Consider the following 56,545-nt stretch of genomic DNA (forward strand, 5'->3'; position numbering starts at 1 on the left):
GGAAGCGAATGGAAACCCGGATAGTTCGGGTATCTTGCGAACTGGTGGAGGCCCTGGGCCTGATTAGTCGCGAATACGGTGTAGTCGGCCGCATCAATGACGCCCTTCTCCAGCGAGGTGTAGACCTCCGAGCCCGGCAGGTTCACCGGGGCGGCGCCGGCCTTGCTGAAGATGTCATAGACCATGCCCTCGGGAGCGCGCAGCTTCAGGCCCTTCAGGTCCGCGACGGCGCGGATCGGCCTCTTCGACGGAAGCGACTCGAGGCCGGTCGCGGCAGCGCCGATCAGGTGCACGCCATAAGGCTCGACCAGTTCGTTGTACAGCTCCTCGCCGCCGCCATGCTTCATATATTCAAGGAACTCGAGCGGGTCGCCCCACGCGCCGACCAGATTGCCCAGCATGGAGAAGGCCGGGTCGCGGCCGGAGAAGTAGCTCGGGTCGGTCAAGTGCCCCTGCAGGATACCGGCTCCGACGGCGTCGAGCGTCTGGTTGTGCGGGACCACCGCGCCGGTCGGCAGGATCTCGATGCTGATGCGGCCGCCGGACATCGTCTGGACATTGTCGGCCCACTGCTTCTTCAGCTCGAACTGCGGCTCGCCAGCCGTCTCCGAGGTCTGGAACGTCCATTCGTACTCGGCGGCCAGGGCCGAGCCTCCCAAGGCAACCGCCACTGCGGTCGCCGCGGCGACTCCCGAAATGCGCCTCACGGCGCCTAGAAACGTCTCACGAAACATCGCTTCCTCCTTGCTGGTTTCGATGATTGTCGTTGTTGGTCGGCGGCGGAACGGGATCCGCATCGCCCTGCCCCCCCGAGGTCGGGAGAAGCCGGCTCCTCCACAGGAAGAGCAGCGGGTCGTCCGCCTTGCCCGCCGCTTCGAGCTTGAGGTCGAAGGCGGTACGCGCCATGACGTGGCGGGCCGCGTCGAAAGCCTCCTCCGGGCGGCGCAGGCGAATGCATTCCATGAGGTGGCGGTGGCGCTGCAGGCTGTCGCGCAATTCTTCCGCCGTATCGTTCGAGGTTCGCACCACCAGCATGATCGAGGGGCGCAGAATGTGCGCGAGCTGGGCCCAGACGAGATTGTGGGTCGCGCGATAAATGGCTGCGTGGAACGCGACGTCGTAGTCGCTGAACGACTGGCCTTCCCAGAGCGCATCCGCGTCGTCGCCGATCAATCGCTCCATGCCGGTAAAGGCTTCCTCCATGGCGAGGAGATCGCGGGCCTTGGCCCGGTTGGCCGCCATCGCCGCGATATAGGGTTCCGTCGCGTGGCGGAACTCAAAGATTTCGCGCAGGAACTCGGGGTTCGGCGGCGCGTACTGCGCCATCCACCGCGTCACCAGCGGATCGAGGATGTTCCAGTCGCGATACTCCTCAACCACCGTTCCATGTCCGGAGACGCGCGTGACAATGCCGAGCGACGACAGGATCTGCAGCCCGCTGCGGACCGACGGCCGGCTCATGCCGAACCTCCCGCACAGCTCGGCTTCTTTCGGAAGGAGGTCGCCCGGACTGTAGCGGCCGGAGAACAGATCGCGCGCCAGATGCTCGGCCACTTGATTGCCGAGGTCGCGCGCCGGGTTGCTGGCCGGAGGAGCGGCGGACATTGATGTCTCTTCCAGTTTTCGCAACCGTTCTAGCGTATGTCTGACATATACTGCAATAAGGTCTTACATTGCAGAGTCAATGTCATCGCAGTCATCGTGCGGCGTCAAGTAGCGGGGCGCGAGCGGCGGCGGCGGGATCGTAGCCTTGACCATGGGCGAGGACGGCGCGCTTGTGGCAGCCGGGGATGCGGTCCGGCTACGGCGCCGTCGAACCCACTCCGACAGGCGATGTCGTGCTGGAGGCCTTATCGTCTACGGTCATCTAATGACGCGGTCCGGAGCGACCAGACTGCCTGTGAAGTTCCTCGATCGTGGCGAGCGCCGCCTTTAGACCCTCAACTGTCTCTCGGGCGATCGCCAGGACGATCGGGATCCGATGGTTGACCTGCAGCTCCAGACACGGCTCCCCTCTATGCGAAACCGCTGGCCTTGATCGCGTTACCACAGGGATCTGCGTTATCGCGGTTTCCGGGATGGGCTCGTCGCCAGCTTGCAGGTGGCTGAGGATCGATACCGCCAGGAGGCCGGCTGTGCCGCGCAGAAGGCTGAGCGACTGAGTTCCCGACGCGGCATCGTGCAGCTCCACCAGGATTTCGCCTGTCTGGGTGTCCTCGCTCAGATTGCTGAACATGACGACTGGAACAGCGGTAGCCATTGCTTACCTCGTCCTTGGCGTCTGCGGCAGGGGGCTAAAGGAAGCGTTGCCCACCCAGCGTTACACCGTGCACCGAGGAATGCACCGAGGCCTTGATCTGGATCAAACGCCCAGCAGCAGTTAATCGGATGTAAACTGCGGCGGCACGTCCTCGGTTCCCCTCACGACATTGGCGTCACCGGCTCGGCCGAGGCCTGCGGGTGCAAGCGTCAGCGGCTCGCGCAGATCGAAGTCGGGACCGAGGCAAATCTGAGTCCGCCGCCGGGTCGGGTGTTTCCGGTGGTCGAGTGCCAGTTCAGCCGGAGCCGCCCGTGACGACGGCGCCTCTCATCCGGGCCCTTGGCGAGACTTTCATACGCACTTGATCTTGTTGAAAAATCAAGCGTTGGCGGAGGGAGGGGAACTGGCGTCCAACCTTCTCCGCTGGGCGGCACCGTACTAAGCCAACGATCAAGGGCCTTGGTGTTCAACGTTGGCGAGCACCTCGACGATGCGGTCAGCAACATACGTCACTTCGCTCTTCAGGTCGCCATCCAACTTGATCGGAAGCCACTGCAGATTGAGCAGTTCCGGTGGCACTTCGGGCGGCGAGAACGGGCCGTAGGGTGCAGCGTCGCGGTGGGCGCAAGCAGGTCGTGACGCCGGGCGGGATCGGCAGGCCGGTCTTGAACGAGCCATCGCGTCCCGACAATGCTCTGGTTCATGCCCTCGCCCGGGCCCATGGGTGGAAGCGGATGCTGGAAAGCGACCGGTATCCTTCGATCGGGGCGTTGGCCGGGGCCGAGAAGGTGAACGAGTCGCATCTCTGCCGGATGCTGCGGCTGAATCTGCTCGCGCCGTATGTCGTTGAGGTGATCGCCAATGGGGATCAGCTGAAGCGTCCCACTCTCGCCGACTTTCTCCGGCCGCTCCCGGCGGAGTGGTCGTCTCAGCGAGCATTCTGATCGGAGCTGCCGCTCAATGATCGCGCTCAGCGTTCGGCCTGCTCCCGTCAGCCTCGCATAGATCAGCAGGCCACCTGCCGATTGTCGGTTCGGGGATGCTCCCTTTAGACTCGGTGGGTTCGCAGCCCGTGATTTGGCGTTCCTTCCGAGCCCGGATGACGACCGTGCTCACGGCATCAAGACCCAGCATGAGAGTTCGAATTCAGCTTCCAAGCGGAAATAAAACGCTGCCTGCTGCTACTTCGCTTTCTGACCCAACCCGGACTGTGCGAAGTAGGACGGCTGCGCTCCGCACGATGACGCACCTGTCCTCTCAAATCACGCGAACATTGCCGGATTGACCTCGTCGACCATTGTGATGACATCGGCCGGGATGTTCGCGCGGGCCGCCGCCCGCCTAATAGCATCGGCGTCGGACGCCTCGTAGAGGCAGTAGGTCTTCCGTTTGTCTGCGCTCAGGAATGAGAAGATCCACTTGACCCCTTCCTCGTCGTTGATGCGTTCGATGCGGTCGTTCCCCTCCTCCCATGCGGCCAGTTCCAGCTCCTCGGCGAAGTTCCGCTCAATGATAAATCTCGGCATGGTCTCGCCTCCGATGTGCCGGCCCCACCGCGCAGCGCCAACACGTGTTGTTCGCTCAATGTTCGTGGCTGCGTAGCTTGCGCCTCAGTGCCACCATGTCAAGCCGGATCGCCGTCTCCAATGCCTCATCCATCAACGCGCGTGCACGCATTGCGTCGCAGTCCCGGCGGCAACGGCGCAGCATCTGCGCATGTGCGTATTGCGTATGCGCGAGCCACGGCCAGGCACGCATCGCACGATTGGTCGCGAGCGCCGCTTCGAAGTGCTCCTCGGCGGCGTCCCAATTGCCGAGAACGCCGGCTAGTGCGCCGAGATAGCGCCCTGCGGCACCGTAGCAGACGGTCGTGACTCCTGCCGTGACGGTGAGGTCCTTGTAGGGGGTCAACAGCTCGTAAAGCTGCTCCGAGCGCGCCTCGTCCTCAAGCGCGACGCAAACCTCGGCCAGATAAGCCAGCGTCGTGCTGTGCTTGGCATCGAGCGGGAAGGCGAACTCGGCCTCCGCGAGCTCGTCCAACATCCTGCGCGCCGGCTTCTGAAAGCCCAGGTCGCAGGCGATCAGCGCGAAGCCCGGTTTCCAAGCCGCCCGGTCGGGGTTTTCGTCCAGAAGCCGCTTGATGACCGGCGCGACCTCGGCGAGCCGCCCCTGCTCGCGGCGGATCGTGAACATCTGAATGCCGTAGATGCCCTCCACCTGTTCGCCCACGGTCCGATGCCCCATTTCCAGGGCTGCCTCGGCGTGTTGTTCAGCGGTCGCGAGATCGCCTTCGAGGATGGCCTGCATGGCGCGCCCGTGCCGGGCGATCCATTGTATCAGCATCCGCTGCCGCCCCTCGCCCAGGACGGATAGCTTCTCGAGAGCCTCGTCCATACGCGCGCGGTCGCACATCTCGGCCGAGACGTATACGTCCAAGCTGAGAACGCGGCCCCGCGAATCATCGTCGTCCAAGGCATCCGCCAGCGCGAACATTTCGTCGATGCGTACGCGCCAGTCGGCCAGATCAGACGTGGACCTGGCACTGGCCGGGAAGAAGAAGCCGCTGATGAGGCTGTTCAGGAGCGCCATACGATCATCGATCCGCCGCGCCAGCTCCAGGGCTTGGCGGTTGTAGGTCATGGCGCGTGTGGCGTTGCCGGCGAGCAGATTGGCACGGGAGAGGCGGCTGGTAACTTGGCATCGCATCCTCTCATCACCATCGGCGAGCTGCGTCCAGGCCTCCTCGAGGAGCGCGATGCCTTCATCGACCGGTTCGTTCGACAGGAAAAGACTGTTGTCGAAGCCCATCGCGGCCTCGACGAAAGCGGCCACGTCGCCGCGCTCGCGCGCCATCTGCGCCGCGGCGCGAAGGTGAATAAGCGCATCCGAAAGGCGGCCAGCGGCCTCCAGAGCGCGACCGAGGAGTAGCCGGGCTCTGAGCGCCTGGCACCCCTTCGCGTCGGAATCCCGAAGTTCCGCGGCCGTTGCGAGCACGTGCTCACAATGACTGACCGCCTCGTAGTTCGCCGACCGCTTGAGCGCGCGCTCCGCCGCGCGCGTCCAGAAAGGCAGAGCCTGCTCGGGCAGTCCGGCCTCCGAGAAATGGTGCGCGATCAGCTCTGGTTGCGTCTCCGCAACCTCACCATGGTCCGCGAGTAGGATCTCGCCGATGTGGCGGTGATGGTGCCGGCGGGTGCGATTGAGTAAAGCCTGATAGGCTACGTCCTGGATCAAGGCGTGGCGGAACACATAGGCGCCCCGAACGACACCGCTCGGCACCACGAGCTGGGCTCGCCCAAGATGCTCCAGAGCCTCCGCCAGAGCCGAGTCGTCCCGCCCGGTCGCCTTCCTCAGGAGCCCCTTGCTGAATTCCCGCCCGATCACCGAGGCGACGAGGGCAACATGCCTGGCCGTGCTGGGCAGCCGGTCAAGCCGCGCCATCAACGATCCCTGCAAGGTCGCCGGGATGGCGACGGTATCTGCCTCACCCGCGCCTTGGCGCTCGAGGAACCCTCGCGTCAGTTCCTCGACGAACAGAGGAATACCATCGGTACGCGACATGACGTCGTCAACCAACGTGTTCCTCGGCACGGCGCCAAGGATGTTGCTCACCAGCTCGGCGATCTGCGTGCGATCGAGCCTACTGATGGACAGGGTAGCAGCGTGGCTGAAGTCCGTAGCCCAGTCGGCGCGCCAGTCCGGCCGGTGCGTCGTTACCATCATGACCGGCAGATTGGCGATACGGGCGGTCGCCCGCCGGAGCACCTCCTCGGTCGTCGGATCGATCCAGTGAGCATCCTCGACGATCATCAGAACCGGCGAGCGTTGTCCGAGCAGAACCAATCGATCGACCAGCATGGCCAGAGTCTGCTCCTTGAGGTCATGAGGAACGAGGTTGAGCCTCGGATACTGGTCTCCCGTGTCGACCGACAGCAGCTCGGCGTAGATCGGCGCTACCGCGGTGATATCCTCGTATAGGTCGCGCAGGAGGCGCTCCAGCTTCTCGATGCGTGCGGCTGCCGCGTCCTGAGCGACAAAGCCCGCCAACAGCCGCAGGCGCTCGATCACCGGATGCAGCGTGCTGTGCGTATGATAGGGAGAGCATTGCAGCCGGATCAGCTCGTGCGGCACCTGCGCCGCGTGCTCGGCCAACGCTTGCACGAGCCGCGACTTGCCGATGCCGGCTTCACCGGTGACGAAGACTGTCTGTCCCCGACCAGTTCGGGCGATCGCCCAGCGCTCCCGAAGCATGCCGAGTTCATGCACCCGGCCGACAAAGGCCGATAAGGGGCCGCCGCGCGTCGCCTCGAAACGACTCTCCACATGCCGTTCATCAAGGATCCGAAAGACGGGCACCGCCTGCTCGAAACCCTTGAGTTGTTGTTTTCCCCGATCCTCGAGCTCGAAGGCCCTGCCAATGAGCTTGCATGTCTCGGATGCCACCAGCAGCTGCCCGGGCTCTGCGGTCGCCTGAATCCGTGCCGCCAAATTGGGAGTCTCGCCCGCAATCGCGCCTTCCTCGCGTCCGCTCGGGCCGACCAGATCGCCGACGACGACATGGCCGGTGGCGATTCCGACCCGCGCCGCGAGAGTGGCTTGGCCCGGCAGTCGGATCGTCTGCACCGCGGCGAGCGCTTCCATGCCGGCGCGCACGGCCCGTTCCGCATGGTCCTCATAAGCCATCGGCCAGCCGAAATACGCCAGCACCCCATCGCCGAGGTACTTGGCCACGTGGCCGCCATAGCGGGTCACTGCGCCCGCCACAGCGTCCTGGTAACGCCGCATCAGATCGTGCATGTCTTCGGGATCGTGCCGTTGCGATAACTCGGTCGAGCCTACGAGGTCGCAGAACAGGACGCTCAGAAAGCGGCGCTCGGCTTCTTTCGACGGCTCCTTGGACGACGGCCCAGGGAACGACGGCCCAGGCTCCATGGCGGCGGAATTGCCCCCGGGACCCGGCTGCGCCTTGAGCTCGGTCGCGAGCTCGGCGATTGCCGCGAGCAGGATCCTCCGGTGACCGAGTGAAACGCCGAGCTCGCGCAGGTCGGTCTCTGTCAGGTGCGGAAGTGCCCGGACGTCGACGTCATTCCCGACGAAGGCTTCCGCGTACTGCCCGAGTTTGAGCTCGCCCAGCCAGTTCTCTATCGAGGTGCTCATGCCATGAGCTCGCAACCAGTGGGAGCGTCGACACCAAAGGGGAGCGAATCCCCCGCTCAACCGCTACGACGCGGCAGGCGGGATGTTCTGGTTCACGCGGAACAGGTTCTCGGGATCATATCGACTCTTCACCCCGGCGAGCCGCTCATAGTTGGCGCCGTACGTCGCCTGCACACGCGATGGTTCTTCATCCTGCATCATGAAGTTGACGTAGCCTCCCTCGAGATTGAACGGGTGCACGGCTTCCCAGTACTGCCGTGCCCAACGTTTCAGATAGGGCGCCTTGCCCGGATCGGGGTCGATGCCGGCGATCACCATCGACCACGTTGCGTCGCGCGGGCTCCACGCCGTCGCATCCGCCGCCACGCGATGCACCGCGCCATCGATCGGATAGAGATGCACCAGTGACAGCTCGCTCGGCGTCTTCGCGGCCTGCTCCAGATGCGCGTCGATGGCCTCGTCGGGCAGATCCTTCACGAAATCGCCCTTCCAGTACCATTGCAGGCCGAGCGGCAGCAGGGGATCGAACAGTCCCTGCAGGGCAGGGAACGGCATGGTCGCCATGCCGTCGAGCAAAGGCGGCGGCAGGGTCTCTCGCACTGGCCGCATTGCCGCGACGCCTTCTTCCTCGGAACCGTCGTAGCACGAGATCAGTTCGGGGTTCACCCGCACCCCTTTCATCTGCGACAGATCGATCATCAGCCCGCCATCGCAGCTACCCAGCCCGCCACCGTTGTGGCCGCCGCCGCGGATAGCGATGAGGAGACCGTGCACTGCCCGATCAATGCCGGTCGTTTGTCGATCATGGCGTTGTAGAGTCGCCGGGCTTCTTCGTAGCCTTGATCCGATGGCCCCATCACATTGCCGCGCAGAGCACTTCGAAGCTCCTGAATTTCCGGCTCACCAAGCATCTGTATCTCCAATGCTGAGGCTTGAGCCAAACTCCGGCATACGGTCCGTCGCCGGGGTCCGGCGCAGGCACATGCGTCAAGATCGGCTTGTCCCTTTAGGCCGAGATGCGCCAGTTGACGCCTTCTAGAAACCGACGATGCGCCGTTCCAAGACGATAGGCAAGGAGCCGAGGGCTCGAACCAGCCCCCGAGATCTCACCGAACGACGTCCTGACACTTGCGCCCTGCGTTTCGGTAGCGTCCGGAGGATCTCGGCGAACCGGCTGCGCGGTCGCCCTCTCATCAGCTTGAGTGGTTAGCTCGGGTGCCTCATGCTGCTGCTGTTCCTGAAACAAGCTGAGCCGCCGACCTTGGACCCGCGCCGCATGATCCGGGCATGAACAAACCGCCGCGGCACTGACCGGGCGGGCGAATTTCAGGCAGTCGAGCGCCCTATAACCCCACTGATGCAGGTAAGCGGCCCCGCGAACGCAGCTTGAACTATGATTCTCCAGCGGATGTGTCGGCAGGCATGGCCCATAGCACAACGATTTCGTAGCCCGCCTCCCGCTCCTGCCGAACATATGTAGCGGGGTGCATGTTGATGACCAGCGTTTCTGGCTCTTGCAAATCGCATTCCCGAGGTGGCCCATCTTCCGGCACCTCTTGGCGATGCCCCAGCACTCGCTTTCTGATCGTCACCAGCCATTGTCCCATCACATCCCTCTCGATCCGAAGGCCGCGCACGCCTGCCCCGGTAGGGCGGGTTCGTCATAGCAACACAGCCGCTCCAGCGGGGTTGCGTGGTAGCGGAGGCCGCTTGGAATTTCCGAACAGCGCCGACGGTTTCAGGCGACATGCGCCGGCATCTTCGGGCCGTCTCGTCCTAGCGCCTGACAGTCCTGCGTCATGGTGGCGGCGATCTGCGCCTTGTGGAGGAGCTGCGGGCGGGCGATGGCCAACCGGGCCGCTAGGGCGAAAGGAGGATAGTTGGAAGCCGGGATGCGTCGCCAGCCATCACTGGTCGCGGAATGACCCGACGCTCATCCCGTAATCGCCGCTCCCTCAAAGAGTCGGAGTCCAGAGCTTCTGCGTCAAACCCGCGCAGTTCCTGGCCTGCTTCAAGCAGATCGGCTAACCCGAAGAACGGGTTCAGAAAGATAGTTGGCGGAGGGGATGGGATTCGAACCCACGATACGGCTTATCACCGTATAACGGTTTAGCAAACCGCCGCCTTCAGCCACTCGGCCACCCCTCCGCACATGAGCGGCTTGCGCCACGGCGTATGCGCGACAGCCCTTCTAAGAGCCGGCCGTCGGCTTGTCAATCAAATGGCGTCGACAAATGGCGGCGGCAATCGGCGGCGGAGGGTTTCGGGGCAGCCGACGGCGCCGGCGCTCAGCTGAAGCTCCAGCGCTTGTAGGCGTCCTTCATCGCCTCGAGCGCGGCCAGCGCCTTGCTGGCGTCGCGGCCGTTGCGGGCGGTCGAGTGATAGCTGTTGCGGGCCTCGATATAGGCAACCCAGAGCTCCGCCTGCTTCAGCGCACCGCCGGCGCGCTGCTGCGACGGCGACCCGGCGTTCAGCGCCTCTACCACGGCCAAAGCGTCATGCAGGCGGCGGGCGATGTCGCGCTCGCCGATCGCATAGGCATAGTTGAAGGCGGACAGGACCTTTTCGCTCAGCCGGCGGCGGGCCTCCGGAGACTCCACGTCCTCCATTTCGACAGCAGGCTTGAGGAGATCGGCGATCGCCATGTGGCTCATCCCTGCGTTGCGACCCGATCGGGCCCGGCTCCGCAGGATGGCGCCATCGCGCTTAAAGAGCCTTTAACGGGGTGCCGTCGACGTCACACCCGGCACCCTGCCGCTAAGGCATCGTTCATGAGATTTTAAATATTAGATCAAAAAGTTAGCGGCGTCAGTTAGACCTGAGGAGAAGGCTATGCCTCTGTCCAAACGTGTCATCGAGACCCTGATCGACCTGGTCGAGAACAAGCTGAGCTGCATCGAGGTGATCGACCGCGAGGATGCCCGTGAACTGGCCAGCCTCGAGCTCGCAAGGCGGCAATTGGAGGCTTTGCTGCCGCAGAATGCCAAGGCGGACGTGGTTCCGTTCCAGAACAGCTCGCCGCGATCGGCGATCGCCTGACGGCGCCAAAGGAATCGGGCGCGCCGCTGGGCCGGGACGGCGTTTTCCGTCATCCGACGGTTAATAAATTTCTATTTAAAATCAAGGCATTATAGTCGATTCCTAGGGGCGGCAACAATCACCCTAAAGGGCGTCGAGCGCCTGATCGAGATCGGCGATCAGATCGCGCGAGTCCTCGATCCCGACGGAAAGCCGGAGGAGATCGGGCGGCGCGGGGCTGTCGGCGCCCTCGATGCTGGCGCGATGCTCGATCAGGCTTTCGACGCCGCCGAGCGAGGTGGCCCGCGTCCAGACCCGCACACGGCCGGCGACGGCCAGCGCCGCCGCGGCGGCGCCTGATCCCTGACCTGCCACCCGGATCGACAACATGCCGCCGAACCCGCCGGTCATCTGACGCCGGGCGACCACGTGGCCCGGATCGCCGGGCAATCCGGGATAGAGCACGCCCTTGAGCTTGGGATGGCCTGAGAAATGCTCGGCAATCGCCTGGGCGCTGGCGGCGCTCTCGCGCACCCGCAGGAACAGCGTCCGCAGACCGCGCAGCAGCAGCCAGGCCTCGAAGCTTCCCGGCACCGCACCACCCTGGGCGCGCACCGCCTGGATCCGCTCCCAAAGGGCGTCGGCGCGGGCGGTCACCAGCGCACCGGCAAGCACGTCGCTGTGACCGTTCAGATATTTCGTCGCCGAATGCATCACGAGGTCGGCGCCATGCTCGATCGGCCGCGTCAAGACCGGCGTCGCCACCGTGCTGTCGACGGCGAGCCGGGCCCCTGCCCCATGCGCGATCGCGGCGGCACCCGCGATATCGGTGACGCACCAGGTCGGGTTGGCCGGCGTCTCGATCCAGACCAGCCGGGTCCGGCCCAGCCGCATGGCGGCGGCCAGCGCGCCGAGGTCGGTCATGTCGACGAGATCGACCGACAGCCCCCAATCGCGCGCGAAGCCGAGCAGCCAATCGCGCAGGCCCCAATACATCACCCGCGGCGCGACGACATGGTCGCCGGGCACCAGCGCCTGGAACACCGTCGTCGCTGCCGCCATGCCGGACCCGAACAGCAGCGCCGTAGCGCCGCCCTCGAGGGCCGTCAGCAGTGCTTCCGGCGGCTCGAAGGTAGGGTTGGAAGGGCGCGCATAGCTGCGCCCGTCGGGCAGGCCGTAATCGGCCCCCCGCGCGAAGGTGGTGGCCGGCTGCAGGGGCGGCGTCACGGCGCCGGTCGTCGGCTCGTGCCGCCCCAGCGCCTGTGCGGCCTTGGTCGCCGGTTGGAGGTGCAGCTTGTCGGTCATTCGAACACGCTAGCGCCGCTGATACTGCGCCGCACCGAACAGCATCTCGCGCTCCTTCTCGCCCATCGGCCCTGAACGGCTGCGGTCGGACAGGACCTGAAGGCCACGCTGCACCGCCGGTCGCGCCGCGATGGCATCGAACCAGCGCTTCAGGTTCGGATAGTCCTCGAGGTTCTGGCCCTGGTTCTTGTGCGACCGCAGCCAGGGAAAGCTCGCGATGTCGGCGATCGAATAGTCGCCGGCGAGATAATCGTGATCCTTCAGCCGGCGGTCGATCACGCCATAGAGCCGACCAGCCTCCTTGGTGTAGCGCTGGATCGCGTAATCGATCTTCTCGGGCGCGTACTGGCGGAAATGATGCGCCTGCCCCAGCATCGGCCCGACGCCGCCCATCTGGAACATCAGCCACTGGATCACGTCATAGCGCGCCCGCGTCTCCTCCGGCAGCAGCTTGCCGGTCTTCTCGGCGAGATACATCAGAATAGCGCCGGACTCGAACAGTGAATAGGGCCGCCCGCCGGGCCCGTCCGAATCGACGATCGCCGGCATCTTGTTGTTCGGGCTGATCTTCAGGAACTCCGGGTCGAACTGATCGCCGGCGGCGATATCGATGGCGTGGATGGTGTAGGGAAGCCCCACCTCCTCCAGCATGATATGGACTTTGTGGCCATTCGGCGTCGGCCAGGAATAGAGCTCAATCATCACGCGTCCCTCTGCAAATCATGGTTTCCTCCGGAGTTAGCCCGGATGGGAGCGCCGCGCAATGGGGGCAGTCGGCGATGCAAAGCTTCCCGGCAGCATCAAATCTGCCCAAAACCGGTCGACGATGCGAGCGGTCCATTGCCCGAATATTTGGCCAATATTCGATTGCCCGGCCCAGAGACCGACGATATGGTGTATTTATGGCAGGTTTGAGAAAAATACTATCCTGCTGTCGATGGCTTGTGGCCGGCGTTGCTCTCCTTCCCGGATGCAGCTCGGATCCGGACCCCATTGACCCACGTACGCCGGCCGCCGCCGCGGTGCCGGGGCCGGAGGAGTGGCGTGCGGTCGCGGCGAGCATCGCCTCGGAAATCGCCGATGTCCTGGAGGAGCGGGAGGCGGACTTGCCGGTTTCGCTGATGCCGGTTTACAGCGCCGTCCCGGTCGATCTGTATGACATCCTGTTGGCGGAGTTCGTGCTCGCTGGCGTCCCGGTCGCCGCGGAGGAGGATTCGCCCACTGCTCTCCATTGCCGCGTCTCGACCTCCGGCACGGCCGAACGGCCGCGCGGCGCCGTATCGGTTGGTCCCGACCCGACGGCGGAGACGGTCGTCCTCTGCCTGCTGGCGATAGAGGATCGCTATGTCGCGGCCGCCCGGCGAATCCTTCAGCCGCAAGAACGCGACCGATCGCCCTCCGGTCTCGTGCTGAGGGTCAGCGGATGACGCGGTCGGCTTTGATCCTGCTTGCGGCGGTCGCGCTGCTCGCCGCCTGTGCGCGCAAGGAACAGCCCGGAACCGAGTTCCTGACGGCCTCCTACGCCGCGGCCGACGCGCTCATCGAGGGAGCGGAGGACAGCATCGAGCCGGATAGCCCGATCGTCTACGCCACCTTCTCGCCTGTCGGCCGGCTCGAGGTGCCGACCGCGCTGGGGCAGATGCTGGCCGAGCAGACGGCGTCGCGGCTCGTGCAGCGCGGCTATCCCGTGGTCGAGGTCCGGCTCCGCGAGGGAATCGCGGTGAAGCCGGGCGGCCCCTTCGTCCTGTCCGACGACGCCCAGGAGGTCGCGGAGCGCGTGCTGGCGGAGGCAGCGCTCGTCGGCTCCTATGTCGCGGCGACCGACTATGTCCTCCTGAATGTGCGGCTCATCGACGTGGTCACCGGCATCGTCCTGGCGTCGCATGACACCACAATTCCGGTCGCATTCTCCGAATGGCCCTTCGCCGGCAACTACTGGGCCTACTGGTCCCCTCAGTAGCGGGGACCACAGGGAAACGCGCAGCAGGCTATTGCAGCTTCTCCCGCAGCCGCTCGTTCAGAAGCTTCGGGTTCGCCTTTCCGCCGGTCGCCTTCATCACTTGGCCGACGAAGAAGCCGAACAGCTTGTCCTTGCCGGCCTTGTACTCGGCGACCTTGTCGGCATTCCGGCTCAGCACCTCGTCGATCATCGAATCGATCGCCCCGCTGTCGGTCACCTGGCGCAGGCCCTTCGCCTCGACGATCTCGCCCGCCGGCTTGCCGGTCTCGACCATGTCGGCGAAGACGTCCTTGGCGATGCGCCCTGAAATCGTGTCGTCGGCGATGAGGTCGAGCAGCCCGCCCAGCTCCGCCGACGAGACGGGCGAGTCCTGGATCGTCCGCCCAGCCCTGTTGAGCGCGCCGAACAGTTCGCCGATCACCCAGTTCGCCGCCATCTTGGGATCGCGCGTCTTGCCGCCCTCGCCCTCGACCAGCGCCTCGTAATAGGCCGCCGTCTCCTGCTCCGCGACGAGCACGCCGGCATCATAGGCGGACAGGCCGTAATCGGCGATGAACCGCGCCTTCTTCGCGTCGGGCAGCTCCGGCATGGTCGCTCGGATGCGCTCGATATAGGCGTCGTCGAACTCGAGCGGCAGCAGGTCGGGGTCGGGGAAATAGCGGTAGTCGTGCGCATGCTCCTTCGAGCGCATCGAGCGGGTCACGCCGCGGCCCGAGTCGAAGAGGCGCGTCTCCTGAACCACCGTGCCGCCCTCCTCGAGCAGCTCGACCTGCCGGCGTGCCTCATACTCGATCGCCTGGCTGACGAAGCGGATCGAATTCACGTTCTTGATCTCACAGCGCGTGCCGTAGGGTTCGCCCGGCCGGCGCACCGAGACATTGACGTCGCAGCGCAGCGAGCCCTGCTCCATATTGCCGTCGCAGGTGCCGAGATAGCGCAGGATCGAGCGCAGCTTGCGCAGGTACGCCGCCGCCTCCTCGGCCGAGCGCATGTCCGGCTCGGAGACGATCTCCATCAGCGCAACGCCGCAGCGGTTGAGATCGACATAAGTCTTGGTCGGGTGCTGGTCGTGCAGGCTCTTGCCCGCGTCCTGCTCGAGATGGAGGCGCGTGATGCCGACCTCGCGGGTTCGCCCGTCCGGCAGATCGAGGATGATTGTGCCCTCGCCCACGATCGGCTGCAGATACTGCGAGATCTGATAGCCGGCCGGCAGGTCGGCGTAAAAGTAGTTCTTGCGGTCGAAGACGGAACGCTTGTTGATCTGCGCCTTCAGGCCGAGGCCGGTCTTCACCGCCTGCTCGACGCAAACGTCATTGATCACCGGCAGCATGCCCGGCATCGCCGCATCGACGAGGCTCACCTGCGTGTTCGGCTCGGCGCCGAACTCGGTCGCCGCGCCGGAGAACAGCTTGGCATTGGACACCACCTGGGCATGCACCTCGAGCCCCAGGACGATCTCCCACGGGCCGGTCCGGCCCTCAATTATGGATCCGTTCGTTTCCGTCATCGTTCGGTGTCCGTTTTCATAGTCTGTGCCCCCTCCTCCATGGGAGGGTGGATTTACGCGGCCCCATGCTTCGACAAGCTCAGCATGAGGCTCCTTTCATCAGGCCGACTGATGCCCCGGCCGCGCCGTGAAGTTCGCCGCCGTCTCCAAGACCTCGCCCACCTTGAGCACCGTCTCCTCGTCGAAGGCGCGGCCGATGAGCTGCAAGCCGAGCGGCAGCCCGTCCTCCGAAAGCCCGGCCGGCACCGAGATGCCCGGCAGCCCGGCGAGGTTGACCGGCACAGTGAATACATCGTTGAGATACATGGCGACGGGGTCGTCCATTTTCTCCCCCGCGGCAAAGGCCGTGTTCGGCGTGCTCGGCGTCAGGATCACGTCGACGTCTTCGAACGCCTGCGTGAAGTCACGGGCGATCAGACTGCGCAGCCGCTGGGCCTTCAGGTAATAGGCGTCGTAATAGCCGGCCGACAGCACATAGGTGCCGATCAGCACGCGGCGCTTCACCTCCGTGCCAAAGCCTGCGGCGCGCGTTGCCTCATACATCGCATCCAGGCTGTCGCCCGGCTCGCGCAGGCCGAACCGCACGCCGTCATAGCGCGCGAGATTCGAGGACGCCTCGGCCGGGGCGATGATGTAGTAGGTCGGCAGCGCATATTTCGTGTGCGGCAGCGAGATCTCGACCGGCTCCGCGCCGGCCGCCTTCAGCCACTCGATGCCCTGGGCCCAGAGCCGCTCGATCTCGGCCGGCATGCCGTCGACCCGGTACTCCGTCGGGATGCCGACCTTGAGGCCCCGGATATCGCCGGTCAGCGCCGCCTTGTAGTCCGGCACCGGCCGGTTGACGGAGGTTGAATCCTTCGGATCATGGCCGGCCATCGCGCCCAGCATGATCGCCGCGTCCCGCACCGTCCGGGTCATCGGCCCGGCCTGGTCGAGCGACGAGGCGAACGCGACGATGCCCCAGCGCGAGCAGCGGCCGTAGGTCGGCTTGAGGCCGACGATGCCGCAGAAGGCGGCCGGCTGGCGGATCGAGCCGCCGGTGTCCGTGCCGGTCGCGCCGAGCGCGACCCGTGCCGCCACCGCCGTGGCCGAACCGCCCGAAGAGCCGCCCGGCACCAGCGGCCGGTTGTTCCCTTTGCGTCGCCACGGATTCTCGACCTTGCCGTAGTAGCTCGTCATGTTGGACGAGCCCATCGCGAACTCGTCCATATTAACCTTGCCGAGCATCACCGCGCCGGCCCGCCAGAGGTTCGTCGTCACGGTGGATTCGTAGGGCGGCGTAAATCCGTCGAGGATGTGCGAGCCGGCCGTGGTCAGCACGCCCTCGGTGCAGAACAGATCCTTGATCGCGATCGGCAGGCCCTCCATCGGGCTCGCCTCCCCGTTCCGCCGCCGGGTGTCCGAAGCCTCGGCCATCGCCAGCGCCCGGTCCGGCGTCTCGGTGATGAAGGCGTTGAGCGGACGCGCGGCCTCGACCGCCGCGATATGCGCCTCCGTCAGCTCGCGCGCGGAAAATTCGCCCTTCGACAACGCATCGAGGGCCGCGGCCATGGTAAGATCGGTGAGTGCCGCCATTATTCGACGACCTTTGGCACGGTGAAGAAGCCGTGCGCCGGCTCCGGCGCGTTGGCGAGCACCTTGTCACGGATGTTCCCATCGGTGACGACGTCGGCGCGGCGCGGCAGATCCATCTGCACGACGCCGGTCATCGGCTCGACGCCGGTCGTATCGACCTCGCCCAGCTGCTCGATCCAGCCGAGGATCTGGCTCAACTCGCCGGCGAGATGTTCGAGGTCGCTATCCGGAATCTTGATCCGAGCAAGGGTCGCGATGTGGGCGACGGTGGCTTTGTCGAGCGACATGGTTCGCAATTTCCAACAAACGGGGGATGAGTTCGGGGCGCGACGCCGGGCGCCCGCCGAAAACCGGCGGACCCTAGCACCCGGCCTCCCGGTGCGCAACCAGCTCCGCCAGCTCTACAGCGACCGCTTCAGCAGCCGGCCGAGCTCGCCGATGATGCCGCGGCGGAAGGTCAGCACGCAGATCACGAAGATGGTGCCCTGAACCACCGTCACCCAGGAGCCGATTTGAGCGAGATAGTTCTGCAGGGACACCAGCACCAGCGCGCCCACTGCCGGCCCGAACACCGTGCCGAGCCCGCCCAGCAGCGTCATCAGGATCACCTCGCCCGACATGGTCCAATGGACGTCGGTGAGTGAGGCGAGCTGAAAGACGATCGTTTTGGTGCCGCCGGCGAGGCCCGCAAGCGCTGCCGAGAGGACGAAGGCCAGAAGCTTGTAATGGTCAACCTTATAGCCGAGCGAGACGGCGCGCGGCTCGTTCTCGCGGATCGCCCGCAGTACATGGCCGAAGGGCGAATGGATGATCCGGTAGATCAGCAGGAAGCCACCGAGGAAGATCGCCAGCACGACGAAATAGAGCGTCTCGATGTCGCCCAGGTCGAGGAAGCCGAACATCACCCCGCGCGGCACCGCCTGGATGCCGTCCTCGCCGCCGGTGAAGGGCGCTTGCAGGCTGACGAAGAAGATCATCTGCGCCAGCGCCAGCGTGATCATCGCGAAATAGATGCCCTGCCGCCGGATCGCGAGAAGGCCGAAGCCCAGCCCGAGCAACGCGGCGGCTGCCGTCCCGGCAAGAATGGCAAGCTCTGGGGGGAACCCCCAGACCTTCGCCGTATGCCCGGTGATATAGGCGGCCCCGCCGAAGAAGGCGGCATGGCCGAAGGAGACCAGGCCGACATAGCCGATCAGCAGGTTGAAGGCGCTGGCGAAGAGAGCGAAGCACAGCACCTTCATCAGGAAGATCGGATAGACGAACAGCGGCGCGACCAGCAGGAGCGCGACCATGACTGCGAAGGCGGCATAATGATGGCGCGGTATTGCACCCGCCGCGCCGGCCATGCGCCCCTTCGGTTCCGCGATGTCCCGCGCGGCGGCCATCTCAGGCGGTCCTCCCGAACAGGCCGGCGGGCTTGAGCAGCAGGACGATCGCCATGATCACGAAGATTACGATGTTCGACGCTTCTGGATAGAACACCTTTGTCAGCCCTTCGACGATCCCGAGGGTGAAGCCGGTGATGATCGAGCCGAGAATCGAACCCATGCCGCCGATCACCACCACGGCGAAGACGACGATGATCAAGTCCGCCCCCATCAGCGGGCTCACCTGATAGATTGGCGCCGCCAGGACGCCGGCGAAGGCGGCGAGCCCGACGCCGAAGCCATAGGTCAGCATGATCATCCGCGGCACGTTGATGCCAAAGGCCTGGACCAGCGTCGGATTCTCCGTCGCTGCGCGCAGATAGGAGCCGAGCTTGGTGCGCTCGATCACATACCAGGTGGCCAGACACATTCCCAAGGAAGCAACGACCACCCAGGCGCGGTAGTTCGGGAAGAACATGAATCCGAGATTCTGTCCGCCCTGAAGCACCGATGGGATTGCATAGGGCTGACCGGAAGAGCCGAACTTGTTCTGGAACAGCCCCTGGATGACGAGGGCAAGCCCGAAGGTCAGCAGCAGGCCATAGAGATGATCAAGCTTGTAGAGGTGCCGCAGCATGGTGCGCTCGATCACCACGCCGAAGGCGCCGACCAGGATCGGTGCCAGCAGCAGCGCCCCCCAATAGCCGATCCCGAGATATTGCAGCAGGAACCAGGCAGTGAACGCGCCCACCATATAGAGCGCGCCATGCGCGAAATTGATGATGTTGAGGAGGCCGAAGATCACGGCCAAGCCAAGACTGAGCATGGCGTAGAAGGCGCCGTTGATCAGCCCCAGCATGATCTGGCCGAACAGCGCCTGGGGCGGAATCCCCAGAAGCTCGAACATCCTCGACCTCCACCGTCCTCAGATACCTGTCAGATGCCGTTCAGCCTTGCACCAGCGGGCATTCGCCCTCCTCGATCGGACGGAACGCCTCAGCAGCCGGAATCGTGGCGCGCAGGTTGTAGTAATCGTAGGGCGACTTCGATTCCTCCGGCGCCTTCACCTGGAACAGGTACATGTCGTGGATCTTGCGGCCGTCCTGGCGGATCTCACCCTGGCCGAACAGCGGGTCATCGGTCGGGATTTCCTTCATCTTCGTGACGACCGTGGTACCGTCGTCGCTCTGCGTCGCCTCAGCCGCCTTCAGATAGTGCAGCACCGAAGCATAGACGCCGGCATGAACCATCGTCGGATATTTGCCGCCGTTCAGCTCGGCGAAGCGCTCGCTCCATTCCCGTGTCTTGTCGTTCAGGTCCCAATAGAACGACTCGGTGAGGACCAACCCCTGCGCGGTCTGCAGGCCCAGCGCGTGCACATCGGTCAGGAAGACAAGCAGACCCGCAAGGCTCTGGCCGGCCTGCACGATACCGAACTCGGCGGCCTGCTTGATCGCGTTGGTCGTATCGCCGCCAGCGTTGGCGAGGCCGATGACCTTTGCGCCCGAAGCCTGCGCCTGCAGCAGGAAGGAAGAAAAGTCGGCGGTACTCAAGGGATGGCGTACCGAACCCAGCACCTGCCCGCCACTCTCTTCGACGACTGCCGTCGTGTCACGTTCGAGCGCATGGCCGAAGGCGTAATCGGCGGTGAGGAAGAACCAGGTGTCGCCACCGGTCTGGACGACCGCCTTGCCGGTGCCGTTGGCGAGCGCCCAGGTGTCGTAGGTCCAGTGGACGGTGTTCGGCGAGCAGGCTTTCCCCGTAAGATCCGATGATCCGGCGCCGGAGTTCAGGAAGGCCTTGTTCTTCTGCCGAACAATCTCATTCACCGCCAGCGCGACGCTGGAAGTCGGCACGTCTGCGATGACGTCGACGCCATCGACGTCGATCCATTGCCGGGTGATGTTGGAACCGACATCCGGCTTGTTCTGATGGTCGGCCGACAGGATCTCGACGTTGATGCCCTTGTCGGCGGCCCCGAAATCCTCGACCGCCATCCGCGCGGCAATCACCGAACCCTCGCCTGCCAAGTCGGCATAGAGGCCCGACCGATCGTTGAGCACGCCGATCTTGATGACATCGCCCGAGATCTCGGCCTGCGCCGCGCCGGCCGTGAAGGCCAGTGCCAGGGCCGCCGACAGCATCAGTTTCCGTTTCAAAGCCATGGACTCCGCTCCTCCCGTTTTGAAAGTTTATACGCCCAGATAGGCCTGCAGCTCCGCCTGCCGTGCTGACAGATCCGCATCCGCCATCATATCGACGACCCGGCCATGTTCCATGATGTAGTGCCGGTCGGCGATGGTGGCGGCGAAATGAAAATTTTGCTCAACCAGCAGGATCGTGAAACCCTGCTCCTTCAACCTGCGAATCGTCCGGCCGATCTGCTGCACGATCACCGGGGCGAGCCCCTCCGTCGGCTCGTCGAGCAGCAGCAGCCGCGCTCCGGTGCGCAGGATGCGGGCAATGGCCAGCATCTGCTGCTCCCCGCCTGACAGTTTGGTACCCTGGCTGTAGAGCCGCTCCCGAAGGTTCGGAAACAGCTCGTAGATCGTCTCCAGCGACAACCCGCCAGGCCGGACTTCCGGCGGCAGCAGTAGGTTCTCCTCGACACTGAGGCTCGCGAAGATGCCGCGCTCCTCCGGGACGAAGCCCAACCCCAGCCGGGCGATTCGGTTCGACGGCAGACCGATCAACTCCGTGCCGTCGAAGCGGATGGAACCCTTGCGCGCGTCGATGATGCCCATGATCGACTTCAGCGTCGTGGTCTTCCCGGCTCCGTTCCGCCCGAGCAGCGTCACCACCTCGCCGCTGCCGATCTCGAAATCGACCCCGTGCAGGACGTGCGACTCGCCATACCAGGCATGCAGCCCGCGAACCGCGAGCAAGGCATCTGCCTCGACCTCCGGCGTCAGGCGTGCCGCGGCGTCAGTCATTGCCCGATCCCATATAGGCTTGAACCACATCGGGATTCCGCGAGACGCTCGCGTAGTCGCCCTCGGCAAGGATCTCGCCGCGCGCCAGGACCGTGATGGTGTCGGACAGGTCTGCCACGACGCTGAGATTATGCTCGACCATCAGGATCGTGCGATTGGCCGAGACAGCTCGAATCAGCGCGACGATCCGGCTGATGTCCTCGTGGCCCATGCCGGCAGTCGGCTCGTCGAGCAGCATCACCTCGGGTTCGAGTGCGAGCGTCGTCGCGATCTCGAGCGCCCGCTTCCGGCCATAGGGCAGTTCCACGGCCGGCGTCGCGGCGAAGTCGGCGAGGCCGACCGCGTCGAGCAGGTCCACCGCCCGTGCGTTCAGGTCCCGGAGCACGCCGTCGGAGCGCCAGAAATCGAACGAGCCGCCGCGTGCCCGCTGCAGCGCGATCCGGACATTCTCCAGGGCGGAGAGATGGTCGAACACCGCCGAGATCTGGAACGAGCGGACCAGGCCGAGGCGTGCGATATCGGCGGGCCTGGCATGGGTGATGTCGCGGCCCTTGTAGAGGATGCGTCCGCGAGTCGGTACGAGGAACTTGGTCAACAGATTGAAGCAGGTCGTCTTGCCGGCGCCGTTCGGGCCGATCAGGGCATGGATCGAGCCCCGCCGGGTCTTGAGGTTGACCCCCTTGACCGCGACGAATCCGCGAAACTCCTTCGTGAGGCCTTCCGTCTCGAGGATGACGTCGGCCGCCGTCTCGGCATGTCCCAACGGCGAGGATCCCTGTGTGTTTTTGTCTTCGGCTTTTAATTCGGCCGGTTCACCCGGCTCGCCGCCGTTTTGCCCGCGCAGTCGATTCCCGACCACCAAGCAACGGGATTGAACTTGCGTTGGCGCGCAATGTCAATGCGCGCAATCACAGGTTGGGTTAGGTTTGCCGCCCTCGCCCCCAATAGGCCACCGCCATGCCCGTGATCACGCTCTCCGACCTGAAATCCGCCCTGCCCCGCGGCGGACGCCTGCTCGGCCTCGATGTCGGCGCCAAGACGATCGGCCTCGCGATCTCCGATCCGGGCCTGACGGTCGCCTCGCCGGTCGAGACAATCCGGCGGGGCAAGTTCACGGCCGACGCGGAGCGGTTGCGGGCGCAGATCGCCGAGCGCGGCGTCGGCGGGCTGATCATCGGCCTGCCGGTCAATATGGACGGGAGCGAGGGGCCGCGCTGCCAGTCGGTGCGCCAGTTCGCCCGCAATCTGCTGGAGCGGGTCGACTTGCCTCTTGCCTTCTGGGACGAGCGGCTATCGACCGCGGCGGTGACGCGGACCATGCTGGAAGCCGACCTGTCGCGGAAGCGCCGGGCTGAGATCGTCGACAAGATGGCCGCCGCTTACATCCTCCAGGGCGCACTTGATGCACTCGGGCGTACACCCCCTGCCGAAGGCTAAGGGCCACCACACTTGACCGCCTCGCCGCCGTCGTAAGAGAGTGCGCCGGCTCGCATTACGACCAACAGGATTCCCATGACCGCTCCGCTCGAAGGCCTGCGCGTGTTCGACCTGACGCGCATCCTGGCCGGCCCGACCTGCACGCAACTGCTCGGCGATCTCGGCGCCGACGTGATCAAGGTCGAGCGGCCGAGCGCCGGCGACGACACGCGCAAATGGGGGCCGCCCTACGTCAAGGATGCGGACGGTCACGATACCCGGGAAAGCGCCTATTACCTCAGCTCCAACCGCAACAAGCGGTCGATCACCCTCGACATCGCCAAGCCGGAGGGTCAGGCGCTGGCGCGTCGGCTGATCGCCGGCTGCGACATCATGATCGAGAATTTCAAGGTCGGCGATATGGCGAAATACGGCCTGTCCTATGATGACCTGAAGGGTGAGTTTCCGGGCCTGATCTATTGCTCGATCACCGGCTTCGGCCAGACCGGCCCCTATGCACCGCGCGCCGGCTATGACCTGCTGGCCCAGGGCGTCGGCGGCATAATGAGCGTGACCGGCGAGCCGGACCGCCCGCCGATGAAGGTCGGCGTCGGCATCGCCGATGTGATGTGCGGGATGTATGCGACGGTGGCGATCCTGGCCGCGCTCCGCCATCGCGAGCGGACCGGCGAGGGCCAGTATATCGACCTCGGCCTGCTCGACACCCAAGTCTCCTGGCTGGTCAATGTCGGCCTCAACTACCTGACCTCGGGCGAGGTGCCGACCCGCGTCGGCAACGAACATCCCAACATCGTGCCCTACAATGTAATGCCCTGCGCGGACGGCTATTTCATCCTCGCGGTGGGGAACGACTCGCAATTCGCGAAGTTCTGCGCCTTCGCCGGCCGACCGGAGCTGGCCGAGGATCCGCGCTTCGCCACCAACGAGCAGCGCGTGCGCAACCGCGAGGCGCTCTATGACCTGCTGCCGGCGATCACGCGGGAGAAGTCGCAGGCCGAGTGGGTCGAAGGCCTGGCCCAGTGCGGCGTGCCCTGCAGCCCGGTCAACAATGTCGATCAGGTCTTCGCCGATCCGCAGGTCCAGGCGCGCGGCATGCGGATCAGCATGCCGCATCCGCTCGCCGGCAAGGGGGAGGTCGACCTGATCGGCAACCCGATCAAATATTCCGGAACGCCGGTCAGCTATCGCCGCCCGCCGCCCGTCCTCGGGCAACATTCGGACGAGGTCTTGCGGGACCTTCTCGGCCTGCCGGACTCGGAGATCGCCGTCCTTCGCGAGCGGGGAGTCATCTGACGGTCGCGTTGCGGGGCGGGCGCCTCATTTCCGGCTCTCATAATCTTCGACCGCGATGGCCATGTCGACATCGATGCCGTTCGTCGACAACGGCAGGATCGCCCACTCGAAGCTTTGGACCCAGTGACCGTCGTAACGCAGATTGCCGATGCCGAAGATCGGCTCGCGCTTCTCGCAGCAGGACCGATACTGACGCATCCAATAGTCGAGGTCGAGGTCATCGCCGACGCTGGACGCCAGCTCGTCGAGATACCTGTTGGTGAACTCGACTCTGGTGACGCGAACCACCTCGGTTCCGACGATGCGGTATCGGATGCGAAAGGGCTCGGCCTCCATTTCGGTCAGCAACAGATTCGGCAAGATGAATTTGATCTCTGCCGGGTCGATGTCGGCGCGCGCCGGCATATGACGCGCACCCTTGATCGAGCACCAATATTCGTACAACCGCACCGCCTTCTGGGATTTAATGCCTTCGATACCCATGCGGCTATTATTCCCATCAGATTAGAATAGAGCAGCGACTGTATGAAACTGGGGTAATAGTTTCGAATTACTGAAACAGCCAATCCATGCATTGGCGGCAGGACGGCGCCGGCACTTTCGAAAGCCCGGCTTGACCCCGCAATTCTCCAGCCTACGTAAAGGGCGCCGCACGGCGAGGACGACCTCGCGCATTTTCGTACATTGCTGGGGACGACCCCACCAGCGCGAAGGAGACGCGTCATGGCATGGGTCGTTTTGATTTTCGCGGGTTTGTTCGAAATCGGCTGGGCCGTCGGCCTCAAATACACGGAGGGCTTTACCCGCCTCTGGCCGACGCTCGGCACGGTGCTTTCCATGATCGTCAGCCTTTGGCTGCTAGGTGTCGCTCTGCGGACGCTTCCGCTGGGCACCGCCTACGCCATTTGGACCGGAGTCGGCACCGTGGGCACCGCCCTGCTCGGCATCGCGTTGTTCAGCGAATCGGCAGACCCCCTCCGGCTCGCCTGCATCGGGTTGATCGTCGCCGGCATCCTGGGGCTGAAGCTCGTCACGCCCGGCTGATTGTCCCTTCGCCGAATTGGAGCGTTCGCCCGCTTGCGCGGCGTCGCGGCGACGGCATATAGTCGCGCCCGCGATGACCGACCGCCCGACCGATTCCCCTGGCGCCCCCGCCCCGATCCTCTATGCCCATCGTCATCTGCTCGGCATCGAGGGGCTATCGGTGCCCGAGATCACCAGCCTGCTCGATCTCGCCGACTCCTATGTCGAGCAGAACCGGCAGGCGGACAAGAAGCGCAGCCTGCTGCGCGGCCGCACGGTCATCAACCTGTTCTTCGAGAACTCGACCCGGACGCGCACTTCCTTCGAGCTTGCCGGCAAGCGACTTGGCGCCGATGTGATCAACATGTCGGTGACCACGAGCTCGATCAAGAAGGGCGAAACGCTGATCGACACGGCGATGACGCTGAACGCGATGCATCCCGACGTGCTGGTCGTCCGCCATCCCGATTCGGGCGCCGTCAACCTGCTTTCGCAGAAGGTAGACGGCGCGGTGATCAATGCCGGCGATGGCAGCCACGAGCATCCGACCCAGGCGCTGCTCGATGCACTGACGATCCGCCGGCGCCGCGGCCGGCTCGCCGGCCTGCTGGTGGCGATCTGCGGCGACCTGCTGCACAGCCGGGTCGCGCGGTCGAACATCCACCTGCTCACCACCATGGGCGCACGGGTCCGCGTGATCGCGCCGCCGACATTGATGCCGGGCGCGATCGAACGGATGGGCGTGGAGGCCTTCACCGACATGCGGCAGGGCCTGCAAGGCTGCGATATCGTGATGATGCTGCGGCTGCAAACCGAGCGGATGCAGGGCAGCTTCGTGCCCTCGATCCGCGAATATTTCCGCTTCTACGGCCTCGACTACGACAAGCTGGGTGCGGCAAAGCCGGACGCGCTGATCATGCATCCGGGCCCGATGAACCGCGGTGCGGAGATCGACAGCGAGGTCGCCGACGACATCGACCGCAGCGTGATCCGCGAGCAGGTCGAGATGGGCGTCGCGGTCCGCATGGCCTGCCTCGACGCCCTCACCCGCCAATCCACCTCAAACAGTCCCCTCGGCGCTTCATGACGACCGGATCGAAATCCGCCAAGCAGACGATGCGCCCGGTCGCCTTCGTGAACGCGCGGCTGCTCGATCCGGCGAGCGGCCTCGATTCGCCGGGCGGGCTGCTGACGGAAGATGGGCGAATCCTCGATCTGGGACCGCAGCTCACAGCCGACGGGCTGCCGGAAGGCGCCGAGGTCGTCGATTGCGCCGGCCAGTGCCTGGCGCCCGGCCTCGTCGACATTCGCGTGCAGCTCCGCGAGCCCGGCGAGGAGCATAAGGAGACGATCGCGACCGGCAGCGCGGCGGCGGCGGCCGGCGGCGTCACCAGCATGGTCTGCCTGCCCAACACCGACCCGGTCATCGACGACGTCGCCGGTGTCGAATTCATCGCCCGCCGAGCCCGCGAAACAAAACGCGCGAAAATCTACTGCTATGGTGCGGTGACGAAGCGTCTGGCCGGCAAGGACCTGGTCGAGATGGGCCTCTTGGCGGAGAGCGGCGCGCTAGCCTTCACCGACGGGCTGGTCGCCGTCAGCGACGCCCGCGTGATGCGGCGTGCGCTCAGCTACGCCAGCGCCTTCGACCTCCTGATCCTGCAGCATCCCGAAGAGCCGCGGCTCACCGAAGGCGGCGCGATGAATGCCGGCGAGCTGGCGACCCGCCTCGGCCTCTCCGGAATTCCGCGGGCCGCTGAAGTGATGATGATCGAGCGCGACCTGCATCTCGTCGCGATGACCGGCGGCCGCTATCATGCGGCGCATGTCTCGACCGCGACCGCGATCGAGGCAATCCGCGCCGCAAAGCGGCAGGGGCTGCGCGTCACCTGCGACACGGCGCCGCCCTATTTCGCGCTGAACGAGGTTGCGGTCGGCGACTACCGCACCTTCGCCAAGCTGTCGCCGCCCTTGCGCAGCGAGGAGGACCGCGAGGCCGTCGCGGCGGCGGTCGCCGACGGCACGATCGACTGCATCGCCAGCGACCATGCGCCGCATGACCAGGAGTCGAAGCGCGTGCCCTTCGCCCACGCCGCCGCCGGTGGGGCCGGGCTGGAGACGCTACTGCCGGTGACGCTCGAGCTCTATCACAAGGGCGAGGCGCAGCTGCTCGACCTCCTTGCCCGAATGACGGTCGCGCCGGCCGATCTGCTCCGGCTGCCGCAGGGCCGGCTGGCGAAGGGCGCGCCGGCCGACCTCGTGCTGTTCGATCTGGAGGCGCCCGCCCGCATCGACGCCGACCGCCTGCGCGGCAAGTCCAAGAACTCACCCTTCGACGGCCGTCCAGTGCAGGGCCGCGTGCTGCGCACCGTCGTCGACGGGCGCACGGTGTTCGCGGCGGAGGAGTAGGCGCGGTGGCATCGGCTCCGCAATATGAGGACTCCGCCCTCTCCCCTTGCGGGAGAGGGAGATCTGTGTGAGTGCTGATCCGATGCCCAACCTCCTCGGCGACCTCACCTTCACCTGGCCGTTCTACGCGGCAGCACTGTTCGGCTATCTGCTGGGCTCGATCCCGTTCGGCCTGCTGCTGACGCGGGCGGCGGGGTTCGGTGACATCCGCAGCATCGGCTCCGGCAATATCGGTGCGACCAACGTGCTGCGCACCGGGCGCAAGAGCTTGGCCGCCGCCACCCTGCTGCTCGACGGCGGCAAAGGCGCCGCGGCCGTGCTGCTGACCGGCCTCTGGGGGCCGGATATGGCGATCATGGCCGGCGGCGGGGCGATGCTGGGCCACCTCTTCCCAGTCTGGCTCCGCTTCAAGGGCGGCAAGGGCGTGGCGACGGGCCTCGGCATCCTGATCGCGCTCGCCTGGCCGGTCGGGCTGCTCGCCTGCGTCACCTGGCTCGCCGCCGCGGTGCTGTTCCGCTACTCCTCGCTCTCGGCCCTCCTCGCCTTCGCGGCGGCGCCCGTCTATGCGTGGTTCCTCGTCAACCGCCAGATCGCTCAGGTCGCGATCTTCCTCGCCGTCCTGGTGTGGCTCCGCCACCACCAGAACATCCGCCGGCTGGTCACCGGCCAGGAGCCGAAGATCGGGCGGGCAAAGACGTCCTCCGCCGGCCATTCGTCGTAGCCGATTGGCCAAGCCGAAAAATTGCGGTCATAGTCCTGTCTCGCCTCACCTTCTCGAGGAGCCGGGACATGTTCCAATCCGCCTCGCGCCCTGCACCGCTGCGACCCGTTACGGACGGTCCGCCGTTCGCCCGTGTCACGACCAAGTCGGCTTGGCAGAGCCTATTTTGGTCGCCGGGCGCGTCCAATGCATTGGTGCACCCTCGATAGCGGCTGGCGGATTGAGACGGCGAGCATCCCCCCAATCCGTGGCTTCGACGGTCTGCGCCAGATCTGCTGCGGTTTCCGGCGGGATCGGAGTGGAGGTATAGCCATCGCCGGCATCGACGAGCAGCTTGGCTGTCCGTGCAAGCGATAGGCGCGCCTCCGTGCCGGTCCCTTCTCGGAGCCGGCGATTGACAGCCAGGATCGTCGTCGCTGCCATCAGATAGCCCGTGGCGTGGTCAAGGGCCTGCACCGGAAGGGGCGTCGGCTTGTCCGCCTGCCGCCACCGCATTCCGGCATCGGCGATACCGGCGCTCATCTGCACCAGGCTGTCGAAGCCCCGCCGCGGCGCCCATGGTCCCGACCATCCATAGGCGCTGAGAGATACGTCGATCAATCCCGGCGAGATGGCGCGACGCGCCACCGCATCATAGCCGAGGCCATCGAGCGCGCCTGGGCGATAGCCGTGGAGGAGGATATCGGCCTCCGACAGCAACACTTCGAACGCCGCCCGGCCCCGCCGGTCCCGAAGATCCAGCAATGCACATCGCTTGCCCAGCGTGACCTCGGGGATGACGCCGGGCTCATCCCAGCCGGGCGGATCGATCCGCAGAACCTCCGCGCCGTATCCCGCAAGGAACCGGCTGGCGACCGGTCCAGCGAGGACGCGAGTCAGATCCAGGACGCGCAAGCCCTCGAGCGGCCGTGATGGAGATGGCGTCCAGCAAGAGTACGCGGTGCGATCCGCCACCGTGACATATGCGAGCGGTTCGGCCGCCACCGCCCGTCCCTGCGGATGGTCGGCCCATTCCTGCGCCGAGCGCATCTCGGCCGCACAGCCGCCCGCGTCAATGATCGCGCTCTCGAGATCCCGCTTCGCCCAGCGCGCGGCAGCGCGCGCCACCCCGTCCTTGTCCACATGCGATCCCAGCACATGCTCGGCGGCAGCGCGATGGTGCGAAGCGTTGGTGTGAAGTCTGATCCACCCGTCGCCGGTGCGATAGTCTCCCGCGATCGGGTCCCATACCGCCGGCATTTCCCATCCGATCGGGCGGATCGACCATCCGAACCAGAAGGAGGAAAGCCGGCGATCTATGGTGACGGCGGGGATGCTTTTACCTTGGCTACCGATCAGTTCGGAGACGGCGAGAGTGGCGGCGCTAATGGCGGCGCAGGCGAGGTCGGTCACCGCATAGGTCGATGGGAGATCGCCGCCGTCGGTGAAGGAGAGGGCATCGAGAGCCGCTGCGTCTCCGCCAATCGCCGTCCACGCAGTTCGCGCCAATCTGCGAGCAATCGCGGTCACGAGCCCCTCCCTACCGGACGGCTTGGAGTGCCTAACAGAGCTTGGACATGGTCTGCGCCGCACTTCGCTTCAGCTCGATATCGCCGCGATCTTTTAGGCGCAGGCGCGCGCAGGCGATCATGTGTCGAGGTGTTGGACGGCGCAGGTGTCGCCGAGGGTGCGAGGCCAGACCGCGGACCGAACCTGCGACGGTGAGACCGCCACCGCTGGTCCCTGCCCGTGAGTCCGCTCCCGCGGGAACGCTTATTCAAGAACCCACGGACGCAGAGGAACCTCATCTCTGCAGCTGTCATCGACCTCCGTGCTTGGCTCCTTCAGAAAGGCCGAAATCACCTTATGTCGGCACTGGCTTTCGTCTGCGTGCCCCTGTGCCTGGAATTCCACGATCTGGGTGTTTGGGATCGTCTCGGCCACATAATGGCCCCAGCGCGTGCCGCAACAGGCATCGACCTGCCCATGCAGCGTCAAGGTCGGGACATCCGAGACCACGGGAAAACGATGCTCGGGCGGCACGTCGCCGTCGGAGCCCCACCAAGCGCACATCTTGTTGTCCTCGTATCCGAGCACGGCCGGCTCGCGCTCGACCATGGAGCGCGTGTCTTCTTTCGTGGGGCGGTTCGTTCCCATGTCGTTGCAGATCAGGGCGAGATAGGCGCCCTTGGCCCAGTGAGCCGGATTCCATAGATCGCCCCAGTCGCTCGTTCCGAAAAAGTCATCCAGGGCGGAGTAGTCTCCCTTCTGGATGCGTGCAACGACGTTGGGCAGCTTGTCGTAGATCGAAGCGGAATACATGTAGATCCGGTTCATCAGAGCGACGCCGTCGAAATACAGCGTCTGCTCTTCGCCGTTCTCGTCCTGCACGATTTTCACGAACGGCTTCGCATCGAGGGTGCGGCGCGCCCTGTCGATCGCATGATACCAGGCAGGCAGCAGCTCGCGGCACTCCGGATCGGTGGAGACGCAAAGTTCCAGAACGTCCGTGAACATCTGCTTCTGGGTATAATACTCGTCGATTGCCGCGCGATCCCGGAACGCGCCGAACCAAGGCCATCCGAGAATCATGGCGCGAACGTTGTCCGGATAGTATCGCAGATATTGGAGGGCGGAACCGCTGCCGGCCGAGATGCCATAAATGTTGATCCGGTCGTAACCGAGGAGTGTGCGAATCTCTTCCACGTCGCGGGCGATCTCGTAGTCATTGTATTTCGGAATATCCACTCCCTCGGCAAAGAGCTTCTCGTAGCATCGCTCGATCGCGTCCGCGTGCATGCGCAGTCTCTCCTCCGTATCGGTCGTTGATATGATGACCGGCGACAGCGTATTGAAATACGGAGAAAAGGCGCTGTAGTCAGGGCAGCGAAGGGCCGGCTTCGCGTGGACAAAGCCTCTGGGATCGAAGACGACAAGAGGATTGTCCGGCGTGTCGGCTAACAGGCTTTGGATCTCCTCTTCGCTCGACAGACGGGAGCTTCCGGGGCCTCCCGGAAAAAAGAAGACGGGTTCCGCGCCTTCACTTGCAGTCTTCGGCGTAATGACCGCAACAGGAAGCTCGACCACCGTCCCGCTTGGATCGTCGCGATCTTCCTCTGCAAAAAACGTGTAACACTTGGCGTTCACGTTCGCCAAAACGTCGGTAACGCATTCCGCCTCCTCGATCCTTGGCAGGCTCGTGGAGTCCTGTGCCTTCGCGGAGATATCGACCGGTGCCAACGCCGTCGCCGAACTCGCCAGAAGTGCTGCCATGAGCAGTTTTCGCGTTCGAACTCCGGACATTCCGAGACCTCCCATTTTGCCACGTTTACAAGCGCCGAGCCGGAATAGGACCGGAGGAGGCATCAATCCCCTTTTTCTTGCGGGAACAGATTGAGCTAGGGACGTCCGACCTCACGTGTCTTCGGGGCTGAACCGAGTATCAGATCTTAACCACTCGTTCTCATATCGGTCCAGTTTGGTAGCATCGCGATTTTATAGGCGCAGCGGCGCGCGCCGGCGATCATGTGATCGACACGTTCGATGGTGCAGCCATCCCCGAGCGCCGCACGGAACAAGTCGAGCTCGGAGCGGCAGAACTTCTGGCACGCCTTGGCGGCGGCGCAGATCGGGCAGTGGTTCTCGACCAGAAGAAACCCGTCCTCCACCTCCTCCCAATCGGCCATATAGCCCTCCTTCGTTCGCAGCTCGGCCAAGGCCGTCACCTTCGCCGGGAGCGATCGGCAGGGAGCGAGGCGTCTGCGATAGGCCTCGAGCGTATCGCGCTCTCGGCGCGCGATGAGCTTGTCGAGCGCAGCGTCCCCCAGCTCCGTCCGGATCGCCTCGATGAGCCCGATCGTCAGTTGCGCGTGGGTGTCGGGGAACCGGCCATGCCCCTTCTCGGTCAGCCACCAGAAGCGGCGCGGCCGCCCTTTGCCCATCGGCTCGTCCGCACAGGACACGAGACCGTTCTCCAGCAGCTTGTCGAGCTGCTGGCGTATGCCTTGCGGGCTGATGCCAAAGCGATCGGCCAGGATGGCCGCAGTCGTCCGGCCGTGCGTCTTCAGCGCAAGCAGGATTTCGTCGCCCGTGGTACCCAATGATCCCTCCCGGCCGTGGATTCTGCCCATTTTAGCAACAAATGGCTTGATTAAAAGTACCCGACAGATTTAGAAAAGTATATTGTTGTTAAAATAATTCCCTCATGGACCGTACGCGCTGTAGCGGTCCAGGATGGCGATAGTGAGCGCCCCGATGCCGAACACGGGATATCCGATGATCTCGGTCAAGGAGCTGAGCAAGCACTACAGGGTGCATGAGAAAGCGCCGGGTTTCGTCGGCAGCCTCAAGGCCCTCATCCGGCGCAAGCACCATATCGTCAAGGCCGTCGAGCAGATCTCCTTCGAGATCGGCGCGGGCGAGATCGTCGGCTTTCTCGGCCCGAACGGCGCCGGCAAGACCACGACGCTGAAGATGCTCTCCGGCCTGCTCCACCCGACCGCGGGCGAGGTCGCCGTCGCCGGCTTCACGCCGAAGCGCCGGCAGCGCCCCTTCCTCTCCGACATCACGCTCGTCATGGGTCAGAAACAGCAGCTGATCTGGGATCTGCCGGCGGCCGATTCCTTCCTGCTCAACCAGGCGATCTACGATATTTCCGAAAGCGACTACCGGCGGCGCCTCGGCGAACTTGCCAAGATGCTGGGGCTCGACGGCATCCTGCACAAGCAGGTGCGTAAGCTGTCGCTCGGCGAGCGAATGAAGTGCGAGCTGGCGGCGGCGCTCCTGCATCAGCCCAAGGTGCTGTTCCTCGACGAGCCGACCATCGGCCTCGACGTGAACATGCAGCAAGCGGTGCGCGACTTCATCGCAGACTACAACCGGCGGCACGGCGCGACGGTGGTGCTGACCTCGCACTACATGGCCGACGTCACCGCCCTGGCGAAGCGCATCCTCGTGATCGACGGCGGCCGCCTCGTCTTCGATGGTGACTTCAAGAGCCTGGCCGAACGCATTGCGCCGCAAAAGGTTCTGAAGCTGCAGTTCCGCGAGCCGCAGCCCGAGACCGTCCTGGCCCGCTACGGCGAGCTGCACGGCTGCGACGACCTCCAGGCCGAGCTGCGGGTCGAGCGTAGCGCGGTCACGCAGATTGCGGCGCAACTTCTGAACGACCTGCCGGTCGCCGACATCGCTATCGAGGAGGTGCCGATCGAAGAGATCGTCGGGCAGATTTTTCGCGGGATCGCGACTGAGCCGGCATTGCGCCCCGAGGCTGCCCAAGGCGTGTCATGAAGCTCGAGCTGCGCCCGGCCAGATCCGAAGACTATGCGTTCGCGCAACGCCTCTATTTCGAGACGATGCGCTGGATCATCGATGCGCTCTTCGGCTGGGACGAAGCAAGCCAACAGGCGAAGTTCGCCCGCCAATTCGAAGTCATCGAAAGCATGATCATCGTTGCCGACGGCCAGGATGTTGGTTGGCTGCAGGTCCAGGAGATGCCCGACTCAGTGAATCTGGGCCAGCTCTACGTCGTACCCGCCTTCCAGCGGCGCGGCATCGGTACCCATGTCCTGACGGCGCTCATGGCCGACGCTCGCAACAGAGGCAGGTCCGTTACGCTCAGCGTCGTCAAGATCAATCCCGCCCGGCGGCTCTATGAGCGGCTTGGCTTTCGGCAGACACAGGAGGAGCATTACAAGGTCCATATGCGGTGGGACGGCACGAGAGCTGGTCAATGATCGCGCGCCGCCTGCGCCTCGTCCGGACCCTGCTCGGCACCGCTGCGGCCGAAATGGCCGAGTATCGCGTGTCGGTCCTGGTTTGGATTCTGACCGGGACGGCCCCGCTGATCATGATGATGATCTGGATGGGGCTGGCCGAGGCCGGGCCGATGGGCGGCTATAGCGCGACGGATTTCGCGGCCTATTTCCTGATCGTCTTTCTCGTCCGGCAGGTGACGGTCGCCTGGGTCTATGAGGAGTTGGATCGCGAGATCCGCCTTGGCGAGATGTCGCCACGGTTGCTGCGGCCCTTCGATCCTTATTGGATGTTCGCGGCGCAGCATCTCACCGTCGCCGGCATGCATCTGACGATCGCGCTGCCGGTCGCGCTGCTCGGCTTCGCGGTGACGGGTGCCATACTGCCCTTGAGGCCGGATAATCTCGCCTTCTTCGCGGTGGCAGTCGCTGGCGCCTGGGTGATCCGATTCAATATGCTCTACTGCGTCGGCCTGCTCGCCTTCTGGACCGACCAAGCGGCGGCGCTCGGCAATCTGATATTCACGCTCTATATCGTCCTCGGCGGCGCCCTTGTGCCGCTCGACCTGTTCCCGGCGCCGGTGCAGCAGATTTTGGCGTTCCTGCCCTTCGCCTACATTCTGAACTTTCCTGTGCAGATCCTGCTGGGAAACCTCCCCGGCCCGGCGCTGCTGCAGGGCTTCGTCGTCCAGATCCTGTGGATTCTCCTGTTCATCGGCCTCAGGCAGCTTCTTTGGCGCAGAGGGCTGAGGCAATATGCGGCGGTGGGCGCGTGACACGCTATTTTAGCCTATTACGCATCTTTCTTACGAATTCGCTTCAGCTTGAGATGGAGTACCGCATCAATCTGGTCATGGATGCGGTGAATGCGCTGCTCTCCTTCGCGGCCGGCCTTCTCGTTCTCTATGCGATCTTCGATCATGCCGATGCGATCGGCGGCTGGTCGTTTCCCCAGGCGCTGTCGCTGCTCGGCGTCTTCATGATCCTCGAAGGGTTTATCGAGTTCTTCCTCTACCCGAACTTCAACAGACTGCCGGACTATATCCGCAAGGGCGACATGGATTTCATGCTGTTGAAGCCGGTCAGCAGTCAGTTCCTCGTCTCCTTCCGCTATATCCGCCTGTGGAAGCTGCCCGAACTGGCGACCGGCGTTTTCCTGCTGGGCTATGCCATGACCGTGCTCGACACCCTGAGCGTCGCGACCCTGGCCCTGACCCTGGTGCTGCTCGCCTCCGCCGCGGCGATCGTCTATTCCATCTGGTGCATGCTGACGACGACCGCCTTCTGGCTGATCAAGGTCGACAACCTTCCGGAACTCTTCTATTCGCTCTTCACGGCCGGCCGCTTCCCGGTCTCGGCCTTTCCGCCGTGGGCGCGCTTCTTTCTCACCTTCATCCTGCCGATCGCCTTCGCCACGACCGTCCCCGCCTCGGCCGCCGCCGGCCGGCTCGACGGGGGCATGGCGGCCGGCAGCGTCCTGGTGGCGGTGTTCGCGCTGCTGCTCAGCCACGGCCTTTGGCGCTTGGCCGTGGCGAGCTACACGAGCGCGAGCAGTTAGGCCGAGGACCGACTACCCAACCTGCGGTTGAATCCGATTGACCGGCCGCACCCCCTCGGGCAGGCTGCCGCCATGCTCATGCCGCGCCGCCCGCTTACCGATGAAGAGATGGTCGACTGGCTGCGGCTTATCCGCAGCGACGGGGTCGGCCCCGTCACGTTCCGGGAACTTCTCGGGTATTTCGGCACAGCGGCGGCGGCCCTCGACGCCCTGCCGGACTTGGCGCGGCGGGGCGGCCGGAGGGCGCCGCTGAGGCTTTGCCCGCGCGATGCGGCGGAGCGGGAGATCGAGACGCTGACCCGGATCGGCGGGCGCTTTCTGGCCAGCGCCGAGCCGGGCTATCCGGAGGCGCTGGCGGCGGTCGACGATGCGCCACCCGTCCTTTCCCTGCTCGGCGATGCGGGCCTGCTCGCCCGCCCGGCGGTCGCCGTGGTGGGCGCGCGCAACGCCTCAGCGAACGGGCGAAAGCTGGCGGAGGACATCGCACGCGATCTCAGCGAAACCGGGCTCGTTGTGGTTTCCGGCCTTGCCCGCGGGATCGACACCGCCGCGCACAAGGGCAGCCTCGCCGGCGGCACTGTCGCCGTGCTGGCCGGGGGCGTCGACGTCCCCTTCCCGCCCGAGAATGAGGGGCTCTATCGCGAGATCGCGGCCCATGGCTTGGTCGTGGCCGAGCAGCCGCCCGGAACGCGACCGCTGGCACGCCACTTTCCGCGCCGCAACCGGGTGATCTCCGGCCTGTCGCTCGGCGTTCTGGTGGTCGAGGCGGCGCCGCGTTCGGGCTCGCTGATCACCGCCCGCTTCGCCCTCGAGCAGGGCCGCGAGGTGATGGCGGTGCCGGGCTCGCCGCTCGATCCGCGCTGCCGGGGCACCAACCACCTGCTCCGCCAGGGCGCGGTCCTGACCGAATCGGCGGCCGACGTCCTGGAGGCGCTGAAGGACATGCTGTCTGCGGACCGCCCGCCCCAGCCTCTACCCGGCCTGCTGACCGAGTGGCTGGCACCCGACTTCGACGGATCAATGAACGGCCGGGCCGGCGCCACGCCGGCCGATTCGGCGCTGGACGCCGCCCGCGCCGAACTCGAGACCCAGCTTGGCGCCACCCCTGTTAAGGTTGACGAACTGCTTCGCCGATGCCAATTGTCTGGCCCCGTCCTGAGAACGGCACTGCTGGAGATGGAGCTGGCCGGACGCCTGGAGCGGCATCCGGGCAACAAGGTTTCATTGTTGTTTAACTAGCCGATACCCATCTTTGGCCCAGATTTCGGGCCTAAAAGCCCGCTTCGAAGCGTGAGGCTCATGAACGTCGTCGTCGTCGAATCGCCGGCAAAGGCGAAGACCATCAACAAATATCTCGGCCCCGGCTACACGGTCGTGGCGAGCTTCGGCCATGTCCGCGATCTGCCGGCCAAGGACGGCTCGGTCCTGCCGGCCGAGGACTTCTCCATGAGTTGGGTAGTCGATGCGAGGGCTGAGACGCGGCTGAAGGAGATCGCGAAAGCGGTCCGCAACGCCGACCAGCTGATTCTGGCGACCGACCCGGATCGCGAGGGCGAGGCGATCTCTTGGCATATCACCGAAGAGCTGCGTCGGCGGAAAGCGCTGCAAAATGTGGATGTTAAGCGCGTTGTCTTCAACGAGATTACGAAGAACGCCGTGCTCGACGCGATGCGTCATCCCCGCACCCTCGACAAGGAGCTGATCGACGCCTATCTGGCGCGCCGCGCGCTCGACTACCTCGTCGGCTTCACCCTGTCGCCGGTGCTCTGGCGCAAGCTGCCGGGCAGCCGCTCGGCCGGCCGGGTGCAGTCAGTGGCGCTGCGGCTTGTCTGCGAGCGCGAAGCGGAGATCGAGGCCTTCAAGCCGCGCGAGTACTGGACCGTCGATGCGCGGCTGCGGACCGCGGCGGACACCGTCTTCACCGCGCGCCTCACTCATCTCGACGGGCGCAAGCTCGACAAATTCGACCTGGCCAATGAGGCAACGGCCAAGGCTGCGGTGGCGCGGCTCGAGGCTGGCGACCCGTTCACGGTCGCCTCGATCGAGCGCAAGACGGTCCGGCGCAACCCCTTCGCGCCCTTCACCACCTCGACCCTGCAGCAGGAATCCTCGCGCAAGCTGAGCCTGAGCGCCAGCCGCACCATGCAGATCGCCCAGCGCCTTTATGAAGGCGTCGATCTCGGCGGCGAGACGGTCGGCCTGATCACCTATATGCGGACCGACGGCGTTCAACTCTCGCAGGAGGCGATCACCGGCGCCCGGCGGCTGATCGAGCAGCGCTACGGCCCGAAATACCTGCCGGAGTCGCCGCGCATCTACAAGACCGCCGCCAAGAACGCCCAGGAGGCGCATGAGGCGATCCGCCCCACCGACCTATCGCGCCGGCCTGAGGATGTTGCCCGGGTGCTCGACCGAGACCAGCTCCGCCTCTATGAGCTGATCTGGAAGCGCACCGTGGCGAGCCAGATGGCGAGCGCCGTCCTCGATCAGGTGTCGGTCGACACCTCGGCGAAAGGCGCCACGCTGCGCGCCACCGGCTCGACCCTGGTGTTCGACGGCTTCCTGACGCTGTATCAGGAGGACCGGGACGACCCGGCCGAGGACGATCAGAGCGAGCGTCGGCTGCCGAAGCTGGAGCAGGGCGAGCGGCTGGCCCGCGAGGCGATCCTTCCGGAGCAGCATTTCACCCAGCCGCCGCCGCGCTATTCGGAGGCGAGCCTGGTCAAAAAGCTGGAGGAGCTCGGCATTGGCCGGCCCTCGACCTATGCCTCGATCCTGCAGGTGCTGCAGGACCGCGACTATGTCCGACTCGACAAGCGCCGCTTCATCCCCGAGGACCGCGGGCGCGTGGTCACGGCCTTCCTGACCAGCTTCTTCGAACGCTATGTCGAGTACAACTTCACCGCCGAGCTCGAGGAGCAGCTCGACGACATCTCCGGCGGCCGTATCGACTGGAAGACGGTGCTGCGCGAATTCTGGAGCGCCTTCAGCCAGGCGGTCGAAGGCACCAAGGATCTCAGCATCGGCCAGGTGATCGAGACGCTCGACGAGGAGCTCGGCCGGCATTTCTTCCCCGAGAGCGAGACCGGTGCCAATCCGCGCGCCTGCCCCGCCTGCCAGAATGGGCGGCTGAGCCTAAAGCTCGGCAAGTTCGGCGCCTTCGTCGGCTGCTCCAACTATCCGGAATGCCGCTATACCCGCCGACTCGCGATCGAAGGCGAGAACGGCGAGGCCGATGCCGAGCTGACCGGCCCGAAGGAGCTGGGCCAGGACCCGGCGACCGGCCTTCCGGTCAGCCTGCGCAAGGGGCCCTATGGCACCTATGTTCAGCTCGGCGAGACCCCGGCGAACGGCGACGGGAATGGCAAGGCTAAGGACAAGACCAAGGAGAAGCCGAAACGGGTCTCGCTGCCGCGCGGGATGTCGCCCGCCGAGCTGAGCCTCGACAAGGCGCTGGCCCTTTTGGCGCTGCCGCGCGAGATCGGCCGCCATCCGGAAAGCGGCGAGACGATTACCGCCGGCATCGGCCGGTTCGGCCCCTATCTGAAGCGCGGCGCCGCTTACAAGTCGCTGCCCCGCGACGAGGACGTGCTGACCATCGGCCTCAACCGCGCGGTCGACCTGCTGGCCGACGTCAAGACCAGGGGGCGCGGCGGCGACACCGGCAACACGGTCGGCGAGCATCCCGCGGATAACAAGCCGATCACGCTCCATAGCGGCCGCTACGGGCCCTATCTGCGCCATGGCAAGCTGCTGGCCTCGGTGCCGAAATCGATGGATGCCGACACCCTGACGATCGACCAGGCAGTCGAGATCCTTGCCGCCCAGGCCGAGAAGAAGGGCAAGAAACCCGCCAAGAAAACCAACGGCGCTGCCAATGGCGCCGCGAAGCCGAAAGCCAAGGCTAAGACAAAGGCGAAAGCGAAGGCCAAGCCCAAGGCGCCCGGCCGGAAAGCCGCGACGGCATCGGGCGCCGCCGAGTCGGAGAGCTGACGCCCCTCCTTCGCTACTGAATAAAGTAGATTTGTGGAAATTGTCATGCCCGGACTTGACCCGGGCGTACAGTTCTCTTCCGCTTACGCCATGGAGACGTACTAGGTCTATATTCTGGCGGGTCGGCGAAACGGCACCCTATATGCCGGCGTCATAAACAATCTTTCCCGGCGTGTGCACGAGCACAAGCAGGGGCTGGTCGAAGGATTCACCAAAGGGTACGGTGTCGATAAGTTGGTCTGATTCGAAACATCAAACGACATCCGTACGGCGATCCAGCGCGAAAAGACCATGAAGCATTGGAGTCGCTCGTGGAAGATCGCCCTGATCGAAAGGGAACCCCCCGCATGGGACGACCTCAATGAGCGCCTCAACAGCTGAGTCCTGGATGCCCGAGTCAAGCCCGGGCATGATAATGAGGAAAGGCCGGGGACTTTGACCGACCTGACCCTCATCCAAATTTTGGTCGGCATGGCGGCGTTCTTCTTCGGCGGTCTGGTCAAGGGCGTCATCGGCGTCACGCTGCCGCTGATCGCCTTGTCGATCCTGGTCACGGTGGTTCCCGTTCCCACGGCGGTCGGGCTGCAGGCGATCCCGATCCTGGCGGCGAATCTCTGGCAGGGCGCGGATCCGGCGCAGATTCGGCCGACGCTGAAGCGGTTTTGGAGCCTGCTGGCGGCGCTGGTGATCGGTTTGGTGGTGGGAACCGGGCTTCTTGTCGAGATCGAGGCGCGCCCCCTTTACGCCATCGTCGGCACGCTGATCAGCGCGATGGCGCTGATTCAGGCCCTGTCGCCCGACTTCTCGATCGCGCCCAGGTGGGAGCGCTGGGCAAGTCCCGCCGTCGGAGTCGTTGCCGGGCTGCTCGGCGGGCTGGTGGCGAGCTTCGGTCCGCCGATCGCGATCTACCTCGCCGCGCTGCGCCTGCCGAAGGACCTGTTCATCAGCTCGCTCGGCATCGCCTATTTTTCGGCCGGATTGCCGCTGACACTGCTGCTGCTCGCGCGCGGCGTCCTGGACGCCACGCTCCTCTGGCTGTCCATCGTGGCCTGCCTGCCGGTCTTCGCCGGGATGTTCCTGGGCCGACGGCTTCGCAATAGGATCGACCAGGCGCTGTTCCGCAATCTGGTTCTCGTCGGCCTATTCCTGGTCGGCCTGAACCTGATACGGCGCGCGATCTGGTGACGGAAACCCGAAAAGGACTGGATCGGATATGACGGACGATCAGACGGCGGCACGGCCGACGGTGCAGGCGGACAACGACCGGGTGCGGGTGACGGAGTGGCGCTTCGCGCCCGGCGCGGCCACGGGCTGGCATCGGCATGACTATGACTATGTCGTGGTGCCGATGACCACGGGGAAGCTTCTGCTGAAGGACGGCCGAACGGAAACGGTGGCGGATCTCGTCGCCGGCCGCTCCTACTACCGGCCGGTCGGCGTTGAGCATGACGTGATCAACGTCAATGATCACGAATTCGTCTTCGTCGAGGTGGAACTTAAGACTCCAGCTTCGGATTAGTCCGGTATGGCCGACGGTCAAAAGAAAAAAAAGGCGCCGCTGCCCACCAAGCAGCAGATTCTCGACTTCGTGCGCGAGAGCCCGACGCCGGTCGGCAAGCGAGAGATCGCCCGCGCCTTCCAGATCACCGGCGCCGACCGGATTCCGCTGAAGGCGATGCTGAAGGAGCTGGAGCGCGACGGCCAGGTCGATCGCGGCCGCAAGCGGCGGATCGCCCGGCCGGGTGCGCTGCCGAACGTCGCCGTCGTCCAGGTCACCGGCATAGACCCGGACGGCGAGGTGTTGGCCCGGCCCGTGGCCTGGCCGGCCGACGCCGAGCCGCCACGCATCTATATGGCGCCCGACCGCCCCGGCACGCCGGCGCTGGGACGCGGCGACCGCGTGCTGGCCCGCCTTGCCCGCACCGGCGAGGACGTCTATGAGGGCCGGACCATCCGCCGTCTCGCCGGCGCGCCGAAGCGGGTGCTCGGCATCTATGAACGCGGACCGGACGGCGATGGACGGCTGCGGCCGACCGACCGACGGGTCAAGACGGACTTTCGGGTCGCCACGGAGGATGCCGACGGCGCCGAACCGGGAGAGCTGGTGCAGGCCGAGGTGCTGCACACCCACCGGCTGGGCTGGCTGCAGGCGCGGGTCGTCGAACGGCTCGGCCGCCTCGGCGATGCCCGGTCGATCAGCTTGATCTCGATCCACGAGCACGATATCCCGACCGAATTCTCGCCCGAGGCGCTGGAACAGGCCGAGGCGGCGCAACCGGTCGCGCTCGGCAACCGGACGGATCTGCGGGAGGTGCCGCTCGTCACCATCGACGGCGCCGACGCGCGGGATTTCGATGACGCCGTCTGGGCCGCGCCGGACGACGATCCGCGCAACCGCGGCGGCTGGCGCCTGCTCGTCGCGATCGCCGACGTGTCCCATTACGTGCGGCCGGGCGACCCGCTCGACCGCGCCGCCTATGAGCGCGGCAACTCGGCCTATTTTCCGGACCGGGTGGTGCCGATGCTGCCGGAGGCGCTGTCGAACGGCCTCTGCTCGCTGAAGCCGAAGGAGGAGCGGCCCTGCCTCGCCGTCGAGATGATCATCGATCGCGAGGGCAAGAAGCGACGGCACCGCTTCATACGCGGGCTGATGCGGTCGGCCGCGCGGCTGACCTACGAGCAGGTTCAGCAGGCCCGCGACGGCGCGCCGGACGACATGACCGGCCCCCTCGTCGAGCCGGTGATCGCGCCGCTCTACAACGCCTTCGCCGCCTTGCAGATGGCGCGCGAGCGGCGTGGCACGCTCGAGCTCGACATTGCCGAACGGCGCGTGATCCTTGGCGAGGATGGCCACGTCGAGCGGATCGAACCGCGGCTGCGCCTCGATAGCCACAAGCTGATCGAGGAGTTCATGATCGCCGCCAACGTCGCGGCCGCCGAAACCCTGGAGGAGAAGCGGCAGCCGGCCATGTATCGGGTCCATGACGCACCCGATCCGGTCAAGATCGAGGCGCTGCGGCAATTTCTCGACAGCCTCGGCCTGTCGCTGGCGCGCGGTCAGGTGATCCGGCCGAAGACCTTCACGCAGCTTCTCGAACGCGTTGCCGGAACGCCCTATGCCGCGATGGTCAACGAACTGGTGCTGCGCAGCCAGGCGCAGGCGGTCTACGCGCCTGAGAATATCGGCCATTTCGGGCTGGCCCTGCCCCGCTACGCGCATTTTACGTCGCCGATCCGGCGCTACGCCGATCTGCTGGTCCATCGCGCGCTGGTGTCGGGCTGCAGCCTTGGCGAGGGCGGGCTGACGCCGGAGGCCGGCGCCGGCTTCACCGAGATCGGAGCCCATATCTCGATGACTGAGCGCCGTGCCGCGGCGGCGGAGCGCGATGCGGTCGACCGCTATACCGCCGCATTCCTCGCCGACAAAGTTGGCGCCGTCTTTCACGGCCGGATCAACGGCGTGACGCGCTTCGGACTGTTCGTCACCCTGCTCGACAGCGGCGCCGACGGCCTGGTTCCGATCAGCACCCTGCCGGCCGACTTCTACGATCATGACGAGGCCCGACATGCTCTGGTCGGCCGCCGCTGGGGCCGGGTCTACAGCCTGGGCGATCCGGTCGAGGCGCGCTTGATGGAAGCGGAACCGGTGACCGGCGGGCTGATCCTGCAACTCGACGAAGATGGGGCCCCTTCAGAGAGCGCCGCGAGCGGCGCGAAGCCTCCCCTGAAAGCGCGCCCCCGGCGCAAGGGAGCGGCTAAGGCCGGTACGACGGCAGCTGCACGGAAAGCGGTACGAAAGAAGGCAAAGCCGGACAAGACCCCGCCGGGGAAGACGGGTCCTTCCGGAAAGCGAAGCAAGGCACCGCCGCGATCGAAATCCGGCAAGGCGACCCCCCCTCGGCCTCGGCGCTGATCGCCGCAGGGCAAGCAGGAACAACGCGTCACGCCGACTCGCAATGGAAAAAATTCTAGAGATTGCAAACTGTTAATCCAGGGTGTTAACCCCCCTTCAATAGTTTGTTCTCCATTCTCCCGTAAGTTGGCTGTTGCGCAGCATTGGGCTGTTGCGCGATGGTAGCGTCGGCTTCCTGCTCTTGCGTCGAAATCAAGCCAAAGTGACGGATGGTACGTCGGATAACCCAGCCCCCACGGACCAGGACGGAGCCGGCATGCGTTTGAACAAAGCCGCCGTCCGGAAGACCTGCCTAGGCGTCGTGATAAGGCCTTTAGCGGCACTTCTGTTGCTGTCCGTCGTCGGCTGCGGCGGCATGCCGGAAAGACCCGCCGGCGACAATAGCTTGCTCGCAGACCGCGAGATGTTCGCCGCCGGCTACGAAAACATCGAAATGATCTATATCGAGCCGGTCGATCCCGGAACTTTAACGATGGCCGGGCTGGAGCGACTGTCAACCATCGACCCGGAGCTTTCGGTGAAACGGACAGCCGATAGCGTGATCCTGTTGGTCGATCGAGACGCGCATGCCGTGTTCGAGACGCCCGCGCACGATGACGGGGCGGCCTGGGGCATTCTCACCGCAAACATCGTCGATTCGGCGCGATCGGTGTCGCCGCACCTGCGCGGCACCTCCAGCGAGGCTCTGTACGAGACGATGTTCGAGGGCATCCTGTCGAGCCTCGACGGCGTGTCACGCTATGCCAGCGCGACGGAGGCCTTCGAAAATCGGGTTTCGCGCGAGGGCTTCGGCGGTATCGGCATCCGCATCGCCGTCGGGGACGACGCCGTGCGCGTCGTATCCGTCATGCATTACACGCCCGCTGAGCGGGCCGGGCTTCGCGCCGATGACGTCATCTCGCACATCAACGGACTCCCGGTCGACGGGCTGGACCAAGACGCGGTCGTCGATCTGCTGCGGGGGCCAGTCGGGACTCCGGTCGATCTGGAGGTTCGCCACAGCGGCGCGAAGACGTCCCGCGCCGTCGCCGTGACGCGGGCCCATATCGTGCCCGAAACCGTGGTATACCGGCGCGAAGGCGACATCGCCTATCTGCGGGTCTACAGTTTCAACCTGGAAACGGCGCAGAGCCTGCGGAAGGAGCTGATACACGCCCGGGCGGACGTCGGCGATGACCTGGAGGGCTTCGTCCTCGATCTGCGCGGCAATCCGGGAGGCCTCCTCGATCAGGCCGTGGCGGTCGCCGACCTGTTTCTCGAGCGCGGACGCATCGTCTCGACCCACGGCCGCCATCCCGACAGCCATCAATATTTCGAGGCGAGCGGCGGCGACTACGGCGACGGCCTTCCGATCGTCGTGCTGATCAACGGCAATTCCGCATCGGCGGCCGAGATCGTCGCCGCGGCCCTGCAGGACAGCGGGCGCGGCGTCGTGATCGGCAGCAATTCCTATGGCAAGGGTACAGTCCAGACCGTGCTGCGGATGCCGAACCAGGGTGAGCTCACCCTGACCTGGGCGCGGTTCCATGCGCCGTCGGGCTATACTCTGCATCACCTCGGCGTGCTGCCGTCGATCTGCACCAACAGCGCCGACAACACAGCGAGCCATCTGATCGGCGCGCTGCGCGGCGGCAGGCTCGTCCCCGTGCCCACAGTCCTCCGCAACGCCGCCGATCCGGAAGATACCTCGGGTCTCGACCGGCTGCGAGCGGCCTGCCCGCTCCGCAAGGTCGAGGAAGCGGTCGATCTTCAGGTGGCGCTCGCACTTCTGGAAGAACCGGCACTCTATGAGCGTGCCATCCACCTCGCCGACCCGCCGAAATTTACAGTGTCGACGCAGCCGGCCCTGTCGCAGGCGCAGCCCTAGGGTTTTGCCTCGGATGGGCAGGGAGAGGGCCGTGCGGCCCGTCGATGCCGCCGGGCTGGTCCTGATCCGCGATCTGGGGGGCGGGCCGGAGGTGTTGATGGGCCGGCGTCACTGCCGGTCCGCCTTCCTGCCGGACATCTATGTGTTCCCCGGCGGCCGGGTCGATCCGGAAGACTCCGGACCTTCCGGTTTCGCCGAGATGGTTCAGCCGGCGGTCGCCCGGCAGCTCCGCCGCGGCAGCCGGCGTGATCCGGCCGCATTCCTGAGGGCGGCGATCCGCGAAACCTTCGAAGAAACCGGTCTATTGCTGGCCGGCGCCGAGACCTGCGGCACCGCGATACAGCCGGCTGACGACCCGGTCTGGCAGGCCTTCGCCGGGGCCGGGGCGGCACCGAACTTCGCCCGGATGGACTATGTCTGCCGAGCGATCACGCCGACCTCCTCCCGGCGCCGCTACAATACGCGGTTCTTCATGGCCGACGGGGCCGAGGCGACCGGGACGCTGGTCGGAAACGGCGAGCTCGAGGACCTTGCCTGGCGCCTGGTTAGGGAGATGGCGCATCTGCCGACCGTCGACGTGACGACGTTCGTTCTCGAAGAGGCACTGCGCCGATGGACGCAGCGGGTGTGCGTCGGCAGCGAACCGGCGCCGCTCTACTCCTACCGGAAGGATTCCGCCACGGTGCGGCGATCCGGCCCTGAGGCCCCCTCCCCCTAGGCTCTTAAGCGAATCCCTTGACTTGGCCCAAGCCCGCTGTATGGTGCGCCGCTTGAGAATTCCCTAGTCGATCGAGGCAAGGCCATGGCCAAGCAGAACACGGTGCTGATCAAGCTGGTGAGCACGGCGGACACCGGCTACTACTATGTGACCAAGAAGAACCCGCGGACCTCCACGGAAAAGCTCCAATTCCGGAAGTACGACCCGGTCGCGCGGAAGCACGTCGCCTTCAAGGAAGCGAAGATCAAGTAGCCGTACCCGTCTTTACAGAATGGAAAAAGGCCGCCCCCTGGGCGGCTTTTTTGTTGGCGGTCTAGCACAGACCGCGACTTGACGAGCCTGACCGCATTAGCGCAGGCGAACGCCTGCCCGAACCGATGAGTGCACACTATAATTAAATGGGGGTCGCTTCCGCGCAACGGGAAATCAGCGGATATGCGTACCGAAGTCTGCGTTACGATTGATACGGAATTCAGCATCGGTGGTGCATTCACCCATCCGGACCGCTACACCCCATTGAGGGAACAGGTCGTCAACTGCCCGGTCGACGGACGGGATGAAGGTCTCGGTTTCTTGATCGAGACGTTCGCCGAGCACCGGATATCCGCGACATTCTTCGTGGAGGCTCTCAACACCGCCTATTTCGGCGATGAGCCGATAGCTGCAATCGCGAGAAGAATATTAGCGGCCGGGCACGACGTTCAGCTTCATCTCCATCCCTGCTGGCTGACATTCCGGAATCCGCAATGGCAACAGGCGATCAAAGCGGTTCACCCGAATGATTCCTGTGCCGGACGTCAATATGGCGAATTGCTTGAAATCGTGCGAGAGGGGCTGGCAGCCTTCGAGCGATGGGATGTGCCAAAGCCGATTGCGCTTCGGGCCGGCAGCTTACGTGCCGACATGACGCTGTACGACGTTGCCGCGGCAGCTGGTATCCCGATAGGCTCCAACATCGGCCTCAGCATTTATACTCCGACCCAATCCGATCTCCAGCTCCGGGGCGGACGCCATTGGATCCGGCACGTCCTGGAGCTGCCGATCCTGACCTACAGCGACTTTCGATCGGGTTTCGGAGGTCACGGCCGGACACTGACGATCACAGGCAGCTCCTGGCCGGAGCTCAAATCCCTGCTCTGGCAGGCCAGGAAAGCAGGTGTCTCGCCTGTGGTCCTGCTGACGCACCCATTCGAGTTCGTCAAGAAGCGAAATTTTAGATATGAAGTTCTCCGGCGCAACCGTATCAATCAGCAGCGGCTCGTCAGCCTCTGCCGGTTCCTGCAGGAGCACGACCAGGATTTTGTTTCCTGTTCCTTCACTCAGGGCGCCGACCGATGGCTCTCGAGCGACGGCAGCACTGATCCGCACCTGCAGACATCACCGGTCTTTGGCTTTATGCGGGCCGCACAAAACTACGTAAATGACCGCCTCTGGTGGTACTGACCGGGGATGCCGTGACTCAGAACAGCGTTGCCTTCACAAATTTCAGCCTCTGGTCACAGTCTCGCGTGCCGCTGCGGCTCGCCCTGGGCGACGTCTCACTGGCAACGATCCGACTGCCGCTCGCCTTATGGACGGCGAACGGAACAGAGAGCCCGTTGCTTGATGCCGACATCGCCGAGCTGCCCGATCTTCTCGAAAAATTCCCTTCCGGTCTTTTCCTGAAATCCTATCCAGTCGCCCAGCCACTCGCAGCGATATCGCGGGTCAAAGGGGGACTCTGCTATATCCCTCATCAATTCCACCGGTACTATATCGACCTAACCGGCAGTTTCGATACGTACCAGGGGAAATTTTCATCGAAATCCCGTTCGACCATTCGGCGCAAGCTCCGCAAGTTCGCGGAACGCTCAGGCGGATCGATCGATTGGCGTCAATATCGCACACCGGAAGAGTTGGAGGTGTTCCACGCCGGTGCCTGCAAGGTGTCGGCGCTGACCTATCAGGAACGGCTGCTCAACGCGGGCATCCCGAGAAACTCGGCCTTTCGCGAGCGGATGGCCCGCCTCGCAGCCCAGGATCGGGTGCGCGGCTATCTTCTCTATCTGGACGGCAAACCGGTCAGCTATCTTTATTGCCCGATTGAGGACAATGTCCTTATCTACCAGTTTCTCGGCTATGACCCCGCTTACGCATCCCTTTCACCGGGCACCGTGCTGCAATGGTGCGTCGTCGAGTCCCTCTTTGCCGAAGGTTGCTACCGTGCATTCGATTTCACGCAAGGGGAAGGAGATCATAAGAGGTTCTTCTCCACCGACAGTAACCTTTGCGCGAACATCGTCGTCTTACCGTCGTCCCCAACCAATTGGGGGGTAGTGCTACTGCATTGCGGGTTGGACCGGTTTTCCGGGCAATGCGGCCGCATGCTGGACCGCTTCGAGTTGAAGAAACGGGTAAAGCGACTACTGCGGCGGCAGGGTTCATGACTCTACTGAAGCACGCCGCCCAGAAGCTGTTCAAAAAATACAGCCTGTACTGGGTATACAAGCTCGAGCTCGGCGCGCTGCCGGCAATAGCCGATTCCACAATAGGCGTTATCGAGCCGGAGAGCTTCGATCATGCCGCCGACGATACTATCGGTGCTCTGCGAAGCTATGCGGGGAGCGGCGCTTACGGCTTTGGTGCCTACGCCGAAGGCGTCCTTGTAGCCGTCTGCTGGTATTTCGTTGGCGATCGCGACAGCCAGCGTTCGACTTGGCCGATTTCCGAGGGCGAGGCAAAGCTGGCTCAGATCACGACGGCTGAACGGTATCGGGGGCAGGGCTTCGCCCCTCGGGTGATCGCGTTTTCGGCCGCCGCCATGCAGCGGCGCGGCTACCGAACGCTCTACGCGCGGATCTGGCATAGCAACCGCCCGTCGATAAGAGCGTTCGAGCATGCCGGTTGGAAAAGGATTGCCTTGGTCGCCGAGGTCACCCCCGCGGGCACGGCGAAATCATGGCGGCTCGCCTGCCGGGCTTGGCCCAGACGCTCCTGACCGCCCGACCGGCCGTCCCCTCCAGCCCCTACTCCATCCGCTTCCGGAACAGCCACGCGGCCACGGTCAGCGTGGCGGCGGCGATTCCGAGGAGTGGCAGGGTGTTCGCCAGCACCTCTCTGGCCGGCATGCCCTTCAGGAAGACTCCGATGACGATCACCTGGAAGTGACGCAGCGGGTTGACGATCGTCACCGCCTGCAGCCACTCCGGCATGTTCTCGACCGGCGAGGCGAAACCGGACAACAGGATGGCGGGTGACGCGAAGATGAAGGCCCCCAAGACGGCCTGCTGCTGTGTCTGCGCCAGGGACGAGATGAACAGCCCTATGCCGATCACGGCCGCCAGATAGAGGATCAGGCTCGGATAGAGCAGCAGCAGCGAACCGACCAGCGGCACGCCGAAGGCGAAGACCGCCGCGGCGACATAGATCGTCGCATGGAAGAGCCCGATCAGCAGCGGCGGCACCGTCTTGCCGATCAGGATCTCGAACGGCCGTAGCGGCGAGACCAGGAGCTGCTCGAAGGTGCCGAGCTCGCGCTCGCGCGCGACGGTGAGCGCGGTCACCATGATGCCGATCAGGAGGGCGATCATGCCGATGAGGCTTGGCACAGTGAACCAGACATATTCCAGGTTCGGGTTGAACCAGTTCCGGCTGACGACCGTGCTCGAGGGGACGGGACGCCCGGCCTGCTCGGCGAGTTCTGCATCCAGTCGCTGGACGATCTGGGCGATATAGCCTTGCACAATCTGGGCAGCATTCGACCGGCGGCCGTCGAGGATGACCTGGATGTCGGCCGGAAGCCCCGCCTCGATGCGCCGCGAGAACTCCGGACCGATCTGGAGGACGGCTAGCACCTCCTGATCGTCGATGAGAGGCTGGATCTCGGGGATGGCCTGAATTTGAACAACCCGATTGAAGGTCGACGAGCCCTCGAAGCGCTGGACCAGTTCATGCCCCCAGCGCCCGGAATCCCGGTTCAGCACCGCGATATCGACGTTCTTGACCTCCAGCGTCGCGGCGTGGCTGAAGACGAGGAGTTGCATGATCGGCGGGACGATCAGGATCGCGCGCCCCTTCGGGTCGCGCCAGAGGGCGAGCAGCTCCTTGACGATCAAGGCTTTGAGCCGCCCCCACATCTCAGTCGATCCTCTTGCGCGTGTTGCGGGCGGCAAGCAAGAAGAAGCCGGCACCGATCGCGAGCATGACGGCGATGCTGGGCAGCAGCAGGCTCCAAATGTCGCCGGCGAGAAACACCGTCTGCAGGCTCGAGACGAAATAGCGCGCCGGGACGATGACCGTGATCCATCGAATCACCGTCGGCATGCTGCCGATCTCGAAGATGAAGCCCGATAGCAGCATCGCGGGCAGAAAGCCCGTGAAGAGCGCGATCTGCGAGGCGACGAACTGGTTCTTCGCGACGGCCGAGATCAGCAGGCCTTGGCCGAGCGCCGGGCAGAGGAAGGCCGCCGAGATCGCCAGTAGCGCAAGCATCGAGCCGCGGAACGGCACGCCGAAGAGCAGGACGGCAACGCCTGTGCAGAGCGCCATTGCGGCGAGGCCGAGCAGGAAATAGGGCACGATCTTGCCGACCAGAAGCTCGCCAACGCTCACCGGCGTCGCCATCATCGCTTCCATCGTGCCGCGCTCCCATTCGCGGGCGATGACGAGGGCGGTCAGCAATGTGCCGATCATCGTCATGATGATCGCGACGGAGCCGGGCACGAGGAAGTTGCGGCTGGTGAGTTCGGGGTTGAACCAGAAGCGCGCCTCCAGCACGAGGCCGCCGCCTTCGGCCGAGCGCCCCATCTGCACGGCCTGCTGGCGCAGCCAGGTGCTCCAGACGCCCTGGGCATAGTTCTGGACGAAGCTGGCGGTATTGGGCTGGGAGCCGTCGGCGATCACCTGGATCGGAGCGGTATCGTCGCCGGCCTGATAGCGCTCCGCGAAGTCGGGCGGGATCACGACGATGCCGCGGATCCGGCTGGCGACGAGATCGGCCTCGAACGGCGCCAGCGCATGGTCGACGCGGGCGTCGAAGAAGGGCGAGTGGATGAAGGCCGAGGCGAGGCTGCGCGCGACGGGACTCGTATCCTGCATCACCAGGCCGACCTTCACCCGGTTGGCATCGAGCGAGACGCCGTAGCCGAACAGGAACAGCAGGATCACCGGCAGAACGAAGGCGATCATGATGCTGCTCGGATCGCGGACGATCTGCAGCCCCTCCTTCACGATCAGAGCCCGGATGCGCCCGCCCGCGGAGGTCCGAACCTGCGACAGGTCGCCGGCTTCGTGCTTGGCAACGAGGTCAGTCATCACGCCACCTCCTGCTCCGACAGATCCGACTCCTCGACCAGCGCGATGAACGCATCCTCCAGCGTCGGGTCGGGCAGGTCCGGGCGTTGCACGCGCTCCTTCAGTTCGTCGGGCGAGCCGGTCGCGATCGTTCGCCCGCGATAGATGAGCGCGATGCGATCGCAATATTCCGCCTCGTCCATGAAGTGGGTGGTGACGAGGACGGTCACGCCCTTCTCGACGAGGCCGTTGATGTGAGTCCAGAACTCGCGCCGGGTGATCGGATCGACGCCCGAGGTCGGCTCGTCCAGGAACAGCGCCTCGGGCTCGTGCATGATCGCACAGGCGAGCGCCAGGCGCTGCTTGAAGCCGAGCGGCAGGTCCTTGGCCGCGGTGTCGGACAGCCGGCCGAAGTCGAAGGTCCGGATCATCAGCTCGACCTGTTCGCGCCGACGCCGCCGGCCCAAGCCATAGACGCCGGAGAAGAAATCGAGGTTCTGGCGCGCGCTCAGATCGCCATAGAGCGAGAATTTCTGCGCCATATAACCGAGGCGCTGACGCGCCTGCGCGGCGGCGCGCCGCAGGTCGAACCCCGCAACGCGCCCCGCGCCCTCGGTGGGCGCGAGGAGGCCGCAGAGCATCTTGAAGGTGGTCGACTTGCCGGCGCCGTTCGGCCCCAGAAGGCCGAAGATCTCGCCCCGCGGGATCGAGAAGGTGATGTCGCGCGCAGCCGTGAAGTCACCGAAGCGCTTGGTGAGGCCGCGCGCCTCGATCACAGGCTCGCCGCCAGCGCTCTGCTCGACGGGCGCGATCCGTTCGGCAAGCGCCGAGCGCCCGCCAGGACCGCCTCCCAGAATATCCATGAACGCGTCCTCGAAGCGCGGCGGGACCGGCGCGAGGTGAGCCTGCGTCCCGACTTCTTCAGGCAGAGGCGGCAGCACCGGGGGGTTCTCCGCACCGTCGACCCGTTCCTTATAGACGACCCGGACGTGACGGCCCTGTATGACTCCGTCGATCACATCCGGCTGCGCGAGCATGCGCGCGAGCACGGCCCGGCGCTTCCAATCGAGCCCCCGGACTTGGAACACCCGCCCCTCGGCACGCTTCATCAGCGACCGCGGATCGCCGTCGAACAGCAGCCGACCTTGGTTGAGGAGCAGCACGGAATCGCACCGTTGGGCCTCGTCTAGATAGGCGGTGGACCAGACCACCCCCATCCCCCCTCCGGTCAGCTCCTTGACCATCGCCCAGAGTTCGCGCCGGGAAATCGGATCGACGCCGACGCTGGGCTCGTCGAGGAGCAGCAAGGGCGGTGTGCGCATCAGGGCACAGGCCAAGCCGAGCTTCTGCTTCATGCCGCCGGACAGACGCCCGGCGAGGCGGCCCGTGAAGCGCTGCAGGTCCGTGAAGCGGAGCAGACGGTCGAACACGGCCGGCCGCTCGCCGGCCGGAAGGCCGCGGAGCTCCGCATATAGGTTCAGGTTCTCCTGAACGCTCAGATCCTCGTAAAGCCCAAAACGTTGCGGCATGTAGCCGATACCGGGAAAGATCGAAGCCGCGTCGGTCGCGGTATCGTGGCCGAGCACTGAGACGCCGCCTTCGTCCGGGACCATCAGCCCGGTCACCAGACGGATGAACGTCGTCTTGCCGGCACCGTCGGGACCGACGAGGCCGGTGATCCGGCCGGCGGTAACATCGGCGCTGATCGCGTCGAGCGCGGGCGGACCCTCGCCGAAGCGCTTGGTGACGCGGTTGAAGCGGATCAGGGTGTCGCCGCTCACGGGCTCACTCCCGTTCCGCCGAGTCTCGGGTGCGGGCCTCAGGAAGACGCACCGTTACCGGCATGCCCTGACGCAGCCCCTTGTCGGGGTTCTCGACGACGACGCGCAGCCGGTAGACGAGGTCGGTCCGCAGCGACTCGGTCTGCACCGATTTCGGGGTGAACTCGGCGACCGGCGAGATGAAGCCGATCTGGCCGCGATAGGGCCGCTCGGGCCGCGTGTCGGTTATGATTTCGGCGGGCATGCCGGGATGGATGCGGCCGAGATGCGGCTCGGCCACATAGGCCTGGACCCAGACCGGCTCGGTGAGCGACAGGGTATAAACGGTCGCGCCGGCGCTCACGATCGCGCCCGGTTCGCGCACGCGGGCGAGAATGATACCGTCCGCGGGGGCGAAAAGCTCCGTGTCGGCCAGCGCCGTCTCGGTGGCGGCCAGGCGGGCGCGGGCAGAATCGAGATTGGCTCGTGCCACGGCAATATCTTCCTCCCGGAACCCGCTCAGTGCCAAATCCAGCGCCTCCTGAGCAACCCGGAGGCGGGCCTCCGCCTCCTCTGTGGCCGCGCGGGCGTCGTCATAGGCGGCCGTGGATACGGCGCCGCTGTTCACGAGCTGCTCGCGCCGCTCCAGAAGGCGTCGCGCATTGACAAGGGTCGCTTCCCGCTCGGCCACGGTCGCCCGCGCTTGCGCGATCTCCTCCGGACGGGAGCCGGCCTCGAGCTTCGCGAGGGTCGCCGCCTGCGCGGCGACCTCGGACTTGGCCTGGCGCACGTCGTCTCGGAAGGGTCGGCCATCAAGCACGGCCAGTAGCGCGCCGGCCTCGATAGCATCGCCCTCCTCATACAGCATCCGTTCGATGCGCCCGGGCACCCGGAAGCCGAGCTCGACCTGGCGGATGTCGACATTGCCGTAGAGCGTGAGCGGCGCGTCACCGTCATCGCCGAAGCCGAGCCTCTCGGCGACTCTGAGCTGCCATGCGGCCGCGCCGGCGACGACGAGCAGGATCACGGCAGCAACGAGGGGGCGCTTGTTCATCTCCGCACCTCGGCGGCGCCCGCCTTATCGCCGTCGCCGGCGCTGGCGCCGGCGATCGCCACCACATTCTCGCGCACCACCGCCTGGATCGCCGCAAGCTCGCGCGGGCCGATCTTGTCCCACCCCATCTGCCGGAGCGCCGCCGCGTGCGCCGTCCGGAACATCAAGACCTGGCCGAGCAGTGTCAGGGCCCTGAGTCTCGTGACCTCGTTATCCGGGGCGACTCCGGTGAGTCGGCCGATCAGGGTTGCGAGCAGCCGCAGCACCTTCTTCATGATGCCGTCATAGAGAATCTCGAAGGCGCGTGTCGGGTGCATCTGCTCGCGCACGACGAGGCGGGCCCACTGACCTGCCTCCTCCTCGAGGACGACGAGCTCGGCGAAGCGGTCCAGCAGCTCTTGGAGAAGGCGGAGGCAGGCATCCCGGTCGGCGGGGCCGCTCTCCTCACCCGTCAACTCTCCGGCGACACGTTCGGCAACCGGTCCCACGCGCTCGGCGATGCGCTCGGCGATATAGGATGCAGTGGCGAGATAGAGCCCCTCCTTGCCGCCGAAGTGATAGGGAATGGCCGCGAGGTTGGCGCCAGCGGCCTCGGCGAGCGCCCGCGTGCTGGCGCCCTCATAGCCGAAGCGGCCGAACACGTCGATCGCCGCCTTGATAAGCCGCTGCCGTGTTTCATCCCCGCGGTCACCGCCGCTTACCCGCGCTCTCCGGCTCGAGATCATGTCACCTCCTGATCATCTCACCAGAGAGTGTATCCGATCGAACGATTAAGTCAATCGACTGACTTCTGACGCCGCCGACCATGATGCTGGCGCAGGCCGGCGTTACCGCCGAGGCGGGTTCGCGAGTTTCAAACTGAGATGGTAACGGAGTGCAGCCGAAGCGGGTTTCACTCGGCTGCTGGAGGCAGCTACCGAGCCGGCTGCGTCGCCTCAGCCATCGGAGGGCGGTCCCGGGTTGGCGCATCGCCCGCGACGGTGCGGTTTCGGCCGCCGGTCTTCGCCTGGTACATCGCCGCATCGGCACGCTTCAGCAGGTCATCCGGCGCGTCGAGTCGGGACGCCGCGGCGATGCCGATGCTGACCGTCACATCGAGCGGGTGCGGGCAGCCGGCGACCGCGAAGGGTTCGCCCCCGATACGCTCGCGCAGCCGTTCGGCGACGGAGAACGCGACATCGCCGGGCGTATCCGGCATCAGCACGACGAACTCCTCGCCGCCGAAGCGCGCGACCATGTCGAAGTTGCGCATGTTTCCGGCGACGCGCTGGGCGATATGGCGCAGGATCTCGTCACCGACGGCATGGCCATAGGTGTCGTTGATCGATTTGAACCCGTCGATATCGAACAGCATGATCGACAGCGGCTTGCCGCTCTCGCGCATGCGTTGCACCAGGCCTTCGAGATGCCGGGTCATGTAGCGCCGGTTGTAGAGGCCGGTCAGGCTGTCGGTCAGCGCGAGCGACAGGCTCCGTTCATAGTTCGCCCGCAGGCGGTCCTGATAGCGCCGGCGGCGGACCTGCGTCCGGACCCGGGCGATCAGCTCGTTGCGATCGATCGGTTTAACCAGATAGTCGTTCGCACCGATATCGAGCCCCTTGATCAGGCGGTTCGTATCCCAGTCGTCGACGATCAGCAGAATCGGCACCTGCCGGGTCTCGTCCTGCGAACGCAGCTGCGAGCACAGCCGCAGCCTGTCATCGCTGTCGCTGGTCAAGCTGACGCCGATCAGGTCGAACTGCTCCTGCCGGCTGCGGTCGAGCGCTTCGCCCCCCGACTCGATGACCGTCGTCCGGTGGCCGGCCGTGGCCAGCGTCTCGACGATCTTGTCCGCCACCGTCGCGTTCTGCTCGACGATCAGGATACGGGCGTTGCGACCGTCGTCTGCATCGAGCGCGGCCGTCGTCGACAACAGCTCGAACTGGCCGCAGGTCTCCTCGCGCAGCCGCCATTCGTCCATGATCATCTTCAGGCGCACCAGCGAGCGCACCCGCGCGAAGAGCGCCAGATCGTTGACCGGCTTGGTCAGGAAATCATCGGCACCCGCCTCCAAGCCCCGGACGCGGTCGCTCGAGTCGCTGAGCGCGGTAACCATGACGACCGGCAGATGAGCGGTCCTGGGGTCGCCCTTGATTCGCGCACAGACCTCGAAACCGTCCATCTGCGGCATCATCACATCCAAGAGGATGATGTCGGGAGGACTCGCGGAAATGATGTCGAGCGCGGCCTTGCCGCTTGCCGCGGTCACGACATCGAAATATTCCGCCGTGAGCTTGGCTTCGAGGAGCCTGACGTTCGCCGGGATATCGTCAACGACAAGAACGCGTGCGGACATCCCGACCCTAGTTTAGGAAGCGCTGAACCGTTTGAAGAAAGTTTGCCACGGAAATCGGCTTGGCGATATAGGCTTCGCACCCGCCCTCACGGATTTTTTCCTCGTCGCCCTTCATCGCGAAGGCCGTTACGGCAATAATCGGGATTGAACGCAAATTATCGTCTTCCTTGATCCACTTGGTGACCTCGAGCCCGGACACCTCGGGCAGTTGGATGTCCATGAGGATCAGGTCGGGATGGTGCTGGCGCGCCATCTTCAGCGCTTCCATCCCATCCTTCGTTTGCAGGATGTTATAGCCGTGCGCCTCGAGCAGATCGTGAAACAGCTTCATATTCAGCTCATTGTCTTCCACGATCAGAATGGTCTTCACTGCGGTGTT

General features: G+C 65.1%; 55 protein-coding genes and 1 tRNA gene (2 of these 56 cut by a window edge). 26 read left to right on the plus strand and 30 right to left on the minus strand.

The genetic code is table 11. The features are described 5' to 3' along the window. The 3 genes from DT069_RS06665 to DT069_RS06675 all read right to left on the minus strand — a co-directional run. Positions 1-734 carry the 5' portion of a TRAP transporter substrate-binding protein gene (locus DT069_RS06665; protein ID WP_119459507.1) on the minus strand. 310 nt of this gene lie to the left of the window's left edge, so only the first 734 of its 1,044 coding nucleotides appear in the window; the start codon lies at positions 732-734; its stop codon lies off the left edge, out of view. Continuing rightward, positions 724-1,605, minus strand: a complete 882-nt coding sequence (locus DT069_RS06670) for a FadR/GntR family transcriptional regulator (RefSeq protein WP_162913023.1) — start codon at positions 1,603-1,605, stop codon at positions 724-726. Before DT069_RS06670 ends, DT069_RS06665 begins: the two co-directional genes overlap by 11 nt. A gap of 262 nt (positions 1,606-1,867) precedes the next feature. After that, positions 1,868-2,260 (minus strand): hypothetical protein, encoded by a 393-nt coding sequence (locus DT069_RS06675; protein WP_119459508.1) that lies wholly within the window; start codon positions 2,258-2,260, stop codon positions 1,868-1,870. 605 nt (positions 2,261-2,865) lie between these two features. Between DT069_RS06675 and DT069_RS06680 the strand changes: the two genes are divergently transcribed. After that, a complete protein-coding gene (locus DT069_RS06680; RefSeq protein ID WP_425450061.1) occupies positions 2,866-3,204 on the plus strand; it encodes a hypothetical protein in 339 nt (112 codons plus the stop codon). 318 nt (positions 3,205-3,522) lie between these two features. Here DT069_RS06680 and DT069_RS06685 read toward each other — a convergent pair whose 3' ends face one another. From DT069_RS06685 to DT069_RS06705, 6 genes are all read right to left on the minus strand, one after another. Beyond that, positions 3,523-3,786: a nickel-binding protein gene (locus DT069_RS06685; protein WP_119459510.1), complete on the minus strand. Its 264-nt coding sequence runs from the start codon at positions 3,784-3,786 to the stop codon at positions 3,523-3,525. Positions 3,787-3,841: 55 nt separating this feature from the next. Next, positions 3,842-7,417 carry an adenylate/guanylate cyclase domain-containing protein gene (locus DT069_RS06690; protein WP_119459511.1) on the minus strand — a complete coding sequence of 1,192 codons (3,576 nt, stop codon included), beginning with the start codon at positions 7,415-7,417 and terminating at the stop codon, positions 3,842-3,844. 63 nt (positions 7,418-7,480) lie between these two features. Continuing rightward, on the minus strand, positions 7,481-8,116 hold the full coding sequence (locus DT069_RS06695; RefSeq protein ID WP_425450062.1) for an FAD-binding oxidoreductase: 636 nt from the start codon (positions 8,114-8,116) through the stop codon (positions 7,481-7,483). Then, positions 8,116-8,328 (minus strand): hypothetical protein, encoded by a 213-nt coding sequence (locus DT069_RS24900; RefSeq protein ID WP_425450063.1) that lies wholly within the window; start codon positions 8,326-8,328, stop codon positions 8,116-8,118. Before DT069_RS24900 ends, DT069_RS06695 begins: the two co-directional genes overlap by 1 nt. Before the next feature lie 1,144 nt (positions 8,329-9,472). Further along, positions 9,473-9,565: transfer RNA gene (locus DT069_RS06700), tRNA-Ser, on the minus strand. Positions 9,566-9,705: 140 nt separating this feature from the next. Continuing rightward, positions 9,706-10,062: a hypothetical protein gene (locus DT069_RS06705; protein WP_119459512.1), complete on the minus strand. Its 357-nt coding sequence runs from the start codon at positions 10,060-10,062 to the stop codon at positions 9,706-9,708. A 187-nt stretch (positions 10,063-10,249) separates the two neighbouring features. Between DT069_RS06705 and DT069_RS06710 the strand changes: the two genes are divergently transcribed. After that, on the plus strand, positions 10,250-10,456 hold the full coding sequence (locus DT069_RS06710) for a hypothetical protein (protein ID WP_119459513.1): 207 nt from the start codon (positions 10,250-10,252) through the stop codon (positions 10,454-10,456). A gap of 123 nt (positions 10,457-10,579) precedes the next feature. On the opposite strand, the gene DT069_RS06715 is transcribed toward DT069_RS06710, so the two are convergent. Further along, the gene (locus DT069_RS06715; protein WP_119459514.1) at positions 10,580-11,740 is read right to left on the minus strand and encodes a trans-sulfuration enzyme family protein; all 1,161 of its coding nucleotides are present in this window, start codon (positions 11,738-11,740) and stop codon (positions 10,580-10,582) included. 9 nt (positions 11,741-11,749) lie between these two features. Continuing rightward, complete coding sequence (locus tag DT069_RS06720; RefSeq protein ID WP_119459515.1) at positions 11,750-12,442, minus strand: glutathione S-transferase family protein; 693 nt, start codon at positions 12,440-12,442, stop codon at positions 11,750-11,752. 242 nt (positions 12,443-12,684) lie between these two features. On the opposite strand from DT069_RS06720, the gene DT069_RS06725 reads away from it, so the two are divergent. Together DT069_RS06725 and DT069_RS06730 are read left to right on the plus strand one after the other, a co-directional pair. Next, the gene (locus DT069_RS06725; protein ID WP_119459516.1) at positions 12,685-13,167 is read left to right on the plus strand and encodes a hypothetical protein; all 483 of its coding nucleotides are present in this window, start codon (positions 12,685-12,687) and stop codon (positions 13,165-13,167) included. Next, the gene (locus DT069_RS06730) at positions 13,164-13,700 is read left to right on the plus strand and encodes a FlgO family outer membrane protein (protein ID WP_119459517.1); all 537 of its coding nucleotides are present in this window, start codon (positions 13,164-13,166) and stop codon (positions 13,698-13,700) included. The genes DT069_RS06725 and DT069_RS06730 overlap by 4 nt, the downstream gene beginning before the upstream one ends. A 28-nt stretch (positions 13,701-13,728) precedes the next feature. Here DT069_RS06730 and gatB read toward each other — a convergent pair whose 3' ends face one another. The 8 genes from gatB to DT069_RS06770 all read right to left on the minus strand — a co-directional run bounded on the left by gatB (position 13,729) and on the right by DT069_RS06770 (position 21,845). After that, positions 13,729-15,207: an Asp-tRNA(Asn)/Glu-tRNA(Gln) amidotransferase subunit GatB gene (gene gatB / locus DT069_RS06735; RefSeq protein WP_119459518.1), complete on the minus strand. Its 1,479-nt coding sequence runs from the start codon at positions 15,205-15,207 to the stop codon at positions 13,729-13,731. A gap of 99 nt (positions 15,208-15,306) precedes the next feature. Continuing rightward, positions 15,307-16,782: an Asp-tRNA(Asn)/Glu-tRNA(Gln) amidotransferase subunit GatA gene (gatA, locus tag DT069_RS06740; RefSeq protein WP_119459519.1), complete on the minus strand. Its 1,476-nt coding sequence runs from the start codon at positions 16,780-16,782 to the stop codon at positions 15,307-15,309. Then, on the minus strand, positions 16,782-17,069 hold the full coding sequence (gene gatC / locus DT069_RS06745) for an Asp-tRNA(Asn)/Glu-tRNA(Gln) amidotransferase subunit GatC (RefSeq protein WP_119459520.1): 288 nt from the start codon (positions 17,067-17,069) through the stop codon (positions 16,782-16,784). Before gatC ends, gatA begins: the two co-directional genes overlap by 1 nt. Before the next feature lie 114 nt (positions 17,070-17,183). Then, positions 17,184-18,074, minus strand: a complete 891-nt coding sequence (locus DT069_RS06750; protein WP_425450085.1) for a branched-chain amino acid ABC transporter permease — start codon at positions 18,072-18,074, stop codon at positions 17,184-17,186. A 94-nt stretch (positions 18,075-18,168) separates the two neighbouring features. Then, positions 18,169-19,056 (minus strand): branched-chain amino acid ABC transporter permease, encoded by an 888-nt coding sequence (locus DT069_RS06755; RefSeq protein WP_119459522.1) that lies wholly within the window; start codon positions 19,054-19,056, stop codon positions 18,169-18,171. Between the two features lie 40 nt (positions 19,057-19,096). Beyond that, on the minus strand, positions 19,097-20,314 hold the full coding sequence (locus DT069_RS06760; protein WP_425450064.1) for an ABC transporter substrate-binding protein: 1,218 nt from the start codon (positions 20,312-20,314) through the stop codon (positions 19,097-19,099). A 27-nt stretch (positions 20,315-20,341) separates the two neighbouring features. After that, a complete protein-coding gene (locus DT069_RS06765; protein WP_119459523.1) occupies positions 20,342-21,082 on the minus strand; it encodes an ABC transporter ATP-binding protein in 741 nt (246 codons plus the stop codon). Next, positions 21,075-21,845 carry an ABC transporter ATP-binding protein gene (locus tag DT069_RS06770; protein ID WP_119459524.1) on the minus strand — a complete coding sequence of 257 codons (771 nt, stop codon included), beginning with the start codon at positions 21,843-21,845 and terminating at the stop codon, positions 21,075-21,077. The genes DT069_RS06765 and DT069_RS06770 overlap by 8 nt, the downstream gene beginning before the upstream one ends. Positions 21,846-22,039: 194 nt before the next feature. On the opposite strand from DT069_RS06770, the gene ruvX reads away from it, so the two are divergent. Together ruvX and DT069_RS06780 are read left to right on the plus strand one after the other, a co-directional pair. After that, positions 22,040-22,519, plus strand: a complete 480-nt coding sequence (ruvX, locus tag DT069_RS06775) for a Holliday junction resolvase RuvX (protein WP_119459525.1) — start codon at positions 22,040-22,042, stop codon at positions 22,517-22,519. Positions 22,520-22,594: 75 nt separating this feature from the next. Then, complete coding sequence (locus DT069_RS06780; protein WP_119459526.1) at positions 22,595-23,812, plus strand: CaiB/BaiF CoA transferase family protein; 1,218 nt, start codon at positions 22,595-22,597, stop codon at positions 23,810-23,812. Between the two features lie 24 nt (positions 23,813-23,836). Here the strand turns inward: DT069_RS06780 and DT069_RS06785 are convergent, their stop codons facing one another. Next, positions 23,837-24,295, minus strand: a complete 459-nt coding sequence (locus DT069_RS06785; RefSeq protein ID WP_119459527.1) for a PAS domain-containing protein — start codon at positions 24,293-24,295, stop codon at positions 23,837-23,839. 240 nt (positions 24,296-24,535) lie between these two features. Between DT069_RS06785 and sugE the strand changes: the two genes are divergently transcribed. The 4 genes from sugE (at position 24,536) to plsY (ending at position 27,965) form a co-directional block, all read left to right on the plus strand. Next, on the plus strand, positions 24,536-24,856 hold the full coding sequence (gene sugE / locus DT069_RS06790; RefSeq protein WP_119459528.1) for a quaternary ammonium compound efflux SMR transporter SugE: 321 nt from the start codon (positions 24,536-24,538) through the stop codon (positions 24,854-24,856). A gap of 73 nt (positions 24,857-24,929) precedes the next feature. Continuing rightward, positions 24,930-25,922, plus strand: a complete 993-nt coding sequence (locus DT069_RS06795) for an aspartate carbamoyltransferase catalytic subunit (RefSeq protein ID WP_119459529.1) — start codon at positions 24,930-24,932, stop codon at positions 25,920-25,922. Further along, positions 25,919-27,244, plus strand: a complete 1,326-nt coding sequence (pyrC, locus tag DT069_RS06800; RefSeq protein ID WP_425450065.1) for a dihydroorotase — start codon at positions 25,919-25,921, stop codon at positions 27,242-27,244. Before DT069_RS06795 ends, pyrC begins: the two co-directional genes overlap by 4 nt. A gap of 82 nt (positions 27,245-27,326) precedes the next feature. Beyond that, positions 27,327-27,965 (plus strand): glycerol-3-phosphate 1-O-acyltransferase PlsY, encoded by a 639-nt coding sequence (plsY, locus tag DT069_RS06805; RefSeq protein WP_119459530.1) that lies wholly within the window; start codon positions 27,327-27,329, stop codon positions 27,963-27,965. A 135-nt stretch (positions 27,966-28,100) separates the two neighbouring features. Here plsY and DT069_RS06810 read toward each other — a convergent pair whose 3' ends face one another. From DT069_RS06810 to DT069_RS06820, 3 genes are all read right to left on the minus strand, one after another. Further along, the gene (locus tag DT069_RS06810; RefSeq protein ID WP_425450066.1) at positions 28,101-29,474 is read right to left on the minus strand and encodes a CoA transferase; all 1,374 of its coding nucleotides are present in this window, start codon (positions 29,472-29,474) and stop codon (positions 28,101-28,103) included. A gap of 243 nt (positions 29,475-29,717) precedes the next feature. Next, positions 29,718-31,310 (minus strand): alpha/beta hydrolase, encoded by a 1,593-nt coding sequence (locus DT069_RS06815; protein ID WP_425450067.1) that lies wholly within the window; start codon positions 31,308-31,310, stop codon positions 29,718-29,720. Between the two features lie 83 nt (positions 31,311-31,393). Continuing rightward, positions 31,394-32,044, minus strand: coding sequence for a helix-turn-helix transcriptional regulator (locus DT069_RS06820; protein WP_425450068.1), 651 nt, complete (start codon positions 32,042-32,044; stop codon positions 31,394-31,396). A 142-nt stretch (positions 32,045-32,186) separates the two neighbouring features. Between DT069_RS06820 and DT069_RS06825 the strand changes: the two genes are divergently transcribed. From DT069_RS06825 to DT069_RS06900, 16 genes are all read left to right on the plus strand, one after another. Continuing rightward, entirely contained in the window at positions 32,187-33,233 is a 1,047-nt protein-coding gene (locus DT069_RS06825; RefSeq protein ID WP_425450069.1) for an ABC transporter ATP-binding protein, read from the plus strand. After that, on the plus strand, positions 33,230-33,679 hold the full coding sequence (locus tag DT069_RS06830) for a GNAT family N-acetyltransferase (RefSeq protein ID WP_119459533.1): 450 nt from the start codon (positions 33,230-33,232) through the stop codon (positions 33,677-33,679). The genes DT069_RS06825 and DT069_RS06830 overlap by 4 nt, the downstream gene beginning before the upstream one ends. Continuing rightward, on the plus strand, positions 33,676-34,473 hold the full coding sequence (locus DT069_RS06835) for an ABC transporter permease (RefSeq protein WP_119459534.1): 798 nt from the start codon (positions 33,676-33,678) through the stop codon (positions 34,471-34,473). The genes DT069_RS06830 and DT069_RS06835 overlap by 4 nt, the downstream gene beginning before the upstream one ends. Beyond that, positions 34,470-35,255 (plus strand): ABC transporter permease, encoded by a 786-nt coding sequence (locus DT069_RS06840; protein ID WP_162913024.1) that lies wholly within the window; start codon positions 34,470-34,472, stop codon positions 35,253-35,255. Before DT069_RS06835 ends, DT069_RS06840 begins: the two co-directional genes overlap by 4 nt. Positions 35,256-35,327: 72 nt before the next feature. Then, on the plus strand, positions 35,328-36,494 hold the full coding sequence (gene dprA / locus DT069_RS06845) for a DNA-processing protein DprA (protein WP_119459718.1): 1,167 nt from the start codon (positions 35,328-35,330) through the stop codon (positions 36,492-36,494). Positions 36,495-36,554: 60 nt separating this feature from the next. Then, entirely contained in the window at positions 36,555-39,248 is a 2,694-nt protein-coding gene (topA, locus tag DT069_RS06850) for a type I DNA topoisomerase (protein WP_119459536.1), read from the plus strand. 114 nt (positions 39,249-39,362) lie between these two features. Continuing rightward, a complete protein-coding gene (locus DT069_RS24905; protein ID WP_425450086.1) occupies positions 39,363-39,491 on the plus strand; it encodes a GIY-YIG nuclease family protein in 129 nt (42 codons plus the stop codon). Between the two features lie 192 nt (positions 39,492-39,683). Then, positions 39,684-40,433: a sulfite exporter TauE/SafE family protein gene (locus DT069_RS06860; protein ID WP_119459537.1), complete on the plus strand. Its 750-nt coding sequence runs from the start codon at positions 39,684-39,686 to the stop codon at positions 40,431-40,433. Between the two features lie 28 nt (positions 40,434-40,461). Next, the gene (locus DT069_RS06865; RefSeq protein WP_119459538.1) at positions 40,462-40,767 is read left to right on the plus strand and encodes a cupin domain-containing protein; all 306 of its coding nucleotides are present in this window, start codon (positions 40,462-40,464) and stop codon (positions 40,765-40,767) included. 6 nt (positions 40,768-40,773) lie between these two features. Then, positions 40,774-43,161: a ribonuclease R gene (gene rnr, locus DT069_RS06870; protein ID WP_119459539.1), complete on the plus strand. Its 2,388-nt coding sequence runs from the start codon at positions 40,774-40,776 to the stop codon at positions 43,159-43,161. Positions 43,162-43,417: 256 nt separating this feature from the next. Then, positions 43,418-45,028 carry a S41 family peptidase gene (locus DT069_RS06875; RefSeq protein WP_119459540.1) on the plus strand — a complete coding sequence of 537 codons (1,611 nt, stop codon included), beginning with the start codon at positions 43,418-43,420 and terminating at the stop codon, positions 45,026-45,028. A gap of 31 nt (positions 45,029-45,059) precedes the next feature. Continuing rightward, positions 45,060-45,746 (plus strand): NUDIX hydrolase, encoded by a 687-nt coding sequence (locus DT069_RS06880; protein ID WP_119459541.1) that lies wholly within the window; start codon positions 45,060-45,062, stop codon positions 45,744-45,746. Between the two features lie 84 nt (positions 45,747-45,830). Then, a complete protein-coding gene (gene rpmG / locus DT069_RS06885) occupies positions 45,831-45,998 on the plus strand; it encodes a 50S ribosomal protein L33 (protein WP_119459542.1) in 168 nt (55 codons plus the stop codon). Between the two features lie 183 nt (positions 45,999-46,181). Then, a complete protein-coding gene (locus tag DT069_RS06890) occupies positions 46,182-47,189 on the plus strand; it encodes a polysaccharide deacetylase family protein (RefSeq protein WP_119459543.1) in 1,008 nt (335 codons plus the stop codon). A gap of 11 nt (positions 47,190-47,200) precedes the next feature. Continuing rightward, positions 47,201-48,172: a GNAT family N-acetyltransferase gene (locus DT069_RS06895; RefSeq protein WP_425450070.1), complete on the plus strand. Its 972-nt coding sequence runs from the start codon at positions 47,201-47,203 to the stop codon at positions 48,170-48,172. After that, positions 48,169-48,723, plus strand: a complete 555-nt coding sequence (locus DT069_RS06900; protein ID WP_162913025.1) for a GNAT family N-acetyltransferase — start codon at positions 48,169-48,171, stop codon at positions 48,721-48,723. The genes DT069_RS06895 and DT069_RS06900 overlap by 4 nt, the downstream gene beginning before the upstream one ends. 28 nt (positions 48,724-48,751) lie before the next feature. On the opposite strand, the gene DT069_RS06905 is transcribed toward DT069_RS06900, so the two are convergent. From DT069_RS06905 to DT069_RS06935, 7 genes are all read right to left on the minus strand, one after another. After that, positions 48,752-49,861 carry an ABC transporter permease gene (locus DT069_RS06905; protein WP_119459545.1) on the minus strand — a complete coding sequence of 370 codons (1,110 nt, stop codon included), beginning with the start codon at positions 49,859-49,861 and terminating at the stop codon, positions 48,752-48,754. 1 nt (position 49,862) lies between these two features. After that, positions 49,863-51,038 (minus strand): ABC transporter permease, encoded by a 1,176-nt coding sequence (locus tag DT069_RS06910; RefSeq protein WP_119459546.1) that lies wholly within the window; start codon positions 51,036-51,038, stop codon positions 49,863-49,865. Further along, on the minus strand, positions 51,038-52,798 hold the full coding sequence (locus tag DT069_RS06915; protein ID WP_119459547.1) for an ATP-binding cassette domain-containing protein: 1,761 nt from the start codon (positions 52,796-52,798) through the stop codon (positions 51,038-51,040). The genes DT069_RS06910 and DT069_RS06915 overlap by 1 nt, the downstream gene beginning before the upstream one ends. Before the next feature lie 4 nt (positions 52,799-52,802). Beyond that, a complete protein-coding gene (gene hlyD / locus DT069_RS06920) occupies positions 52,803-53,831 on the minus strand; it encodes a secretion protein HlyD (protein WP_119459548.1) in 1,029 nt (342 codons plus the stop codon). After that, the gene (locus tag DT069_RS06925; protein ID WP_119459549.1) at positions 53,828-54,556 is read right to left on the minus strand and encodes a CerR family C-terminal domain-containing protein; all 729 of its coding nucleotides are present in this window, start codon (positions 54,554-54,556) and stop codon (positions 53,828-53,830) included. Before DT069_RS06925 ends, hlyD begins: the two co-directional genes overlap by 4 nt. Before the next feature lie 188 nt (positions 54,557-54,744). Beyond that, positions 54,745-56,166 (minus strand): PleD family two-component system response regulator, encoded by a 1,422-nt coding sequence (locus DT069_RS06930; RefSeq protein WP_119459550.1) that lies wholly within the window; start codon positions 56,164-56,166, stop codon positions 54,745-54,747. Between the two features lie 7 nt (positions 56,167-56,173). After that, positions 56,174-56,545 carry the 3' portion of a response regulator gene (locus tag DT069_RS06935; RefSeq protein WP_119459551.1) on the minus strand. Its footprint extends 48 nt past the window's final position, so 372 of the gene's 420 nt are visible here — the last part of the coding sequence; its start codon lies off the right edge, out of view — the gene reads right to left on this strand; its stop codon occupies positions 56,174-56,176.

The organism is Virgifigura deserti (assembly GCA_003576685.1).
Classification (GTDB): domain Bacteria; phylum Pseudomonadota; class Alphaproteobacteria; order Dongiales; family Dongiaceae; genus Virgifigura; species Virgifigura deserti.

Excerpts from the sequence above, each read along its gene's own strand:
- DT069_RS06670 (WP_162913023.1), bottom strand. The coding sequence starts at position 1,605 with ATGTCCGCCGCTCCTCCGGCCAGCAACCCGGCGCGCGACCTCGGCAAT.
- DT069_RS06675 (WP_119459508.1), bottom strand. The coding sequence starts at position 2,260 with ATGGCTACCGCTGTTCCAGTCGTCATGTTCAGCAATCTGAGCGAGGAC.
- DT069_RS06685 (WP_119459510.1), bottom strand. The coding sequence starts at position 3,786 with ATGCCGAGATTTATCATTGAGCGGAACTTCGCCGAGGAGCTGGAACTG.
- DT069_RS06690 (WP_119459511.1), bottom strand. The coding sequence starts at position 7,417 with ATGAGCACCTCGATAGAGAACTGGCTGGGCGAGCTCAAACTCGGGCAG.
- DT069_RS06695 (WP_425450062.1), bottom strand. The coding sequence starts at position 8,116 with ATGATCGATCTGTCGCAGATGAAAGGGGTGCGGGTGAACCCCGAACTG.
- DT069_RS24900 (WP_425450063.1), bottom strand. The coding sequence starts at position 8,328 with ATGCTTGGTGAGCCGGAAATTCAGGAGCTTCGAAGTGCTCTGCGCGGC.
- DT069_RS06705 (WP_119459512.1), bottom strand. The coding sequence starts at position 10,062 with ATGGCGATCGCCGATCTCCTCAAGCCTGCTGTCGAAATGGAGGACGTG.
- DT069_RS06710 (WP_119459513.1), top strand. The coding sequence starts at position 10,250 with ATGCCTCTGTCCAAACGTGTCATCGAGACCCTGATCGACCTGGTCGAG.
- DT069_RS06715 (WP_119459514.1), bottom strand. The coding sequence starts at position 11,740 with ATGACCGACAAGCTGCACCTCCAACCGGCGACCAAGGCCGCACAGGCG.
- DT069_RS06720 (WP_119459515.1), bottom strand. The coding sequence starts at position 12,442 with ATGATTGAGCTCTATTCCTGGCCGACGCCGAATGGCCACAAAGTCCAT.
- DT069_RS06730 (WP_119459517.1), top strand. The coding sequence starts at position 13,164 with ATGACGCGGTCGGCTTTGATCCTGCTTGCGGCGGTCGCGCTGCTCGCC.
- gatB (WP_119459518.1), bottom strand. The coding sequence starts at position 15,207 with ATGACGGAAACGAACGGATCCATAATTGAGGGCCGGACCGGCCCGTGG.
- gatA (WP_119459519.1), bottom strand. The coding sequence starts at position 16,782 with ATGGCGGCACTCACCGATCTTACCATGGCCGCGGCCCTCGATGCGTTG.
- gatC (WP_119459520.1), bottom strand. The coding sequence starts at position 17,069 with ATGTCGCTCGACAAAGCCACCGTCGCCCACATCGCGACCCTTGCTCGG.
- DT069_RS06750 (WP_425450085.1), bottom strand. The coding sequence starts at position 18,074 with ATGGTCGCGCTCCTGCTGGTCGCGCCGCTGTTCGTCTATCCGATCTTC.
- DT069_RS06755 (WP_119459522.1), bottom strand. The coding sequence starts at position 19,056 with ATGTTCGAGCTTCTGGGGATTCCGCCCCAGGCGCTGTTCGGCCAGATC.
- DT069_RS06760 (WP_425450064.1), bottom strand. The coding sequence starts at position 20,314 with ATGGCTTTGAAACGGAAACTGATGCTGTCGGCGGCCCTGGCACTGGCC.
- DT069_RS06765 (WP_119459523.1), bottom strand. The coding sequence starts at position 21,082 with ATGACTGACGCCGCGGCACGCCTGACGCCGGAGGTCGAGGCAGATGCC.
- ruvX (WP_119459525.1), top strand. The coding sequence starts at position 22,040 with ATGCCCGTGATCACGCTCTCCGACCTGAAATCCGCCCTGCCCCGCGGC.
- DT069_RS06780 (WP_119459526.1), top strand. The coding sequence starts at position 22,595 with ATGACCGCTCCGCTCGAAGGCCTGCGCGTGTTCGACCTGACGCGCATC.
- DT069_RS06785 (WP_119459527.1), bottom strand. The coding sequence starts at position 24,295 with ATGGGTATCGAAGGCATTAAATCCCAGAAGGCGGTGCGGTTGTACGAA.
- sugE (WP_119459528.1), top strand. The coding sequence starts at position 24,536 with ATGGCATGGGTCGTTTTGATTTTCGCGGGTTTGTTCGAAATCGGCTGG.
- DT069_RS06795 (WP_119459529.1), top strand. The coding sequence starts at position 24,930 with ATGACCGACCGCCCGACCGATTCCCCTGGCGCCCCCGCCCCGATCCTC.
- pyrC (WP_425450065.1), top strand. The coding sequence starts at position 25,919 with ATGACGACCGGATCGAAATCCGCCAAGCAGACGATGCGCCCGGTCGCC.
- plsY (WP_119459530.1), top strand. The coding sequence starts at position 27,327 with ATGCCCAACCTCCTCGGCGACCTCACCTTCACCTGGCCGTTCTACGCG.
- DT069_RS06815 (WP_425450067.1), bottom strand. The coding sequence starts at position 31,310 with ATGCCTCCTCCGGTCCTATTCCGGCTCGGCGCTTGTAAACGTGGCAAA.
- DT069_RS06830 (WP_119459533.1), top strand. The coding sequence starts at position 33,230 with ATGAAGCTCGAGCTGCGCCCGGCCAGATCCGAAGACTATGCGTTCGCG.
- DT069_RS06835 (WP_119459534.1), top strand. The coding sequence starts at position 33,676 with ATGATCGCGCGCCGCCTGCGCCTCGTCCGGACCCTGCTCGGCACCGCT.
- dprA (WP_119459718.1), top strand. The coding sequence starts at position 35,328 with ATGCTCATGCCGCGCCGCCCGCTTACCGATGAAGAGATGGTCGACTGG.
- topA (WP_119459536.1), top strand. The coding sequence starts at position 36,555 with ATGAACGTCGTCGTCGTCGAATCGCCGGCAAAGGCGAAGACCATCAAC.
- DT069_RS06865 (WP_119459538.1), top strand. The coding sequence starts at position 40,462 with ATGACGGACGATCAGACGGCGGCACGGCCGACGGTGCAGGCGGACAAC.
- rnr (WP_119459539.1), top strand. The coding sequence starts at position 40,774 with ATGGCCGACGGTCAAAAGAAAAAAAAGGCGCCGCTGCCCACCAAGCAG.
- DT069_RS06875 (WP_119459540.1), top strand. The coding sequence starts at position 43,418 with ATGCGTTTGAACAAAGCCGCCGTCCGGAAGACCTGCCTAGGCGTCGTG.
- rpmG (WP_119459542.1), top strand. The coding sequence starts at position 45,831 with ATGGCCAAGCAGAACACGGTGCTGATCAAGCTGGTGAGCACGGCGGAC.
- DT069_RS06890 (WP_119459543.1), top strand. The coding sequence starts at position 46,182 with ATGCGTACCGAAGTCTGCGTTACGATTGATACGGAATTCAGCATCGGT.
- DT069_RS06900 (WP_162913025.1), top strand. The coding sequence starts at position 48,169 with ATGACTCTACTGAAGCACGCCGCCCAGAAGCTGTTCAAAAAATACAGC.
- DT069_RS06905 (WP_119459545.1), bottom strand. The coding sequence starts at position 49,861 with ATGTGGGGGCGGCTCAAAGCCTTGATCGTCAAGGAGCTGCTCGCCCTC.
- DT069_RS06910 (WP_119459546.1), bottom strand. The coding sequence starts at position 51,038 with ATGACTGACCTCGTTGCCAAGCACGAAGCCGGCGACCTGTCGCAGGTT.
- hlyD (WP_119459548.1), bottom strand. The coding sequence starts at position 53,831 with ATGAACAAGCGCCCCCTCGTTGCTGCCGTGATCCTGCTCGTCGTCGCC.
- DT069_RS06925 (WP_119459549.1), bottom strand. The coding sequence starts at position 54,556 with ATGATCTCGAGCCGGAGAGCGCGGGTAAGCGGCGGTGACCGCGGGGAT.
- DT069_RS06930 (WP_119459550.1), bottom strand. The coding sequence starts at position 56,166 with ATGTCCGCACGCGTTCTTGTCGTTGACGATATCCCGGCGAACGTCAGG.